Source organism: Leptospira neocaledonica (assembly GCF_002812205.1).
Taxonomy (GTDB): Bacteria; Spirochaetota; Leptospiria; order Leptospirales; family Leptospiraceae; genus Leptospira_B; species Leptospira_B neocaledonica.
This window is the reverse complement of sequence record NZ_NPEA01000012.1, coordinates 1-57,671: the sequence shown is the minus strand read 5'-3', so window position 1 is coordinate 57,671 and position 57,671 is coordinate 1. Positions and strand designations below refer to the sequence as shown.

General features: G+C 41.1%; 54 protein-coding genes and 1 pseudogene (1 of these 55 running past the window's edge). 30 read left to right on the top strand and 25 right to left on the bottom strand.

Annotated features, from left to right (window positions below):
- Positions 1–656, bottom strand: partial view of a S41 family peptidase gene (locus CH365_RS18500; RefSeq protein ID WP_100770021.1) — the beginning only. It extends 1,165 nt beyond the left edge of the window; 656 of the gene's 1,821 nt are visible here — the first part of the coding sequence; it begins with the start codon at positions 654–656; its stop codon lies beyond the left edge, outside the window.
- A 133-nt stretch (positions 657–789) separates the two neighbouring features.
- Between CH365_RS18500 and CH365_RS18495 the strand changes: the two genes are divergently transcribed.
- The gene (locus CH365_RS18495; RefSeq protein ID WP_100770020.1) at positions 790–1,668 is read left to right on the top strand and encodes a hypothetical protein; all 879 of its coding nucleotides are present in this window, start codon (positions 790–792) and stop codon (positions 1,666–1,668) included.
- Here the strand turns inward: CH365_RS18495 and CH365_RS18490 are convergent, their stop codons facing one another.
- Positions 1,669–2,415 carry a pyridoxine 5'-phosphate synthase gene (locus CH365_RS18490; protein WP_100770019.1) on the bottom strand — a complete coding sequence of 249 codons (747 nt, stop codon included), beginning with the start codon at positions 2,413–2,415 and terminating at the stop codon, positions 1,669–1,671.
- 114 nt (positions 2,416–2,529) lie between these two features.
- Here CH365_RS18490 and CH365_RS18485 point away from each other — a divergent pair, with 114 nt between their 5' ends.
- The 8 genes from CH365_RS18485 (at position 2,530) to CH365_RS18450 (ending at position 9,487) form a co-directional block, all read left to right on the top strand.
- Positions 2,530–2,964: an FYDLN acid domain-containing protein gene (locus CH365_RS18485; protein ID WP_100770018.1), complete on the top strand. Its 435-nt coding sequence runs from the start codon at positions 2,530–2,532 to the stop codon at positions 2,962–2,964.
- A 20-nt stretch (positions 2,965–2,984) separates the two neighbouring features.
- Positions 2,985–3,860, top strand: coding sequence for a tRNA (adenosine(37)-N6)-dimethylallyltransferase MiaA (miaA, locus tag CH365_RS18480; RefSeq protein ID WP_165782635.1), 876 nt, complete (start codon positions 2,985–2,987; stop codon positions 3,858–3,860).
- 14 nt (positions 3,861–3,874) lie between these two features.
- Positions 3,875–4,126, top strand: coding sequence for an RNA chaperone Hfq (hfq, locus tag CH365_RS18475; protein ID WP_008592014.1), 252 nt, complete (start codon positions 3,875–3,877; stop codon positions 4,124–4,126).
- Positions 4,126–5,001, top strand: coding sequence for a hypothetical protein (locus CH365_RS18470; protein ID WP_100770016.1), 876 nt, complete (start codon positions 4,126–4,128; stop codon positions 4,999–5,001). Before hfq ends, CH365_RS18470 begins: the two co-directional genes overlap by 1 nt.
- Entirely contained in the window at positions 5,002–6,063 is a 1,062-nt protein-coding gene (locus CH365_RS18465) for a mannose-1-phosphate guanylyltransferase (RefSeq protein ID WP_100770015.1), read from the top strand. It abuts the gene before it with no gap.
- Between the two features lie 281 nt (positions 6,064–6,344).
- Positions 6,345–7,076: a hypothetical protein gene (locus CH365_RS18460; protein WP_100770014.1), complete on the top strand. Its 732-nt coding sequence runs from the start codon at positions 6,345–6,347 to the stop codon at positions 7,074–7,076.
- A 9-nt stretch (positions 7,077–7,085) separates the two neighbouring features.
- The gene (locus CH365_RS18455) at positions 7,086–7,550 is read left to right on the top strand and encodes a chemotaxis protein CheW (protein ID WP_008591961.1); all 465 of its coding nucleotides are present in this window, start codon (positions 7,086–7,088) and stop codon (positions 7,548–7,550) included.
- Entirely contained in the window at positions 7,547–9,487 is a 1,941-nt protein-coding gene (locus tag CH365_RS18450; RefSeq protein ID WP_100770013.1) for a tetratricopeptide repeat protein, read from the top strand. The genes CH365_RS18455 and CH365_RS18450 overlap by 4 nt, the downstream gene beginning before the upstream one ends.
- 80 nt (positions 9,488–9,567) lie before the next feature.
- Here CH365_RS18450 and CH365_RS18445 read toward each other — a convergent pair whose 3' ends face one another.
- The 3 genes from CH365_RS18445 to CH365_RS18440 all read right to left on the bottom strand — a co-directional run bounded on the left by CH365_RS18445 (position 9,568) and on the right by CH365_RS18440 (position 10,949).
- Positions 9,568–10,086 (bottom strand): LIC_12238 family plasminogen-binding lipoprotein, encoded by a 519-nt coding sequence (locus tag CH365_RS18445; protein WP_100770012.1) that lies wholly within the window; start codon positions 10,084–10,086, stop codon positions 9,568–9,570.
- Entirely contained in the window at positions 10,083–10,259 is a 177-nt protein-coding gene (locus CH365_RS20030) for a hypothetical protein (RefSeq protein ID WP_165782633.1), read from the bottom strand. The genes CH365_RS18445 and CH365_RS20030 overlap by 4 nt, the downstream gene beginning before the upstream one ends.
- A gap of 249 nt (positions 10,260–10,508) precedes the next feature.
- Positions 10,509–10,949, bottom strand: coding sequence for a CBS domain-containing protein (locus tag CH365_RS18440; protein WP_086449248.1), 441 nt, complete (start codon positions 10,947–10,949; stop codon positions 10,509–10,511).
- Positions 10,950–11,298: 349 nt separating this feature from the next.
- Between CH365_RS18440 and CH365_RS18435 the strand changes: the two genes are divergently transcribed.
- The 3 genes from CH365_RS18435 (at position 11,299) to CH365_RS18425 (ending at position 15,176) form a co-directional block, all read left to right on the top strand.
- Positions 11,299–12,792, top strand: a complete 1,494-nt coding sequence (locus CH365_RS18435; protein ID WP_100770011.1) for an ATP-binding response regulator — start codon at positions 11,299–11,301, stop codon at positions 12,790–12,792.
- 117 nt (positions 12,793–12,909) lie between these two features.
- Complete coding sequence (locus CH365_RS18430) at positions 12,910–13,965, top strand: class I fructose-bisphosphate aldolase (protein ID WP_100770064.1); 1,056 nt, start codon at positions 12,910–12,912, stop codon at positions 13,963–13,965.
- A gap of 230 nt (positions 13,966–14,195) precedes the next feature.
- Positions 14,196–15,176: a cysteine synthase A gene (locus tag CH365_RS18425; RefSeq protein ID WP_100770010.1), complete on the top strand. Its 981-nt coding sequence runs from the start codon at positions 14,196–14,198 to the stop codon at positions 15,174–15,176.
- Here the strand turns inward: CH365_RS18425 and CH365_RS18420 are convergent.
- On the bottom strand, positions 15,173–16,171 hold the full coding sequence (locus tag CH365_RS18420) for an LA_0442/LA_0875 N-terminal domain-containing protein (protein ID WP_100770009.1): 999 nt from the start codon (positions 16,169–16,171) through the stop codon (positions 15,173–15,175). The two genes, CH365_RS18425 and CH365_RS18420, sit on opposite strands and share 4 nt — an antisense overlap.
- 142 nt (positions 16,172–16,313) lie before the next feature.
- Between CH365_RS18420 and CH365_RS18415 the strand changes: the two genes are divergently transcribed.
- Positions 16,314–16,598, top strand: coding sequence for an LIC_11321 family protein (locus CH365_RS18415; protein WP_100770008.1), 285 nt, complete (start codon positions 16,314–16,316; stop codon positions 16,596–16,598).
- A gap of 124 nt (positions 16,599–16,722) precedes the next feature.
- Here the strand turns inward: CH365_RS18415 and CH365_RS18410 are convergent, their stop codons facing one another.
- The 7 genes from CH365_RS18410 to CH365_RS18380 form a co-directional block, all read right to left on the bottom strand.
- Positions 16,723–17,763 carry an LIC11086 family outer membrane transporter gene (locus CH365_RS18410; protein WP_100770007.1) on the bottom strand — a complete coding sequence of 347 codons (1,041 nt, stop codon included), beginning with the start codon at positions 17,761–17,763 and terminating at the stop codon, positions 16,723–16,725.
- A complete protein-coding gene (locus CH365_RS18405; RefSeq protein WP_244283309.1) occupies positions 17,754–18,623 on the bottom strand; it encodes a hypothetical protein in 870 nt (289 codons plus the stop codon). The genes CH365_RS18410 and CH365_RS18405 overlap by 10 nt, the downstream gene beginning before the upstream one ends.
- A gap of 14 nt (positions 18,624–18,637) precedes the next feature.
- Positions 18,638–19,786, bottom strand: coding sequence for a methanobactin export MATE transporter MbnM (locus CH365_RS18400; protein ID WP_100770006.1), 1,149 nt, complete (start codon positions 19,784–19,786; stop codon positions 18,638–18,640).
- Between the two features lie 42 nt (positions 19,787–19,828).
- Complete coding sequence (locus tag CH365_RS18395; RefSeq protein ID WP_100770062.1) at positions 19,829–20,749, bottom strand: MbnP family copper-binding protein; 921 nt, start codon at positions 20,747–20,749, stop codon at positions 19,829–19,831.
- A gap of 155 nt (positions 20,750–20,904) precedes the next feature.
- A complete protein-coding gene (locus CH365_RS18390; protein ID WP_100770005.1) occupies positions 20,905–21,351 on the bottom strand; it encodes an LIC_11090 family protein in 447 nt (148 codons plus the stop codon).
- A complete protein-coding gene (locus CH365_RS18385) occupies positions 21,348–21,659 on the bottom strand; it encodes a hypothetical protein (protein WP_100770004.1) in 312 nt (103 codons plus the stop codon). Before CH365_RS18385 ends, CH365_RS18390 begins: the two co-directional genes overlap by 4 nt.
- An 83-nt stretch (positions 21,660–21,742) precedes the next feature.
- Positions 21,743–25,111, bottom strand: a complete 3,369-nt coding sequence (locus CH365_RS18380; protein WP_100770061.1) for a methylmalonyl-CoA mutase family protein — start codon at positions 25,109–25,111, stop codon at positions 21,743–21,745.
- A 346-nt stretch (positions 25,112–25,457) separates the two neighbouring features.
- Between CH365_RS18380 and CH365_RS18375 the strand changes: the two genes are divergently transcribed.
- Together CH365_RS18375 and CH365_RS18370 are read left to right on the top strand one after the other, a co-directional pair.
- Positions 25,458–26,462: a phosphatase PAP2 family protein gene (locus tag CH365_RS18375; protein ID WP_100770003.1), complete on the top strand. Its 1,005-nt coding sequence runs from the start codon at positions 25,458–25,460 to the stop codon at positions 26,460–26,462.
- A gap of 4 nt (positions 26,463–26,466) precedes the next feature.
- Positions 26,467–27,762 carry an oligosaccharide flippase family protein gene (locus tag CH365_RS18370; protein ID WP_100770002.1) on the top strand — a complete coding sequence of 432 codons (1,296 nt, stop codon included), beginning with the start codon at positions 26,467–26,469 and terminating at the stop codon, positions 27,760–27,762.
- A gap of 47 nt (positions 27,763–27,809) precedes the next feature.
- Here the strand turns inward: CH365_RS18370 and CH365_RS18365 are convergent, their stop codons facing one another.
- From CH365_RS18365 to CH365_RS18350, 4 genes are all read right to left on the bottom strand, one after another.
- Positions 27,810–28,709 (bottom strand): ATP-binding response regulator, encoded by a 900-nt coding sequence (locus tag CH365_RS18365; RefSeq protein ID WP_100770001.1) that lies wholly within the window; start codon positions 28,707–28,709, stop codon positions 27,810–27,812.
- Between the two features lie 94 nt (positions 28,710–28,803).
- A complete protein-coding gene (locus CH365_RS18360) occupies positions 28,804–30,180 on the bottom strand; it encodes a PDZ domain-containing protein (RefSeq protein WP_100770000.1) in 1,377 nt (458 codons plus the stop codon).
- Entirely contained in the window at positions 30,177–31,646 is a 1,470-nt protein-coding gene (locus CH365_RS18355; protein ID WP_100769999.1) for a S1C family serine protease, read from the bottom strand. Before CH365_RS18355 ends, CH365_RS18360 begins: the two co-directional genes overlap by 4 nt.
- Positions 31,639–32,523 carry an LIC11113 family protein gene (locus CH365_RS18350; RefSeq protein ID WP_100770060.1) on the bottom strand — a complete coding sequence of 295 codons (885 nt, stop codon included), beginning with the start codon at positions 32,521–32,523 and terminating at the stop codon, positions 31,639–31,641. Before CH365_RS18350 ends, CH365_RS18355 begins: the two co-directional genes overlap by 8 nt.
- Before the next feature lie 194 nt (positions 32,524–32,717).
- Between CH365_RS18350 and CH365_RS18345 the strand changes: the two genes are divergently transcribed.
- The 5 genes from CH365_RS18345 (at position 32,718) to CH365_RS18325 (ending at position 38,330) form a co-directional block, all read left to right on the top strand.
- On the top strand, positions 32,718–33,569 hold the full coding sequence (locus CH365_RS18345) for a sulfurtransferase (protein WP_100769998.1): 852 nt from the start codon (positions 32,718–32,720) through the stop codon (positions 33,567–33,569).
- Positions 33,570–33,630: 61 nt separating this feature from the next.
- A complete protein-coding gene (locus tag CH365_RS18340) occupies positions 33,631–35,787 on the top strand; it encodes an alpha-glucosidase (protein WP_100769997.1) in 2,157 nt (718 codons plus the stop codon).
- 65 nt (positions 35,788–35,852) lie between these two features.
- Entirely contained in the window at positions 35,853–36,266 is a 414-nt protein-coding gene (locus tag CH365_RS18335) for a thiol-disulfide oxidoreductase DCC family protein (RefSeq protein ID WP_100769996.1), read from the top strand.
- A gap of 454 nt (positions 36,267–36,720) precedes the next feature.
- The gene (locus CH365_RS18330; protein WP_425268570.1) at positions 36,721–37,506 is read left to right on the top strand and encodes a M23 family metallopeptidase; all 786 of its coding nucleotides are present in this window, start codon (positions 36,721–36,723) and stop codon (positions 37,504–37,506) included.
- 5 nt (positions 37,507–37,511) lie between these two features.
- The gene (locus CH365_RS18325) at positions 37,512–38,330 is read left to right on the top strand and encodes an HAD family hydrolase (RefSeq protein WP_100769995.1); all 819 of its coding nucleotides are present in this window, start codon (positions 37,512–37,514) and stop codon (positions 38,328–38,330) included.
- Here the strand turns inward: CH365_RS18325 and CH365_RS18320 are convergent.
- Both CH365_RS18320 and CH365_RS18315 read right to left on the bottom strand, forming a co-directional pair.
- On the bottom strand, positions 38,327–39,172 hold the full coding sequence (locus CH365_RS18320; RefSeq protein WP_100769994.1) for a hypothetical protein: 846 nt from the start codon (positions 39,170–39,172) through the stop codon (positions 38,327–38,329). The two genes, CH365_RS18325 and CH365_RS18320, sit on opposite strands and share 4 nt — an antisense overlap.
- A gap of 31 nt (positions 39,173–39,203) precedes the next feature.
- On the bottom strand, positions 39,204–39,911 hold the full coding sequence (locus CH365_RS18315) for an RluA family pseudouridine synthase (protein WP_100769993.1): 708 nt from the start codon (positions 39,909–39,911) through the stop codon (positions 39,204–39,206).
- A gap of 96 nt (positions 39,912–40,007) precedes the next feature.
- Here CH365_RS18315 and CH365_RS18310 point away from each other — a divergent pair, with 96 nt between their 5' ends.
- Together CH365_RS18310 and CH365_RS18305 are read left to right on the top strand one after the other, a co-directional pair.
- Complete coding sequence (locus CH365_RS18310) at positions 40,008–40,622, top strand: helix-turn-helix domain-containing protein (protein WP_024864129.1); 615 nt, start codon at positions 40,008–40,010, stop codon at positions 40,620–40,622.
- Positions 40,603–41,601: a hypothetical protein gene (locus CH365_RS18305; protein ID WP_425268571.1), complete on the top strand. Its 999-nt coding sequence runs from the start codon at positions 40,603–40,605 to the stop codon at positions 41,599–41,601. The genes CH365_RS18310 and CH365_RS18305 overlap by 20 nt, the downstream gene beginning before the upstream one ends.
- Before the next feature lie 42 nt (positions 41,602–41,643).
- Here CH365_RS18305 and CH365_RS18300 read toward each other — a convergent pair.
- Positions 41,644–42,978, bottom strand: a pseudogene (locus CH365_RS18300) (sodium:proton antiporter); the annotation flags it as partial.
- Between the two features lie 380 nt (positions 42,979–43,358).
- Between CH365_RS18300 and perRB the strand changes: the two are divergent.
- Positions 43,359–43,808 carry a peroxide-responsive transcriptional repressor PerRB gene (gene perRB / locus CH365_RS18295; protein WP_100769990.1) on the top strand — a complete coding sequence of 150 codons (450 nt, stop codon included), beginning with the start codon at positions 43,359–43,361 and terminating at the stop codon, positions 43,806–43,808.
- A 5-nt stretch (positions 43,809–43,813) separates the two neighbouring features.
- Here perRB and lpdA read toward each other — a convergent pair whose 3' ends face one another.
- Complete coding sequence (lpdA, locus tag CH365_RS18290; protein ID WP_100769989.1) at positions 43,814–45,232, bottom strand: dihydrolipoyl dehydrogenase; 1,419 nt, start codon at positions 45,230–45,232, stop codon at positions 43,814–43,816.
- 63 nt (positions 45,233–45,295) lie between these two features.
- Positions 45,296–46,039 carry a class I SAM-dependent DNA methyltransferase gene (locus CH365_RS18285; protein WP_100769988.1) on the bottom strand — a complete coding sequence of 248 codons (744 nt, stop codon included), beginning with the start codon at positions 46,037–46,039 and terminating at the stop codon, positions 45,296–45,298.
- 67 nt (positions 46,040–46,106) lie between these two features.
- On the opposite strand from CH365_RS18285, the gene CH365_RS18280 reads away from it, so the two are divergent.
- From CH365_RS18280 to CH365_RS18265, 4 genes are all read left to right on the top strand, one after another.
- Positions 46,107–47,183, top strand: coding sequence for a hypothetical protein (locus CH365_RS18280; RefSeq protein WP_100769987.1), 1,077 nt, complete (start codon positions 46,107–46,109; stop codon positions 47,181–47,183).
- Positions 47,174–47,686 carry a chemotaxis protein CheX gene (locus CH365_RS18275; protein WP_100769986.1) on the top strand — a complete coding sequence of 171 codons (513 nt, stop codon included), beginning with the start codon at positions 47,174–47,176 and terminating at the stop codon, positions 47,684–47,686. The genes CH365_RS18280 and CH365_RS18275 overlap by 10 nt, the downstream gene beginning before the upstream one ends.
- 20 nt (positions 47,687–47,706) lie before the next feature.
- The gene (locus CH365_RS18270) at positions 47,707–48,732 is read left to right on the top strand and encodes an alpha/beta hydrolase family protein (RefSeq protein WP_100769985.1); all 1,026 of its coding nucleotides are present in this window, start codon (positions 47,707–47,709) and stop codon (positions 48,730–48,732) included.
- A gap of 253 nt (positions 48,733–48,985) precedes the next feature.
- Positions 48,986–50,476, top strand: a complete 1,491-nt coding sequence (locus tag CH365_RS18265; protein ID WP_100769984.1) for a DUF342 domain-containing protein — start codon at positions 48,986–48,988, stop codon at positions 50,474–50,476.
- Here CH365_RS18265 and mtnA read toward each other — a convergent pair whose 3' ends face one another.
- Positions 50,477–51,556: an S-methyl-5-thioribose-1-phosphate isomerase gene (gene mtnA / locus CH365_RS18260; protein ID WP_100769983.1), complete on the bottom strand. Its 1,080-nt coding sequence runs from the start codon at positions 51,554–51,556 to the stop codon at positions 50,477–50,479.
- Between the two features lie 162 nt (positions 51,557–51,718).
- Here mtnA and CH365_RS18255 point away from each other — a divergent pair, with 162 nt between their 5' ends.
- Together CH365_RS18255 and CH365_RS18250 are read left to right on the top strand one after the other, a co-directional pair.
- Positions 51,719–52,744 carry a rhomboid family intramembrane serine protease gene (locus tag CH365_RS18255; protein ID WP_100769982.1) on the top strand — a complete coding sequence of 342 codons (1,026 nt, stop codon included), beginning with the start codon at positions 51,719–51,721 and terminating at the stop codon, positions 52,742–52,744.
- A 135-nt stretch (positions 52,745–52,879) separates the two neighbouring features.
- Positions 52,880–53,320, top strand: a complete 441-nt coding sequence (locus CH365_RS18250; RefSeq protein WP_100769981.1) for an LIC11177 family protein — start codon at positions 52,880–52,882, stop codon at positions 53,318–53,320.
- A 156-nt stretch (positions 53,321–53,476) separates the two neighbouring features.
- On the opposite strand, the gene CH365_RS18245 is transcribed toward CH365_RS18250, so the two are convergent.
- Together CH365_RS18245 and CH365_RS18240 are read right to left on the bottom strand one after the other, a co-directional pair.
- Entirely contained in the window at positions 53,477–54,466 is a 990-nt protein-coding gene (locus CH365_RS18245; RefSeq protein WP_100769980.1) for an HpcH/HpaI aldolase/citrate lyase family protein, read from the bottom strand.
- A gap of 103 nt (positions 54,467–54,569) precedes the next feature.
- The gene (locus tag CH365_RS18240; RefSeq protein WP_100769979.1) at positions 54,570–55,502 is read right to left on the bottom strand and encodes an ornithine carbamoyltransferase; all 933 of its coding nucleotides are present in this window, start codon (positions 55,500–55,502) and stop codon (positions 54,570–54,572) included.
- 291 nt (positions 55,503–55,793) lie between these two features.
- On the opposite strand from CH365_RS18240, the gene CH365_RS18235 reads away from it, so the two are divergent.
- A complete protein-coding gene (locus CH365_RS18235; RefSeq protein WP_100769978.1) occupies positions 55,794–57,419 on the top strand; it encodes a peptide chain release factor 3 in 1,626 nt (541 codons plus the stop codon).
- Positions 57,420–57,671 lie beyond the last annotated feature (252 nt).

Genomic DNA, 57,671 nt, shown 5'->3' with positions numbered 1-57,671 from the left:
TAACCGTTCGCTGCAGCTAGATATACATCCTTAATGCTAAACGGTTCTTTTTCTTTTGAATCTTCTTCTCCGAACGGATCTTTGAGCGGAGGAGTAGTGTAGTTTTGCAGATTTTTTTCGAGATATGCGAGTATTCGATCGAAGTCTTTTTTGGAGAAGTTGGTCTGCTCCCATTTAGCGGTGAGCACTTTTTTACGGACCTTCTCCCTTTCTACAAGTTTGAGGACCTCGTCATTAGAAAGTTTAGGTTTATTAGCCTCTTCTTTCAGTTTTTTATCCCGGATCTTCTCTACTTCTTTATAGTCCGGATCGAATAGAACGAATTTATCGTCCGGAGAAAGTTTAAAAGGTTTACCCGGGAAAATATCATCTGCTTCTTCATATTTTTCTCGGTCCGTAAAATAACTTTCCGGATACAGATAAAGACCATGAGGCAAAGATAGAAGTGCAAAAACCGCTGCGTCCTTATAGGCGCGGTTTTTATCTATATTTTTATCGATATAGTTTCCCTCAACGGTCTTGACTACGCTGTCAAAATCCTTGAGAGTGAAATCTGCCGTGGTCTTGGAATTTCCGGAAGAAGGTTGGCAGAAGAAGATGCTCGTACATAAGATAACGGAGAGAAAGGATAAAGATAAGGATCTCAAGCTTTTCAAATCGGGTCCTCTTTTTGCAAGGTTGATTTTCGATCATTTTCCACCTGGAACAGGCATTGTCAATCTATTCCCCCGAAAACTCTCATTCTATAAGACTTTGGAAAAGTTTTGTATCCTTAGTTTTTTCTCGTTTGTGGGAACTTTTTACTGCACTTCTGTTTCCGTCCCTGGAGGTGGAAGGTTCGGGTCGGAACTCATACAAGAACAGGCAATCCTAGATTTTTACGGAACGGAAGAAGAAAGAAAATCTTCTTTAGATTTATTAAAATCTTCCTGCAGATCCCTGAGAAAAGATAGGGGACTCGCTTGTTATAATTTGTCCATTTTGTATGATTCCCTCGGAGAAAATCAATCTGCTTTGGAATACGCAGTCCGAGCCAAAAACTCAGATCCGAGCGATCCACTCTACCAAGAGCTTGCATTCTCCTCTTCTTTAAAATGGGAATCCGAAAAATCCACACTTGCAGACCAGGAAGAAGTTTTGTATAAAACTGCAATCTCCGCATGCAAAAAAGGGAATATTGCAGAAGCTTCCGAATCCGTTTCTAAACTCATAGAAATTCATTCCGTTTCGAAAGAATCCTTAACCAAAGGTGTTTTTGCAGAATGTGGACTGGACAAGGAATTGATCGCAAAAGCAAAGCAGAACACTTTCAAACCTTCTTCCGAATATTATAAATTTCTGGAAAAGAACCATTCATACAGAAAAGTCTGGGACTTAAGTGGTGAATTCGGAAGGACTCCTAAAGATCTTGTTTCTGGGAACAAGGCCACCCAATCCTGGAAGGAACTTAAAAAAGCGGTTTCCATAAAAGACCAGATTTCTGCTAAAAAACATCTCTTAAGTTTTAAATCGAACCTGGAAGAATTGGCCAAAACAAATTCCGAGGCCTCTTTACTTTCCGCAAATTTAAAAAAAGCAGCCTTTTTATTACTCTCCGAAGACTCGAATTATTCTTCTTTCAAAGAACTCGCAAAAGAACTCTCTGATACTCCGACCCAGACGAAATAATCAACTAAGAGCTTTCAGATATTCTCTCACCGACTGAGCTAACCCGATTTCAAGTGCGTAGGACATGAGTCTGTGGCCGATGGATACTTCTTCCAAACCGGGGAGTTTAGAGAATAGAGGAAGATTAAAATGATCCAGGTCGTGGCCTGCGTTAATTCCTATTTTTTGGGTCTGCAGGAACTCCGCCGCTTTTTTGAAAGATTCGAAAGCAGATTTACCTTCTTCCTGAGACTGATCAAAGGCATGTGCATAAGGACCTGTGTAAAATTCTACGCGGTCTGCGCCGGTTTCTTTTACTAATTTAAGATTTTCTAAATCCGTTTCCATGAAGATAGAAACACGGATCCCCGCATTTTGGATCCTTTGGATATAAGTTTTTAGTTCAGAGGAGTCTTTGGTCAGATCGAAACCGTGATCTGAGGTGATCTCTCCGGGGGTGACTGGAACTAACGTAGCCTGGTCCGGTTTCGCTTCCAGAACAAGATCTAAAAACCGAGGAGAAGGTTCTCCTTCCATATTGTATTCTATCTTCTTTTTTTTATCCTGATTATAGAATGTAAGGAACTCCCGCAGATCGAATACATCCTTCTTCTTTATATGCCTTTCGTCTTCTCTAGGATGGACAGTAATCCCATGAGCTCCCGCTTCTAAGATTAGTTTAGATAAATAAATAAGGTCTGGGTGGTTTCCACCTCTGGAATTTCTCAAAGTGGCAATTTTATTTACATTTACGCTCAGATGGACCATAAACCCTCGTATTCGGAATCCAATTCTTAGAAAGTACAGGTTAGCGGAAACTAGATTTCTGAGTGCTTTTTCTGCTTGAATCGGAATAAGTGTCTTCCAGCATGGTCAATTCCGATGGCAACAGCTAAGAAAACGGCTAAGAAAAAAGCTGCACCGAAGTCCAAAACTCCGGTGAAAAAAAGCGCCCCTAAGAAAAAAACTCCTCCGGCGAAAAAGAAGGAAGCGCAAGCAGCAAGCAAACCTGCAGGGACTAAAAAGTCTTCTGCGTCCAAGTCTTCTTCTCTTAATCCTCTGGGCAAAAAGTTTACCTGTCATACTTGTGGAACCAAGTTCTACGATCTCAATAAAGAAGTAAAAATCTGCCCTAAATGCGGAGCGGATCAAAACAAACGTCCTCCTTCCAAATCCAGGGTCCGCCCTAGAGTGGAAGAAGAAGAGTTTCCAGAAGAAAACTTAGACTACGATGCCGAAGTAGGTTTCGAAGAAGAAGAAGGTATTGTGGAAGAACCTCTAGAAGAGGAAGAAGACGAGGAAGAGGAGGAGGAATAATTCCCCCTTTTCATCCCATTCTGATCCTCACTGCTCCCACTGGGGCCGGAAAAACGGCTCTGGTGAGAGAACTGGATCCTTCTCGTTTTGAAATTATCTCTTTTGATTCCAGACAGATCTATAAAGAGTTAAGTATAGGGACTGCAGCTCCTAGTCCCCAAGATTGCGAAAAAATCCCCCACCATCTGGTTTCCTTTCTTTCTCCTTCCGAATCCATAGACGCGGCAAAATTTGTAACTAAGGCAGAAGAAGCCCTGGATAATATATTCTCCAGAGGTAAAATCCCAGTTTTAACCGCGGGTACAGGGTTTTATCTGAATGCATTTTTATATGGAATGTTTCCCGTTCCGAAAATCACTGAAGAAGTAAAACTGAAAGTAGAATCCTTGAGTATGGAAGAGAGGATTAGGGAACTCCAAAAACTGGACCCAAAGGCTCTGCAAAAAATCTTTCCAAACGATAACTACAGATATGGAAGAGCCTTGGAAGTGAATTGGATGGGAACTCTTTGGTCGGAACTGAAAGTGGAGGAGGGGAAGGGCGCCCTAATTTCCAAAAATTTGAATATACTTGGGGCCTTCTTTTTGGATCTGGATCGAAAAGAATTGTACGAAAGGATCGATTCCAGGGCCAAAAAAATGATCGAATCCGGAATGGCAGAAGAAGCAAAAAGGGTCTCAGATAAGTACGGGGAAGATTGTCCCGGCCTTCAGTCCTTAGGTTATAATTTCGCGCTTGAAAATATTAAAGGAACGTCCAATCTTGAGACATTCTTTGGGAATTTAAGCCAGTCCCATAGGAACTACGCCAAACGTCAGATTACTTGGTTTCGAAAGCAAAAGATATTGGAACCGATTCATCCGAAAGAAGCGTACGAAAAGATAAAAAAAATATAAACGGATAAAAATCTATGTCTGCTAAAAATAATATACAGGACCAACTACTCAATACGGCTAGAAAAGAAAAACTGGAATTGACCATCTATCTTCTAAACGGAGTTCCTTTAAAAGGGAAAGTGGTAAGTTTCGATAATTTTACGATAGTCCTTGAGCAGGAAAATAAGCAGAGTTTGGTGTACAAACACGCGATCTCGACGATCATTCCTTCCAAAGTAATCAAACTTTATACAGAAGAAGCCGCTAAAGAAGCTCCTTCCGCCTAATGTTCCGAAAGATAGGCCGGGCACTTTTCATTCTATTTATAGTAGCGGGGATCCTACTGGTATCCTATCCGCTTTTTTTTATAAAGGAAGGAGAAGCCCTGCTTGTCTGGGAACAGGATTCCAAGTTAGTTTCCTTTGTTCGTGGCCCGGGCTTTGCCTATGAACCGGCAGTGATCCAGTTCTGGGATAAGTCCGTACGTAAAGAATCCTTAAACTCATTGGCTTTGGAGTTGGATATCCATCACGATCTTTCTTCCGGATTATTCTCCGAAAAGTCGGAAGAAGGTAAAATCAGAGCGAAACTTGATCTATCCTTTCATTTGGAAGAAGAAGGATCCAAAAAGTATTTTCTCTCCGGAGGAAAGACTGACCAAGGCAGAGCAAAATATCTCTCCAATATCTTCCAGTCCAAACTGAGAGCTGGGATAGAGGACGAGAAAAATATAAATTTAAACAAGGATTCTATCTCCGCTTTCCTAAGGAACGATATCGTTAGGATTCTCGCTAATGAAGTTTCCTGGCTTAAGATAGAATCAGTTCGCATTATCAGTCTGGATATTCCGGATCCGATACTCATTGCGAATATATTCCGTAATCCTAACTATATTTTGGCTAAAAAGTTAGAAAGAATAGAAGCCTTAAAAAAGGCGGAATCTTACTCTATACAAGAAGAAGCAAAACTTGCAGTTTCCAAAAAAAAATGGGAACAATATAAGGATTTTCTAAAGAAGAATCCGGATATGAAAGAGTTCCTGCTTTACGATAATATCGGAGAGAATGTGGATGTTCTACTTCTTCCTTCTGATACCGTTTTTGGAGATCCTAAATCTTTGAGTAAGAAAAAGTCCGCCCCCAAACCCAAAGAGGTGGAATAAATGACACAAGATAAACCCGTAGTACTCATAATGGCGGGAGGAAAAGGAGAAAGATTCTGGCCTAGATCCAGGGTTTCCACTCCTAAACAACTCCAGAAAGTATATTCTAAAAATACTCTCTTAAAAGAGACCTTAAATCGGGCCTATACGATTACAAGTCCGGATCGAGTATTTATTGGAACGAATGCCACTTTAAAAAAGGAAATTCTAGCCCAGGAAAGAAGTTTTCCTGAAAATAATTTTATCATAGAGCCGGAAGGAAAAAATACCGCACCTATCATAGCTCTCGCTTCTTTATACTTTAAGGAAAAGTTTGGAGATCCGATTCAGGTTGTACTTTCTGCGGATGCTTGGGTGAATTCCGAAAAAGAATTTGCTAAGAGTATCCAAAAGGCTTTGAAAGAAGCAGACGAACATCTTGTCCTACTCGGTATCAAGCCGAATCGTCCGGAAGTAGGTTACGGTTATATCTCCGCCGGAAAACCGACTAAACATGGCTTCGAAGTAAAATCATTCTTCGAAAAGCCTGATATAAAAACGGCGATCAAGTATATTAAAAAATCGAACTTCTATTGGAACCCGGGGATTTTTCTTTGGAAGACAAGTCTGATCTTGGAAGAGTTTGAAAACTATTCTCCTAAAATATTAAAACCTCTTAAGGATAGATTTCCATTCAAAAAAATGGGGGATTTGGGAGAAGCATTCAAACTTCTTCCCTCCGAACCTGTGGACATAGCCATCATGGAAAAGAGCGCTCGTATCAGAATGGTAGAAGCAAGTTTCTCTTGGGACGATGTTGGCTCTTGGCTTTCTTTGGAAAGAGTATTGCCTGGGGATAACCAAGGCAATCGGCATATCGGTAAGGAAATTCTATTTTATAAATCCGGAAACAACGTCACTCAGACTAGAAAAGAATTCACTGCATTACTCGGAGTTCAGGATATCGTAGTAGTAGAAGAGGAAGACGTTCTCTTTATCGCTTCTAAAGAAGGGATTGGTGATATCAAAAATATGGTCGCCGAGATCCGTAAAAATAAAGGTTTACAAAAGTACACCGAATAATTTCCTGGCAGGTTAGGAACCTAACAGGAGAACCGAATGCCTTCCGGTAAAAAAAGAAAGCGAAGAAAGATCGCGACTCATAAGAGGAAGAAAAAGAGAAGACAGAATCGTCATAAGAAGAAAGGCAAATAAGATATTCTTTTGATATCTAAAAGACCGGGAAATCGAATCGAAGACCCGGTCTTTTTCGCCTCCCTCCTCCATCGGGAGCTCTCCCGACTCGGAATTAGCAACTATCAAAGCCTAAAGCAAAATTAGAAAATGGCCGATCATGTTGCTGTATGGCCTCCTTTCAGGACTATTCTCTTTTAAGACGTTGGTGGAAACCTGAGTTTCCTCCAGCCAAAGGATATACAAAATCCTACCAAGCTAAAACTCCGGATGGAGATATTCTCCAAGCCGACTTTCATTTTCATGATCGTAAGATCAGACTCACTTTGGAAGTCGCCGGAGAGAATGGCCGTATTTATGTTTCCACTATCCGGGATGGATCCATTCTAAAAGAGACTGATCTTTCAACAGGTAGATCTTATCCTCTTTATTCCAGATTCGCACCTTTTAGAGACTTATTATCTTCTCTCCCTGACAAGGACGCTCTACAAATTATGGGCGGGGCATACGGAGTTTCTCCGGAACCATTGGGGGGACCTGAAAGAAGGACTCCTAAACCTTGGGAAATTTCTACCAAGTACGATCATATTTTCGGAATAGATCGAAATCCTAGATCCTGGAAAAGATTTTTCCAAAGAGAGAAAAAAGAGCCCTTATGGACCAGAATCAAGAGAAGGATCTGGGGAGATCTACAAGACTATTCCTTAGGTCTTGGAGCAGCACTCGGGATCTGGTATGCTTACATGGATTTTTATTTACTCGGATTTTCACTCGCCGTTTTCGGTTTGCTTTTTGGCGGATTGGACTGGATACTGAGGAAACGCGATCCGCTTTTCTCGAAAGTTGTAATCTTTCTAGGTTCCGGATCGTATTTTTATTACTACGGATTCACCCGTTTCTAAGGAGGGGGAATGTCCGCCGAAATCGAACACCAGTACATTCTATTTAGCTTGGGAGAGGAAGAATACGCTCTTCCAATCGTTCTTGTAGATGAGATTATCAAGATCCATAACCTGGTCAAGGTTCCGAGATCCAAAAACTATTTTGCAGGTATCATGGATATCCGAGGCAAGGTAGTGAAGATGGTGGATCTGGGTGTGAAACTTAATATTCCTCATTCTCATGAGCAAGGTTACGATCGTGCAATCGTAGTAAAGATAGGCGGAGAATCCGTCGGCATCATTGTAGACAAGGTAGCTAACGTAGCACTCTTTCCTCCGGAAACGATCAATCCTCCTCCACCTTCTATCAAAGGAATTTCCTCCCGTTATATCACGGGTGTCGGTAAAAAGGACGATAGGTTCATCATCCTGATCGATATCGAAAAAATCCTAGGATCAGAAGAATTAGCGGAGTTGGGTGCCGGGGCGAAATGAAACAAACCCGCCTGAAACTGGGCGCGATACTCCTCATTCTTTTTGGGTTGGGAGTAGGCGTCCGAACCGAGGCGGATGAGCAGGATCAAAGATTAGATCCTGCAGGTATCTATAAACTTCCTCATGAAGTAATTCCTCCAGCGAATCTTCGCACATTAAAAGAGAACTTACTTAATTCTTCCGAAACTGTTTCCGATCCGATCACATCTATCCGCCAAGTTTTAGATCCGTACTATGCTCAGTTCGTGGATCCAAAAAGAACGGAAGAAGAAAGAAGATTAGGTCGTATCTTCACGGAAAAAACGGATCGTAACACTCTACGTTTATTGATCTTAAAAATGATGAATAAGATCACGGGAGGGGAACAACTTCGTGATTCTCCCATCCTATTCGAATTACATTGGTTACTCAGCCAAGAATACTCCAAGAAAAAGCAGAACTTCAAGGCATTAGAAGAAGCCTTAGCGGCCCTCAGATATAGGGACTTTTCACATACGGAAGAAGCATTCTCCAAAGAAGAAAGACTGAGAGAATTATATGATACGAATGAAGTGGAAAGAGCTAAACAACATGCAAAGGTCAAGAAAGAATTAGAAAAAGCGAATGTAGATCTGGAAAAAGCAAAGGATAGAGTTCATCTTTTAGAAGCTTCTTCCGCAAGGGAGAAGGACCTGATCTTTGAATCTAATCCTCCTAACAATGCGCGCAAAGTAACCGCAAATGATATCTCTCTTGCAAAACAAGGCGTGAAGAATGCGGACGATTCCCTCAAGAGAGCAGCAAGCGCTTATAAAGATTCTTTCGAAAATAATTATTATCCATTTTTCAAAAGAAAGTCCAGAGAAGACGCCGATACGGTTTTTACCTTAGCGAAATTCATAAAAGAATCGGAGAATGAGAACAAGGAAAGACTGAAGGTGGTCAACAAAACCTCCGTGAGCGGGCAGGGGATTTTCGTTCTATTCGATTATAAAAGAAATACGGACTTTTTTGCGTATGCTGCGCTATTAGAGTTGGCGTTTCGTTTGGATCCGGAACATTCTCAAGTAGTTTTAGCATTGGCAGAAGAGCTAAAGGCCTCGGGTAAAAAAGCCAAATCTCTGGACTTCTTCTTAAAATTTCTGGCTCTTGCATTAAAAGAAAATAAAACTCCCGCGGAGATTGCTTACGTATATCGTGCGATCGCTTCTTTACATACGGAACTTAAACAATATGTTTTGGCCGCGGAATTTTATGAGAAATATTATCTATCGGAACCGGATCCCAAGAAAAAAGGGATCTATGCATTCGAGCTCGGGAATTTTTTCGAAGGCAAACTTGGCAATTTAGAGTCCGGAAAAAAATATTACGAAGATTGGTTGCAGATCAGAGAACAGGAAAAGGCAGCTGCCTCCGATCTATCTTTTCCCGAATCCCAGGAAAGAATACGGATGGAAGTTCTGGCTTATTTAGGGATCTCTAAACTATATAGGTATGAGAAAAAACCCCCTAAAGAAAAAGAAGAATTAGTTAAATCTATCCAAGCATATGATAGACTCCGGGAAAATTTAAGATTAGAAGAAGAGAAATATTCCCAAGGTAAAAAGGAATTACTCCAGATCAAAAAAGGCCTCTTGGAAAGAACGAACGACCAGGACATGGCCCAATACAGACTCAAAAGTTTGGAGATGGAAGAATCCAAAGAAAAAATGGATATTATCCGAACTAAGTTGGATGCTTCTCCAGGGCCCAGGGCAATGCAAAGATTATCCGTATTGTATGAGTTCGAAAAGAACTACGGAGAATCTAAAAGAATGAACGAAGAAATCCTGAAAGTAGGGAACCAAACTGAGATCAATCTGGCTTTGAAAAATATAGAACGAATCAATAAAATTTTAGAAGATGGAATGCAAAGAGATCCTTATCCAAGGGATCCTCTTTCTGGAGATACGTATTAGAAGCGGTTTGTAGGATTTCCAACAAACGGTTTCAATTTTGTCTTTATCGCGATGTAGTAATTCTAACATGCGGTGACAGTTTATTGATTTAAAGATTTTTTAGCCTTAGTGTATTTTTCCACATCGTCCACACCGGATTCTTTTTCTTCTTCTCTTTCTTCCGGTTCTATGACTCTAAATTCCACTTGATCGATCACTTCTCCCTCGTAGGAGACCTTGATCAGATATTTTCCTGCGATCAATTCTTGGAAACTTCCTGTGATACTGGAACTGGAAAGTTCGGGTCTTTTACGTCGTACTTCGATTTCGTTAAAACCTACTTGGAATCTGCTCAAACTTACATAGATTTCCGCTTCAGGGTTCGGCACTCTGGAAAATTTGTATAAATATACGAGTGTTTTGTTTGTAGGAAATATCAATTTTTCTCTAGTAAGAGTGAATTCCTGAATGGTTGTAAATTTTTTCTCCAATAAAGTTTGTCTAGACTCATCCATCAATGCCCAGCCAAATTCTCCGCTCATTCCTAAGCAGGAAAAAAAGAAGAAGGAGTATAATAGGATTATAAAATAGGAAAATCGGATATTCATTCCTTGGATCATTCTCCTTTCTCTACAACTCGTCCCTTATCGGAAATGTCTTTCTCTCTGGGAGAATATTCTCTGTCCGGAAACACCACTCTGAAACCGGAGCCTTCGTTTTTCTGGGGGAACATGAGCCTCTGTAAAAAACGGTAGGTTAAATATGCGAATAATATAATTAAAAGGAGTTTCATCTCTGATTTATACTTAGCGTTGAACCGAGCTTTTAAGTCTATACTTGCCGGAAAAGTGATTCCGGCAACCCGATTTCCAAAAAACGGAGTTGCGGGATTGGGTAATGGTATTACTTTTTAAGAATTAACGGGAATGCCCGAATGTGAGCCACTTGCCCCCTGGATATAGTCCAGGCGGGGCATTTTTCTATACGTTACTAGAAGGTTCAGTGATACCGAGAGATCCCCGGTCAGAAGGAATAAATTGGATCAGATAAATCCGGATTCGCTATATATATAGTTTTTTAGGTTTTTATTCTCTTCTTCCGTTTTCGCGATTTTGGCTTTTACAGCATCTCCGATCGAGACGATCCCTACCAATCTGTTCCCATCCAGAATGGGCATGTGCCGGATCCTTTTTTTTAGCATAATAGAAAGCACTTCATCCACTTGGTCGTTCGGTTGCATAGTAGTCAATGTGGTGGACATTAGATCCGCCACTGTTTTATCGAATACTGCTTCCCGATCTGTGGAGGCAAAATGAAGTAAATCCCTTTCTGTAAATATACCGGCGAGTTTCCCTTCTTTGAGCACGATCACGGAACCTATATCATACTTGGTCATAAATCGGATCGCTTCCCAAACGGTGGTACTGGGTTCCACCGAGAGGATCTTTCGGTCCTTTTTCTCCAAGATATCTTTTACCAGCATGGCTACCTCTAGGCCCAAAGTGTAGTTTTGAGGGAGCTTCGATTCAAGGACTTTTTTTGGAAAAAAGAGGTCGGAACTATGACAAGCTTTTAGGTCTTTTGGTCGAATGAGCGGAAAAATGAAGACTAAAATAGGAAAAAAAACAGTAAAATGAGACTGTCTATAGGTTTGGAGAATAGGTGGTTTATTCCGGGATCTTAAAATGCTAAAATAGATGAGAGGAGAAGTTTTGAAAATTTTGCGGAAACAATTATATTCCTAAAAAAGGATTTCCCAATTCGCTCCTAACGTGGGAGCATAACGGGAGAGCCGCAGTTTTTACCAATTCAGGAATATGTTATTATCGAACATGAGTTCTTCTTCAGAACAACCGAATATTCTAATCGTCGAAGACGAGTGGCTTCTATCTTTCAACCTTCAAAAGACTCTCCAAAATTTAGGTTATAAGGTTGCGGGGGTCGCTGCTAACGGCCTAGACGCCCAATCTATTTTTAAGGAAACGGATCCTGATTTGGTCCTAATGGATATCTCTATAGAAGGGGATATGGACGGGATCCAAACTGCGCAACATATACAAAGAATCAAGGACGTTCCGATTGTTTTTATGACTGCGTATACCGACGATTCCACATTTATGAGAGCAATGGATGCTGCTTCTACCTATGCGTATATTACTAAACCGTTTCAGAATCACCAGCTAAAGTCTTCGATAGAGATTGCACTTCGCCAGCAAAAACGTTTGGGTATAGTCAAAGAAAGTGGTAAAGAATTTAAGAATGTAATCCAAAGTATTTCGGAAGGAGCAGTTTCTCTGGATGGAGAAGGAAATATTATATTTCTAAATCATTCTGCAGAAGAACTTACAGGTTGGACTCTGGAGGAGGCACTCGGAAAACCGGGCGACGTGGTTCTTTCTTTTATACAGACTCAGATCGGTTCAGGAGAACATCCTGATAATTTAGGTCATAATCTTAGATATATTCCTGCCGTCCTTGTTAGAAAAGATGATCGAAAAGTCAGAGTAGGATTTAGAGTTTCTCCCATCAGAGACGAGGCGAATCGTATCGTAGGAAGTATCGTAACCTTCTCCGAATTGGACCTTCTATCCGTATCCGAAAAAAGGATCTCGGAAATGGAGAAAGTAATCCAATCCGAAAAAAGATTGGAGTCCATTCAAAAATTAGCGGCAGGAATCGCTCACGAGATCAATAATCCTCTTATGGGGGTGATCAATTACGGAAATATCATCCGAAACAAAAAGGATCTGCCCGCTGATATTCGAAATTACGCGAGGGTGATCATAGAACAAGGAGAAAGGATTTCTGGTATTATTCGAAATTTGATCTTATTCTCTCGTTCGGATAACGAAGAACCTGCTTGGTGTAAACTGGACGATATTTTAGCCGGGGTAGAAGGGATTATCTCCGAATTATTGAAGTCAAAAAATCTAGAAATTTCCAAGAATATTCCTCAAGATCTTCCGGATGTATTTTTAAAGCAAAATCAAATTAAAGAAGTATTATATTACCTTTTATATTTTTATGCAGATGGAGTCGGTTCCGATCTAAAAGGAAGCACGATTCATCTTAGCGCCGGGTTAGAAGATACTAAAGCCGATTCAGGAAAGTATCTAGTCCTTCGACTTTCCGGAACCTTGAATGGAGAACTAGACCCTGAGAACGCCTTCCAACCTTTTGAAAGGATACAATCGGATGACTCAAGGATTGGAATGGGACTTTCCGTTTGTTACGGGATCGTACAATCTAATCATGGAAAACTGGATGTCCAAAAATCCAGTTCGGGCACGGATTTCCATATCCGTCTTCCAGTTCAGACAAAATAAAGACCCAGCTTTAAGCTTGGCTCAGGGCTCGGGATTTCTCGCCGAAAATCGATGGAAATTTTGGGCTTCGCCCCAAAACTAGTCACCAGATCGATAAAACCAATAGGTATAACTGGAATGTTAGATAAAATCAAGAGCGCATTGGGTGCGGAAGCGGATTCTCTTTTAAATCATGTCTCTAAAACCATCGCCAAGGAAACCCTGACCATCCCTGGTCCGAATTACATTGACGAAATTTTTGCAAAGACCGACAGAAACAACTCTGTTCTTAAAAATTTCCAATCCATTTACAATACTGGACGTCTTGCTGGAACAGGATATCTTTCCATTCTTCCTGTAGACCAAGGGATCGAGCATAGCGCGGGTGCTTCCTTCGCTAAAAACCCTGCTTATTTTGATCCGGAGAACATCGTTAAACTCGCAATTGAAGGAGGATGTAACGCAGTTGCTTCCACTCTTGGAGTTTTGGGACTAGTGTCTCGTCAGTATGCTCACAAAATTCCTTTTGTAGTTAAGATCAATCATAACGAACTTCTAAGCTACCCGAACAAATTCGACCAAATCCTCTTTGCAAACGTAGAGCAGGCATTCGATATGGGAGCTGCTGCTGTAGGAGCTACTATCTATTTCGGTTCCGACGAAAGTTCCAGACAGATCCAAGAGATCTCCGAAGCTTTCCACAGAGCTCACGAACTTGGACTCGTAACTATTCTTTGGGCTTATCTCAGAAACGATAATTTCAAAAATGATAAGGCTGATTATCATATCGCTACTGACCTTACCGGACAAGCAAACCATTTGGCTGCTACCATCCAGGCGGATATCGTAAAACAAAAATTACCTGAAACCAATTTGGGCGGATTCAGAGATCTGAAATTCGGTAAAAAAGATGATAAGATGTATACTGATCTTTCTTCCGAGCATCCGATCGATATGGCAAGATACCAAGTTGCAAATTGTTATATGGGCAAGATCGGTCTGATCAACTCCGGCGGACCTTCCGGTTCCAACGATTTAGGTGATGCGGTAAAAGCTGCAGTTATCAACAAAAGAGCTGGTGGAATGGGACTTATTTCCGGAAGAAAGGCGTTCCAAAAGCCTATGAAAGACGGGGTAGCCTTATTAAATGCGATCCAAGACGTATATCTGTCTAAAGACGTAACAATCGCTTAAGATAAGACTATAGTTGCGTTGCTCCTGAAGCTCGCGAAGCGGACTATAAGGTCTGTTTGAAAACATAGATCATTTTTCCGGTACAAAAAATAAAATCGGAAAAATTCGAGGGGGAAAGTGAGTTCACGAAAGTGGATTTGCTTTCCTTTTTTTATTTGTTTAAATAAGAGCCAGTTGGTTCTTGAATCCCGCATTGCGGACTATAAAAATATTTTAATATAGAGGCTCTTATGGAGATCAAAAAAGGTTTTGCGGATGCGATAGGAAACACTCCTCTCATTCGTTTGAATTATTATTCTGACCAAACTGGTTGTGAAATTTTAGGCAAAGCGGAGTTCTTAAATCCAGGCGGTTCCGTAAAAGATAGGGCCGCATTATTCATTATTGAAGAAGCAGAGAAGAAGGGACTTTTAAAGCCGGGCGGCACAGTGGTCGAAGGTACAGCCGGAAATACGGGGATAGGACTAGTACATATCTGCAATGCAAAGGGATACAAATGTCTAATTGTAATTCCCGATACACAATCCAAAGAAAAAATAGATCTGCTTAGGACACTTGGTGCAGAAGTGAGAACCGTTCCTGCAGTTCCATATAAGGATCCGGGAAACTATGTAAAAGTTTCCGCAAAAATTGCAGAAGAAACTCCGAATTCTATCTGGGCAAATCAATTCGACAATGTGGCAAACCGTTTAGCACATTATCATACCACAGGCCCTGAGATCTGGAGACAGACCGGCGGAAAAGTAGACGCATGGCTTGCTTCCCTCGGAACCGGAGGAACATTCAGCGGGACTGCAATGTTTTTAAAAGAACAAAATCCAAAGATCAAAACGATCGCGGCAGAACCTTATGGATCTGCAATTTATAATTTCGTAAAGAAGGGAGAACTTTCTTCCGAAGGAAATTCGTTCACCGAAGGGATCGGGAACGGACGAATTACCGAGAATATGAAGGATGCTCCTTTTGACGATGCGATTCGAGTAACCGATGCAGAATGTTTAGAGTTTATCTATACACTTCTTCGTAAGGATGGATTATTTGTAGGTGGCTCGAGCGGGATCAATGTGGGGGCCGCAGTAAAGCTTGCGAAAGAAATAGGACCCGGACATACTATAGTCACTGTTCTTGCGGATAGCGGAGCAAGGTACCAGTCCAGGTTATATGACCAGGACTGGTTGAAATCGAAAGGATATTCTATTCCGGAAGTTTAGAAAGTGCTTACATATCTCAGGTCGGTGCGGTATTCCCAAAGATTACTCGCGCCACCTGCAGCAATAGGCATATAATTACTTTTAAAATTAAACCCTTCTTTCACTGCTTCTCCGGAAGGAGTTTGGATGATATTATGAGTAGCCCATTTTTGGCCTAAAAAATAACTCTGAGCCAACTGGATTAAATATAAACCCACACCAAAATAAAGTCCGGTTCTGCTATAGGTATCATATTGATTTTCCTTACTCTTGAAGGAATTATACTCCGAGATACTATCCGACTGCAGTTTTGTTACTACAAGAGAAGCACCAGTGATACCGGAGCCTTGGATCTGTGCATAAGTAACTGGATCTTCGAATAAAATTTTACTCAGTCGATTTTCCGCTTTATTATGTTGTTCTGTTGCGGCTTGGCTTCCACCGATCGCTACAATGAGAGAAAGACCGATTGCTATTTGATAGGCTCTCGCGTAGTTTTCATGTTTCATTGTGGAAAGTCCCCAACCAGGAAGGATAGCGGATTTCCAAACAGGCTCCCAAGGATTTCTGTTGGCGGAAATATATTCTTCCCAACTGGAATCTTGTTCGTCTATGTATTTCTCGATCAATGCCAGACGTTTTTGAACCGCCTTATAACTGTTCTCCTTGATCATTTGTTCTAGAAGAATAGTGTCCAACTGTTCTTCTTTTTCCGGTTTTTTGCCGTCTTTGTTCAGTTTCTTTTTTTCAGCGTCGAATAATTTTGCGAGTTCAGCCTCATCCTTGATATCTTTGAATATAATCTTTAAAATCTGGGATTTAGCCAGGGTTTGTCTTTTAGTTTCTTTCAGGATTGTAACCGTGTCTGTTGACTGGTCGATTACGGTTCCATAGGTTTTTTCGCCGTTTTTTAAAAGGATCGTTTCCGCCGAAGTTTGACTGAAGGCGATCATAAGGAAGATAACGGATATTGATAAGGACTTGAGTCCTAGTAGGATTGAGCTGAGATTTTTCATTCGAATTCCTGTTCGGTCTTTTAAACTTTTCTCCCTTTGTCACCTTCGCAAGGCCGCCGAGTCAACGTAAAAACTTGACTTCGATTTTTGAATTCGGGGATTTTTCCTTGCCTTAGAAAGTAATTTTGGAGATAAAATAGCTATGATAAATTTCCGAACTCGGACCTTGGTTTTGGTCTTGAGTTGTCTTTGTTGGATCGCGACTTCTATTTCGGGAGTTTCTCCGGAGCCTCCCAAGGACACGAAGAACCAAGAGACTTCACCTAAAAAGGAAAAACCTTCTAAGACCCAAGGATGTTGTCGGATCAAATACGAGGGGGGAGGTTTCGATTATTTTCCCACCACTGAGGAAGAATGTGTGGCCAAGCCAGGCTTCCAAAGTTTCGAAAAAAATTCTGCACTTTGTTTTCAATCCCTTTGGGATTAATTGGCCGCGCCCCTCGCAAATTAAAATATTACGATACTCTAACTATAAGGCTCGGGTCGGGCTCTCTCCTCTGGTCAAAAAATCGCGAACGCGATTTTTGTGACCCCGGTTCGATCCCTCGCGGTTACTTCTTTTCTAAATCCTCTTCCGACTCGAACTCATCGGCTTCCTTTTCCGATTTTTTGGAAGAGTCTCTCCATTCCGGAATTTCGAAAGAAATAGAAGTTGTGATTGCATAATCATAAAGACGGATCTCCGGATCTCGTATCAAAGGGAGACGACCGGCAATCGTAAGATAAGTACCTTTGGAAAGAGTATAATTAAAACCTAAACTAGCTTCCTTGAATGCCTTAGGGAATTTTTTCTGGGTTTCGGAATCTTCTTCTAAAAGGCTTCCTCCGCCGATCACATTCACATAAGGAGTTCTGTATAAAAGTCCTCCAAAAACGCTGAAGTCCTTGGTCCAAAAATAAGTAACATACGCAAACCATTGTGTGATCTTTTGGATCTCAGGATGTTCCTCAGTGTTTTGAGTGGTTGTGGTGGAAGCTGTTTGGGCCCAATACGGAAGTCCCGACTGAGTATCTAAATTAGCATGGTCTTTGGAAAGAGGGAAAATTCCGGAACCCCTCAACACGAATAAAAACTGTTTCCAAGTGGCTCCTAAGGTAAGATTCGCGATTCCGGAATAATAATCCCCGCCTGCAAATTTATCCGTATCTCCGCCGGAAGGAAAACCGAGTCTACCTTCTAAAATAATGAAGACCGGCCAACCTGTATCGATCAAAGGATTCCATTTGGCGCCTACGAATGCCTTTCCATAACGGGAAGCATCGCTTCTATCTTTTTGTTCATAATAGATCCAAGGAGCGCTAAAGTTTGCGGCGAATTTACCTCCCGCAAAATTGAATTCACCGAAGATGGTAGTTGTATGCAGATTAGAATTATCGATCGTACCTTTTTGGAAATCCTGAGTGATTAAAAAATAATCGGAAGGTTTTTCCCTTTTTCCTGTAAAAGGATCCGCAAATCGGGTAGAGGAAATCATATTTTGTCCTTCACCGGCGTGGTGAGCAAAAATTTCTCCCCCTAAAAAAATGAAAAAGAAAAAGGCAAAAAATCTGATAAGAGTGAGAAGTAAACGTTTTTGTAATATTAGAAACATGAATATAATACCAGGACTTGTCCGTCGGTTTCCAAGTTCTCCAGGATTTCGGAGTATAAGTTTGTATTTTGAAAATCGTTAATTGTAATCTCGGAACCGGAGATTGTGAAGATCCCGTCCAGGATAGAAAAAGAAGATCCCGCTCTTTGAGAGAGTAAGCCGTCTGTTCTAAACCCTATTGAAAATGGAACATTCTTTTTGTATGGAATTTCCAATTCACAGGAAGCTTCTACTTGGAATTCAGCCTCTCTTAATTCCACATGAACCGTCTTGGTAGTTGATCCATTGAAGATTTGGAATGTAAGAAGAAGATCCGAAAATTCCCCGTAAATATGTTCCAAGGTCCCGTAAGGTACAGGAGGAAAAGGCGATAAACTTTGTCTTTTTACCGGTCCTGTTAAGGAAGTAAAATCGGAGGTCGAAATATCTCCCGCGGAAAAACTTCCTTTGATTCCGTATTTTTTAGAATAGGAGCCTGTTCCTGTTGTAGGAGTTTCCGAATCGCCGGAATGAAACACATGATACTTGTTATCCGCAGAAGAAGAGGAAACCGAAATAGAATTTTCAGGAGCCTTGAACAACATAGAAATACTTTCCAGGACCACTTCATTTTGGGTGAGTTGGATCTGGTAGGAAGAACTCCCACTCAATGTAAAGGATCCGATATCGGAATCTCCTTGGTCATCGGAATAATACAACCAGGGGGAAATGACTGCTCTTCTTTCATCCATAATACGGAACAATGCTTGGAATTCAGTGGACCTTTCTTCTGTGGAATTTCCTAAAGTACCGTAGGTGCAGGCCTGAAAGGATAATAGGAAAAGTAAGATAGATTCGAATTTTATTTTATTCTTTATCATATATTTATAAAATTTCAAAACGGATCCTCGAATTTAGGATTGGTGGTAAATTCTGTGTCGGTCAGACTTTTTAGGAATTCGACCAGGTCTTGTTTTTCGGATTCGCTTAAGGAAAAATTTCTTACAAAAACATCTCTGTTCGGATTCGTTGTTCCATCTCCGCTCCCACCGTTGGCATAATGATTGATCACCGACAATAGGTCTGGAATGGATCCGTCATGCATATAAGGAGCAGTTAGTTCTACGTTTCTGAGGGAAGGTGCTCTGAATTTTCCACGATCCGATTCCTGGAAGGTGAATTCATACAGTCCACCGTTCGGGCTTATGAATCTGGAAGAATCCAATCCGTTATTATGGAAGGTAACTTCTTCGAATACGGTTCCTACGTGAAGGATCGTATCCGTAAAGTTGAAACCACCATGACAATGGAAACATTCGCCTCTTTCTCCAAAAAATAGATTCTTTCCTCGTATCGCAGAAGCGCTTAGCGCTGAAAGATCTCCCGCTTGGTATCTGTCATATGCGGAATTCCCTGAGATAAAAGTCCTCTGGAAACTGGATAAAGCTTTCGTAATATTCAATATGCTGAAAGGACTTGAATCGCTCGGAAAAGCCGCTTTGAATTTTGAAACGTAATCCGGATCATTCTCCAATCTTTCCAGTAGAAGATCTTCTCTGTCCTTCATCCCGAGCTCGACAGGATTGTCTCCAAACATCGGAACTCTTGCCTGATCCTCTAATTTTTTCAAAAGAGGATTTGCCCAGGTTTGCCTTAGATTATAGGCGACGTTAGAAAGATGTTGTGCATTCCTCGGATGAGACTGTCCTGTAGAACCCACAGAAACGGCGAGTCCATCGGTAAACGCATTTTCTTGTTTATGACAGCTTCCGCAGGATTGGGTTTCATTTTCAGACAATCTAGTGTCATAAAACAAAAACCTTCCTAATTCTACTTTCTCCAGAGTGATTGGGTTATCGCTCGGAACTTTTGGCATGGGAAATCCGGCGGGAAGGTCCCAAGTATAGGGAGTTCCCTCGGAGGGAGAAGTCCCTAAAAGTAAAAGAATCCCTTCCGATCCGGAACTTTTTTCCTTCTCCAATCCCAATTGTGTACATTGAAAAAGAAGAAAGGATATTAATAAAAATATAATAGTTTTATTCATAATATACTCCGGTTTCGGCCGTATAGACCGAAACCTTCGCCATTACTTGGATACGATTCCAAATACTGTCTGGGCAGTGGAACCTGCATTGCCAGTGGAATAATCCAAACCGAAATTCGGATACACAGCAGAACAATTGCTATCCATGGCACCCATGGAATGGCAACTCATACTTCCGGTGCTGATGTTCCAGCCGGTGAAGGCTTTTTTCAGATCGAATTGCACTTTTTGGGTGAAAGGATTAAATCCATCTACCGGAGTGAGTTCTATCACGGTCCTGTTAGAATTCGTGCAGGAATAATTTCCAGGGGTAGGTTCAGTACATCCGGCAGAGCCAATATGCAGAACCGCTGCATTGCCTACAGCCACAGGATCGTTGGACAAAAATTCTCCGACGAAAAATCTATAACCCATGGTCCAGCCCCAGGCTAATCCGGATATATTAAGAGGACTCGGGGCGACACTATAATCGATATGATTGAGTGTTTCCGGAATCCCTAAAGTAAATCTAAGGGTTTTATAGGTTTTGTTCTCGACAGTTGCTTGTACAAGATTATTTGTCTCGGTTGTTCCGCTGCAGCTTCCTTTTCCATTTTCGAAATCCAGAAGAGCAACTCCACTATATTGCCAAACTCCTGTATTAGGAACATCTAAAGTAATAATATTGTCGTCCTGATCTACCAATTCGAATCCCGAAACATAAAATCTAAGATCTTTAAGACCGATCGGCATTACTCCCGCAACATGTTGGATGGTTACTGAACTGGAATGAGAATCCCCATGCCCTGAAATATCCTCTCCGCAAGTTGCATGACTATCTCCGACGACCGCACTAAATTCGATCCCCGGAGGGCTTTTGGTTTCCAGGGCAAAAAGCGCAAGGTTGGGATTGGAAGATCCGTCACATCTGAATATAAAGACGGATAATAAGAGTAAGACGACATTTATATATAATAATTTCATAATATTCTCCTGAGGAAAGTATGGTAACTTCCCGGTTTTTTCGTATAATAGCATGTCCTAATGATCCAGGTTATTGAAACCAGGGACAGGCTATATAAGCGCGAGGGTATGATTACACCCTGTGCTATTTACTTTTGTAAGTTTTTTGTAAATGTTTAGGAGAATTGAGGGGGTCTTTCTAGATCAAAAGAAACAAATACTCCCGAATCTTCTTGGATCCGACCTAAAAGTTCCGAATCCAAGGTTTGAGGAGCAATGTTTTCCAATTTAGAATAAGTGAAAAATTGAGTGCAGATGGTTCCGCTTAAGTAAGAAGCCTTGTCTTTTGCTTTTTTACAGGCACATTTATGAGCCTCACCAGACTTAGCAGAATGACAGTCGGGTAGGGAAGAAGGTTTCTGATTGGAATGATCTTCTCCCGAATCGGCAAGTTTAGAAGAGAATCTTGAATCTTCCGAGTCGGCGTGTTTTTCTTTTTGGCTTCCGTGATTACAATGGCAAAGTTTGATTTCTCCAGCAAGCATTCCACAGAACCAACCGCTTCCGAATACCAAACTTTGGAATAGGAAACATTGGGTCAGAATGATAGAAATCGTTTTCATTGTAGGGAGATTTTTAGTCGATTCAGAACGTTCTTAAGTCCCTCGCTGGTTTTGATTTCCACCGGGACCCCTTTGGTTTTTAATTCAGCCAAAAGTTTTAGGATCCTATTCAGGATCAGAGAAGGGATTGCGACCACGTTTTCCAGATCCAGCTCCACGATTGCCGGCTGAATTTCTTGGATCTTTTGTAAGATCAGGCCTATTTCTTCCGTTTCGACAGAACATACGTTCCGAACAAAAACGACTCTAAACCGTTTTTTTTCGGCGTATACATGGGTCTCTGTAAACTGGATTGCAGAAGAAGTCATGGCCTTGGACCAAATTTTCTACCTTGAAACCCTAAGGGAAACAAAAAAAGGTCCTCGGTTTTGATTTGTACGCTTAACTCGGATCACATACTTCTTCTGTATTGGCCGCCCACTTCGTAGAGAGAGTGGGTCATTTGTCCCAAAGAACAAACCTTTCCTGCTTCTACCAAAGCCTCAAATCCGTTCTTTCCGGAAAGGCAGGCGGCCTGTAGTTCCTTTAAGGCGTTAGCTGAATCTTCTTGGTTCCTGAACTGGAAGGCTTCCAATTCACTGATCTGGGCCTTTTTCTCGTCCTCGGTGGAACGGATCACTTCTTCCGGAAGAATTGTAGGAGATCCATCCTTTCCTAAGAAAGTATTCACGCCTATAACCGGGATTTCTCCAGTATGTTTTCTGTGTTCATATTCTAAGGATTCTTCTTGGATCTTATTTCTTTGGTACATTCTTTCCATGGCACCAAGAACTCCTCCTCTTTCGGAGATACGTCGGAACTCAGACAAGATCGCCTCTTCTACCAGATCGGAAAGATCATCAATGATAAAGGAGCCTTGGAGTGGGTTTTCGTTTTTAGCAAGGCCTAATTCTCTATTGATGATAAGCTGGATTGCCATCGCTCTTCTAACTGATTCTTCCGTAGGAGTAGTGATCGCTTCGTCATAAGCATTCGTATGCAAACTGTTACAGTTATCATAAATTGCATATAACGCTTGTAAGGTGGTTCTGATATCATTGAAGGCGATTTCTTGTGCGTGTAAGGAGCGTCCCGAAGTTTGGATATGGTATTTTAACATTTGAGAACGTTCTGATCCGCTGTATTTGTATTTCATACTTTTGGCCCAGATTTTACGTGCTACTCTACCTATCACAGCATATTCAGGATCGATCCCATTTGAGAAGAAGAAGGAAAGATTCGGAGCGAAATCATCAATCTTCATTCCCCGAGAAAGATAATATTCCACAAATGTAAATCCGTTTGCAAGAGTGAATGCAACTTGGGTGATCGGATTGGCTCCAGCTTCCGCGATATGATATCCGGAGATAGAAACTGAATAAAAATTACGGACCTTATTCCATATGAAATATTCCTGGATATCTCCCATAAGTTTTAACGCGAACTCGGTGGAGAAGATACAAGTATTCTGCGCTTGGTCTTCTTTTAAGATATCCGCTTGTACCGTTCCACGAACGGAAGAAAGAGTTTCCTTCTTTATTTTTTCGTAAACTTCTTTGGGAAGGATCTTATCTCCAGTGGTTCCTAAAAGAAGAAGGCCTAGACCGTCATTTCCTTTTGGGATCTCTCCTTTGTAATGAGGAACCGGGACTCCTTTTTTGGAATAGATCTCTGCAAGTTTGGATTTTGCCTCTTCTACTTTTCCTTCTGCACGGATATACTTTTCGCAGGTTTGGTCTATTGCGGTATTTAAGAAAAAGGATAAGAGCATTGGCGCAGGTCCGTTAATCGTCATCGATACGGAAGTGCTGGGGTTACAAAGGTCAAAACCAGAATAGAGTTTTTTAGCATCGTCTAAAGTGGCGATACTCACTCCAGAATTTCCGATCTTGCCGTAAATATCAGGACGAAGTCCAGGATCCTCCCCATATAAAGTAACCGAATCGAATGCAGTGCTCAAACGATGCGCCGGCATTCCATGGCTCACATAATGGAATCTTGCGTTTGTCCTTTCCGGCCCGCCTTCTCCTGCGAACATACGTGTAGGATCTTCTCCGGTTCTTTTAAAAGGGAATACTCCAGCTGCAAACGGGAACTCTCCCGGGAAGTTCTCAGTATAGGACCATTTTACGATCTCTCCCCAGTTACGGAACTTTGGAACGGAAACTTTTGGGATATTTAGATTACTTAAAGATTTTGTAAAATTCTCTACCTTGATCTCTTTGTCTCGAACCGTATAAGAGAAAAATTCTCCGGAATATTTTTCCAATTTGGAATCCCAATCTTTCAGGATTTTTCTGGTATCCGGATGAAGACCCGCTTCTCTTTTGGAATATTCTTCTTCCAGATCGGAAACGTTTTTTCCTCTTTCTTTTAATACTTCAATTGTACCTTGGATCCTATACAATACTTCAGCAGTTTCGGATTCCTTTTTAACAAAGTTTTCGTATTTTTCGCATTCTTCCGCGATTTCGGCCAGATATCTTTGTCTATCTGGGGGAATGATATGGATCTTTTGACTAGTTTCCGAACTGGAGGTGATGTTTGACTTCCAACCCAAATCGAATTTTTTATTTAAAGAATCAATCAAAGCTACGTAAAGATTGTTTGTTCCGGGATCATTGAATTGGGAAGCAATCGTTCCGAATACAGGCATTTTTTCAGGGGAATTATCGAATAATTTTCTGGATCTTTGGAATTGTTTTTGAACGTCTCTGATCGCGTCTAACGCTCCTCTTTTATCACATTTGTTTACTGCGATCAGGTCCGCATAATCAATCATATCGATTTTTTCCAATTGTGTGGCCGCTCCAAATTCCGGGGTCATCACATAAAGAGAAAGGTCCGATACTTCCGTGATCTCTGAGTCACTTTGTCCGATTCCTGCGGTCTCCACGATCACTAAGTCAAATTCGGAACTTTTAAGAACGTCTAAACTTTTTTTGACATTTCGATTCAACGCAATATTTGCTTCTCTAGTCGCGAAAGATCTCATATAAACTCTTGGATGAGAGATGGAGTTCATACGTATCCTATCTCCTAAGAGTGCTCCTCCCGTTTTTCTTTTGGAAGGATCTACAGAAATGATCGCTATTGTTTTGTCTTCGAAGTCGTGGATAAACCTTCTGACAAGTTCATCTGTGAGAGAAGATTTTCCTGCTCCACCTGTTCCGGTAATCCCTAAAACCGGGATTGTCTTTTTGGAGATCGGGAAATCCAATTTTTGGGGATCAATTTTTTTAGGATCATTTTCAGAAGACTCCACTAATGAAATGGATTCTGCGATCGCGATCGGATTCTTTTTACGGATCTCAGAGAAAAGATTTCCGTTAAATCTATGAGGGGGAATAAAATCAGATTTTTGTAATAGATCATTGATCATACCTTGGAGACCCAAGGAACGCCCGTCGTCCGGAGAATAAATTCTGGAAACACCGTACGCCTCTAACTCTTGAATCTCGGAAGGTAGAATTGTCCCTCCACCTCCGCCGAATACCTTGATATGAGAACTTCCTTTTTCTTTCAGAAGGTCTATCATGTATTTGAAATATTCTACATGACCCCCCTGATAACTTGTCACCGCGATCCCTTGCACATCTTCTTGGATGGCACAGTCTACGATCTCCTGGACCGATCGATTATGACCCAAGTGAACCACTTCCGCTCCGGAAGATTGAAGTATTCTTCTCATGATATTAATGGAAGCATCGTGGCCGTCAAAGAGTGAGGCGGCAGTAACGAATTTTAATTTATTATGGGGGATATAAACTTCTGATTCCATATTATATTCTCCTAATGTTCGAGAGTCGGCAAATTTTAACCGAACTTTGTTTGTTTTGTAGTTCGGAGAACGGTCGTTCAATAAATTCCATCTTTATATCTATCATGCGGTAGGAATAAGAATCTAGCAACCTTGATTTTAAGACCACAGGCTGTGATCCTATGTGGGACCTCCCACAAAGCTGACAAAACGGATGTTGGAATTCCAACAAGGCGAATAATGAAGATGTCGGAACTCTAACACGACGGACAAATACAATGTTGGAACTACTACACTAGGGTATTAATTTTAAAAAACCGAATGTTCTAAAACCGAAAGAAGAGGAAAATTAGACAAAGAATTCATTTTGCGTTTAAAACCGAAACTTTATATGTTCGTTTTTATGACGGATAGTTTCCTATGGAAAGAGATCTTATTCTCTAACGTGCCTTTAGAGGCTCTTCATATCTCCTTTTTAAAACCTGTGCTGGACCCGCTTACAATTTTGTTCCATCACTTGGGGTCTTCTCTATTTTTTATGGCCTTGGTCTCTCTGATTTATCTTTGTTTGGATAGAAAGATCGGTCTTAGAATGACACTCGGTCTTCTGATCGCAGGTATTGTGAATGGGGCATGTAAGGCACTTCTCACTATGCCGAGGCCGATCGGTTTGCCTTTTCCATCAGAACTAGGACTCATGGAAGGTTCTTACGGATTTCCATCCGGACATGTGCAGACAGCAGTGGTGTTATACGGAACATTATTTTTGCATGTACGAATTCCTTGGGTAAGGATACTCACTGCGTTTGCGATCTTATTCATGCCGATCGCAAGAATGTATGCAGGACTTCACTTTTTAGGAGATACCTTAGGCGGATTTGTGTTAGGTGCACTTGTATTATTCGGATTAGAGTTTTGGTTCTCAAAAGATCCGGGGATTTTAGAGCCTAGATTTGCAGGGCAATCTACGGACCAAAAAAGGTTGAAGTCACTCGTACTTTTTATTTTAGCTCTTACTGTACCTAGTATTCTTCTACAAGATCCAAGCCAACCTGAGTCTACGAATAAATCCTGGGAGCAGGTGATCTCTTCTGCAGGGGCACTTGCGGGTTTCGGGATCGGAATTTTGTACAACAAGAGGGTAGGGTTAGATTGGAAATCAGTCGATTCTTGGATCGTTTTTTTGATCAGAGTCGGTGTGATCATTCTTGGAATCTTGATCTTTTATTTGGCTCTTGGAAAAATTCTCTCCTCCTTATTAGGGGAAAATCCGGTTGCCAGATACTTTAAGTATGGGATCGTGTGTTACTATATTGGCCATCTCGCTCCCATTCTTTTGAAAAGGATACGCGGAGGCATCTATCTGACTTAACTTCATGCTTCGCCTTGGATCCTCCTTACAGTTCATTTCCGAAAGTATCGGAAAATTACGGACCTCCGGATTCATACGCAGCTTTTTTTCAGTAGGGTTTTCCAAGGTAATCGCCTCCCTACTGAATTTTATCTTCATGGTTTATTCCGTTCGTATCTTGAGTAAAAACGAGAACGGAATTTTCCAATACTATTCCGGATTTCTACCTGTACTTTTAGCAGTGGCAGAATTCGGATTACCCACCGCATTAGTTCGATTTCTTTCTCCAATGACGGAAGATAAACGTAAAATTGGAGTACTTCTTGCATCTTCTCTTTGGGTTAAATGGGCTGCATTATTTCTTTTGGTACTTGTTACAAGTGTGGCGGTTTATTTTTTAAAGGAGAATGCACTAGCTGCATTCCTTCTCGTATTCGGTAGCTTTGTTCTTTCTTTTAATTCATATTTCGAAAGTATTTTTGTTTCTTTTGGACAATACCACGCACTTTCCATTTGGTATCCTCTTCCGAACCTGATCCGTATTTTGATCCTGTATTTAGCGGATCAATTTTCTGATCATGCATTAGGGCATTTAGATATACTCGGGATCTTCTCCGTGGCCCCCGTTTTTACAATCGTTCTATTCTTTCTATTATTCCCGAGAGGAAAATTGCATTGGGCAGGTGATAAAGAAGAAGTCCGGCAACAAACAAAAGAACTCATCTCCTTCAATCGTTATGCGTTTTTAGCCTCTTTATTTGCGATCGTATCGGATAGAATGGAATTATTCTTTTTGAATAAGTACCATTCTAACGAGGCAGTGGCAGCTTACGGAGTAGCATTACAACCTTTCAGCGGATTTGTGATCTTATTTTCCGTTTTGAATTCAATGATCTATCCTAAACTTTCTAGGCTGACGGAAAATAAGGAATTCACTAGCTACTTGGGCAAATCTATCTTAATAGCCGTAGTATTTGCGCTGGCATTAGGACCTTGGGTGTTTTTAGGGGATTGGGTTTTCTCCGCTTTATTCTCCGGAAAATATCCAGAATCTGTTCCTGTATTCCACCTATTATATCCGAATTATCTATTCCAATTGGTGTTTTCTCCGCTTGGAATGGCTTTATTTGCATTAGGGCAACCTAGATTACTTGCCATACTTGCTCTTGTCAGATTGATCTTTGGGTTAGTTTTGGATAATCTTTTGATCCCTGAATACGGGACCATGGGAGCTGCAGGGGCCTTTTTCCTGGGTCAGATCCCCTCTTGGTTTTTACTCAGTGGTTATTTTTTAGCGTATTATAAACCTTCTGCTAAGTAACGAAACAATATTCCAATTTTAGAATATTCTGTCTTTCCAATATATGCTTAAACAGGTTTTACTTCTACTTTTTGAAGTTTTTTTACGAATGTGACTTGGTTTCCCTTATCATTATAGGAAAGCGAATCCACATTCATACGAACTAAAAAGATACCCCTACCTGAAAGTTGGCTCGCATTCGGATCTTGGACAGGATCCGGAACTCTCGCCGGATCAAAACCGTCTCCTCCATCTTCCAGGATAACAGTTACTCTTGTATCGTCGTAGTCCACTTCTACCTGGATCCATTCTTCCTTGGATTCACAGATCTTATCTACATAGGAGAAGTAATCGTTCTCCTGGAACATTAACTCTTGCTTTTGGTGATAATTGATATGAGCACAACCATGTTCTATCGCGTTGCCGATCAATTCGTATAAGGCCACTTTTAAGGAGAGTTGGTCCTCGTTATGCAGATTGGGGAGATGGGCCAAAGACTTTAGGATCAAATGAACATACTGGTTCAAATTTCCAAGCCTAGGAAGAAGTGCAAACTTTTGCCTTGATTCCCGGACCTGGAACATTCTTTTGTCCACCAGATCCTTGCCTGCGTAAAATAAGTTTTTAAATCTTAAGAGAGAATAACGGATCGCCTCCATCCGGAAAGGTTTTAGGAAAAAATCCACTGCTCCTAATCGAAGAGCATTGATGGAGATTTGGATGTCCTGATTTCCTGTGATAACTATAAAAGGAGTATCTACTCCTTTTTCCCTCAATTTAGTGATGAACTCTATGCCGTTCATCCTAGGAAGGCGAATATCGGTGATGATCAGATCGAATGTTTCCGACTCGGCTAAGCTTAAGCCCTGTTCCGCGGTTCCGGCCAGAACGAGTTCGTATTCGCTGCCGAAAATTTCCTGGAACAGATCTCGGATAACTTCTTCGTCATCGACGAAAAGGATTTTCATAATAAATTCCTAATTCAGAACTTCCGAATGCTTGGGCGTGACTATTCGGAAATCAAAAGAAAACACCGGAAAGGTATTCTAGTCAAGAATTTTGTCAGCGGATATTATCTAGAGAATCGAGAGAATATAAGGATTTTATCCTTTCGTCCAAACTTTTTAACTCTGACTTATCGAAAACTGCCAATTTATTTCCTGAAAACCGGAAGATTAAAAATTCGTCCTTATTTTCAGCAATAGCAGCTTTTAAACCCTCTACAGAATCCACAACTTTGTCGTTCACTGATTCTAAGATCAAATCTTGAAATTCCTGATAGGCCCTGTTTTTTTCGTCTGGGAAGGCTCTGGAAAGTAATACGATACGGCTTCTTTCTGGATGAAGTTTTTTAGAATAACTTTCCGCTAAGTATACTAACTTTCTATCACTGGAGGATTTGTATTTTTCGCCATATTCTTTCAGATACGTGTGAGTGAGTTCCGTAAAAAGTAATCCGCCCGCTATCAGATATTTAGGGGCGATCTTATCGGAACTTTCTGGAATTAAAAAAGAATCCTCGTTATACGGCTTTAGCTGATAACGTATCTCTCTTTTTCTACCGTCACGATATAAGGAAAGAGTTACCCATTCTCCCGAATTCAGATAGGATCCAGCTTTGCTGAGTAGGATATCATACAAGACTTGTTTTTGTTTAGAAGCAACCGGAGTTCCATTCACGGACAGTACCGCATCACCTGGAAAAAGATTGTGCATAGGACCGATCCCGGGAAGAACTTCGGAGACAACTGCACCCACACTACCTTTCGGAAAATAATAATCTTCTTCTGCAGGAGTTAAAGAACCTTCCGCATAAAAACCTGGATGAGGAAATGGAGAAAGAGAAGAAAATCTACTCTGATAAAACCGACGAAGAAGTTCCGCTCCTACATTCCAAGCACCGTCAGTAAAACCGCAGACTTTTTTCCCTGAAAAAAGAAAACTTCTGGTCCCGTCTTGGTTTTCCTTTCTCGCAAGTTTAGAAAGAGGTAAAATGGATTTAGAAAATTCTAAACTTCCCCATTCAAAATTTGTGAAGAAGGAAGAGCATACTCCTTGGGTCCTGGGGCTTTCTTCCAAAATAGCGATAGGGGAGGCTTTTTTAGATCTTCCAAAGTTTTCCGGAAGAAGTACGATGCCGAGTCCCGTATCCAGATCCACTTTTTGGAAATATGCCTTTCTCCCGGCGGATTCTTCCGGATGGATCTCCGCGAACAGTGGAACTTCTCCGGGTTTTAAAAGGGCAAGTGCCGTTCTTTCATCTAAACGAATTGCAGGAATTTTTTTCTGATAAGGTGTTCCCTTTTGGAAAGGATTATGGTGGGAATATTTTCTGAAATGGACCAGAAGTGAAAATTCCGAGTCTGCTTTTGCTTCTACCTTATCTAAAAATCCTAAAAGAGAGAATATCAGAAGGAACACAATTTTATGAGATCTCATTTTCCCTCCTTGGATTCGTCGGACTTGATATCGAACCTTTTTCTGACCCTTAGATCAATGGTCCTAACCGTTTTGGCATCTAGAACCAGGGGAAGTCCTACTCCTCTAAATTTTAGAACTAAGGTCCCGTTGGAATATTTTTTCCAATAATCCTTAAATTCGGCGATATTGGCCGGAGTTTTTCCATTAATGGATTCTAATATTTTAAAACGATAATTTAGGTATTTGGAGTTGAGAGGATCCGGAAAAATCGTAGTCAGTATTAAATCTCTTTCCGTAAATTTGAAAAGATCGTCTTGTATAAAATAACTATAATGGTATCTAAGAGCGGTTTCCACTCTTTGACTTTCTTTTCCGAATAATGCACGATTTACGGGTTGGAATAAAAGTCCCGCTCCTAAAAAACTTCTAATCTGGCGATCTCTATACAATTCAAGAGAATCGGTCTTTTTTAACTCTGCTTGGATCTTAAAGTTTTTACCGTTTCTGTAAAAATACAAAGTTAACTTTTGGCCCACAAAGCCCGGCTCGATCAGATCTACGATTGTTCTTCCCGTAAATTCCAGAAGTCCGCCTTCGTTATTCAAATACGCCTCATCTACCTTATATAAAAAATCATCCGTCTGCAAAACATCCGAAAAGGAAGAATTCGGATAAACTTTATTCACAAGCACACCTTGCAGATTTTGAGGAACTCCTAAATACTTTTTCACAGATTCTGAATTTCCATTTTGAAAAGTAAAACCTACGAATGGAAACCCGTCATATTGGCCGTCTTGGATATCCTTTAAGAAATGTTGCACCACTTCCGGTGGAATAAGATATGCGGTATTTCCCTGGATTTGACTGACCTCAAAAATAATCCCTGCCACTTTTCCATTTTGGATAGCAGGACCACCTGAATATCCTGGAAGGATATTCGCACTTACACGAATTACTTTTCTGTAATCTAAACCGGTGAAAGAGTATCTCAATCTTTCCACACGATTGACTAAACCGTTTTCTAGGGTGAGATTTTCTGCTCCTTCTGGATAACCCAACATCAAAAGATTACTTCCGAGGGAAGGGGATTCTTCCGTGATTTCCAGGGGTTCTACTCCGGCAAAAAATTCTTCGTCTTCTACCGAGATCAAAGCGAGATCGCAATCGAAACCGATAAATTCAACTTTTGCATTATAATATTTACTGCTATTAAAACGTTTTACCTTTAGATATTTGGATTCTGAGATCACATGAGCATTTGTTAATATTCTATTTCCGGCAATAATAAATCCGGAACCGACGTCACGAGAAAGATCTTGGTCCCCGAATTCCAACGGATCAGTTGCATCAGGATATATATCACTCCTGACGATAACCACTCCGTTCAATAATGTTTTAAGATCTGAATTTCCGTTAGTTTGGGAAAAAACGGGGATACTAAAAAATAGTATAAAACCTGCGCGAAGTATCCAAAACTTATTCATGAAACAACTCCGCGTCGGACCATACAATTTTATCCTTTTCTACCGATTCTAATTTCAATTTTGCCAGGTAACGTGCTCCTTCTTGGAGTTCTTCTGTGGGTTGGTTATCCACTAAAACATTTCCGCTCAGATCCGCTTTGATCCTGATCCAGGAATAAGGAGAATCCGGCAAACAACTGGCTTGGAAAGAATAATACAAAGATTTGTCCCAATAAAAATCCGCATCCTTACCTAAATAAAGAAGAGGGCAGGAAGAATCGAAGAAGATCTCTTTTCCTTTGGGAGTAGGGCGGTCTATCGGATGTTTTGCGATACTTAAGAAATATTGCAGACCAAAATTTACGGTAGAAGCCTTCTCCACCAGTTTTGTTTCCGGATTGGATTTCCCACCTGGAACAGGTTTGGCACTTGCAGCTTTCAAATTCTCCGCGGAAAATTCCAGCTCCCAATAAACAGTTTTGCCTAACTTGACCGGACCCTTCACTCTGAAAGAATCGATTTTTTCCGGGGAACGTAATCTTTCTTCTCCTGAATAAAAGAAACCGTTGAGTTTTTTTCCGGGACAATCCAGAGAAAGATATTGTATTTCTTCGGCTTCGGGAAGAGATTTAAACTTACATTCACCGATATGAACGGTCCCATGTTGTTTGAACCATTCTTTCAGAGGTCTTGCGTCTTTTTCTTTGGAGTATTTTCTCCAAGCTTCCTGAAATTCTTTCTCAGCAAAGTCTCCAATCCTGGAATTTGCTTTTTGGGTTAGGAGTTCTTCTGCAAAACTTCCCGAATCCGGAATAAAAACGGAAAAAAACAATAAAACTCCCAGGGTAGAAAAAGAAAGAAGGAGTCTTTTCGTTCTTAAAGTGAAAATATTCTGCATCGGGGAAAACATTCCTAATTATTATCGGTTCGGGAAAAAGCGGATTTTACAGATCTGTAAATAGAAGAGGAATTTCCGTAGAATTCTTGAGATTATGTCCCGAATTTCCAGGAATACGAAAAAAAAGTTAAACTCTGAAACGGGACTCTGGAATATGGTTAAAACTAAGAGTAAAAATTATAACGGTATTCATCTTGTCTCACTGGAGTTTTCTTAAAACCGACCTGAACGAAAAGCAGGACTTATTCATCGATTGCCGCTCCCAAGCGCAATATCAGGAATCCACCCTAAAGGGTGCGTATTATTTTCCATTCGTCAAAAAGGCTTTTGCATCCGATCCGGACTCTTCCAAAAAATTATTGGGTCCGATCGATGAGATACTTGCTCTGGCTAAAAAAGAAGAGAAGTCCAGGATACTGGTTTTCGACGAGGGAATGGGGATGTTCGCATCCAGACTCGTTTTTCTTTTGAGATCCGCAGGCTTTCAAAATGCGTTCCTAATCGGACAACGCTGGCCTGTAGATGGAACAAAAGAAAAAGGATCCAAAGAATTGGATATAGGTCCATCTTCCAAAATTCGTAAGTTGGAAGGAGTGATCGATAAAGCATTCTTAGAAAAGAACTTAACTAGACTCCAAATTTTCGACACTCGTACTCCTGAAGAGTATGATGGAAAACTTCCTCGTTTGACTGCTCCCGAGCCGGGAAGTCTATGCGGAAGATTACCTGGAGCATTTCTCTGGGATTGGAGAATGTTGTATGACGCGAACGGTGAGCTCGTGGACAAAACCTTCTTCAATAAAAAGTTAAGAGGGTTTCCTTTTATGCCGGAAAGAACCACGGTTATCTATGATTATAACGGAGCGAGATCCTCCTTGCTCGCAATGATGCTCAAAGAAGTAGGATATAACGACGTGAACGTTTACGTTGGTTCTTGGTTCGAATGGAGAAAATCCAATCTACCAAAACAAGCAGCGAATATTTACGGACAGACCGGGGCAGGAGCTTCTGCACCGAGAGTAGGTGGGGTTGACCGAAAAAGTTAAAAAAAGAAAGACTTCTTAAGCTTCTAAAAGAATCTCTCGTTAGTTTCTAAGAGGAATAACGATGAGGTTCTTTTTTATTACCAGCATACTATTTGCGTTTTTATTAAATTGCGGATCCAGATTTGAAAAAATCTCTCCGTTTTCCATTCCTCCTCAAGAATTCGACCTTGGAAACGGGATCAAAGCAGTATTCCTACCCACTGAACTCTCGTTCATCACTTCTAAAGGTAGAATATTAGAATTTTCACTTAAAGATTCGTTCCTTTCTTCCGCAAAAGGAGAACAGATCGTAAATTATAGAAAGGCAACCTTCAAGATCAAAGATAAGATCTTATTAGAATGTGGATCCCAAACAATTGAAAGTCTTGGACTAGAATCCGGTGCGTTACTCATCAAAGGAAAACTTTCAGGAAAGAATTGCGAAACAGGATACACGATCCGATTTGTTTCTTCTTCCAACGCTGGATTAGATTGGAAGGTAGAAATTGCAAATCCGGAACTAAATCGTACATTTATCAAATTCAAATCCGACGAATCTGAAAGTATCTACGGCTTAGGAGAACAATTTTCTCATCTCAATCTAAAAGGAAAAAAACCGTTCTTGTTCTCCGAAGAACAAGGAGTAGGAAGGGGAGACCAACCGATTACCTTGGGAGCAGAATTATTAGAAGGTGCCGGCGGAAACGAATACAGCACTTATACTCCGATCCCATTTTTTCTTACATCACGGAACAGAGCATTCTTCTTCGAAAACAGTTCTTATTCCGTTTTTGATTTTGAAGAAGATTCCGAAATTTCCATAGAGTTTAGAGAAAGAGGACTTAACGTAAAATCTTGGAAGGCCGCGAGCCCCAAGGAGATTCTGAAATTATATACTTCTCATACGGGACGATTTCCGAATTTGCCTGATTGGGCTTATGGGACCTGGCTTGGGATCCAAGGCGGAAAATCGGTCGTTTTGGAAAAAATAGAAGAGGCAAAACTTGCCGGAAATCCAATCAGCGCTCTCTGGATCCAAGATTGGGTCGGGCAAAGAAAAACAGTATTCGGTTCCCAACTCTGGTGGAGATGGTTTCCAGATGAAAATCGTTATCCCGATTTCAAAAACTTCGTAAAAGAATTAAACCAAAATGGTATTCAGGTTTTGGGATATATCAATCCAATGCTTGCCACCGAAGGTCCTTTATTCGAAGAAGCGGTCAAAAATAATTATTTAGTAAAAGATAAAGAAGGAAAAGATTATATAGTCCAAACCGCAGGATTTCCTGCGGGACTACTCGATCTTACAAATCCTAAAACCAGGATCTGGATCAAAAATATCATCAAACAAAATCTGATCGGTAACGGACTCTCCGGTTGGATGGCGGATTTTGGAGAATGGTTGCCGACAGACGCATTATTATTCTCTAAAGAATCCGCAGAGATTTATCATAACCGATATCCGGTAGAATGGGCAAGGCTAAACAGAGAAGCCATCCAAGAGGCCGGAAAAGAGGGACAGATCGTATTTTTCACTCGAGCAGGTTACAGTTATTCCAATAAATATTCCACTTCCTTTTGGGCGGGGGACCAAATGGTAAGCTGGGGAAGACATGACGGGATCGTATCTTCTTTGATTGGGATCTTAAGCGGTGGAATGTCAGGACTCAGTTTAAATCATAGTGATATAGGTGGATACACTACCATTCCTAGTCCGATCAAAGATTATTTTAGATCAAAAGAATTATTCCTTCGTTGGGCAGAATTGAATGTATTCTCTCCTATATTTCGAACTCATGAAGGAAATAGGCCTGCTAAAAATCATCAACCCTATTCGGATCCAGATACAATAAAAGAATTTGCAAGATATGGACAGATACATCTTGCATTAAAAGAATATTTTAAATTTTTAAATAAAGAAGCTTCCGAATCGGGGCTTCCACTACTACGACCACTCTATCTTTCTTATCCGGAAGATATGAATACCAGAGACTTACAAAACCAATTTTTACTCGGAGAGGATCTGCTTGTAATCCCAGTCTTAGAAAAAGGAGAAGATTCAGTAAAAGGATATCTACCTAAGGGAGAATGGGAACATGTATGGACAGGCAAAACTTTTCAAGGAGGAGTTTGGACAGAAGTGGAAGCTCCGCTTGGATCTCCTGCGATCTTCTTAAAAAAGAAAGGTTCCTGGTACGAAAAATTAAAGTCTGCGTTATCGGGTTTTAAAAAGAACTAAAAGGCAGGGTTTTATTCGAGTAATAAGGCTTCTAAACTGTCTAAATAAAAAGAAGAAGGCTTCCTTTGGCAGAATTTACGGATCCGATCGTACTATTTGATGGAGTATGCAATCTATGCAATGGAGCTGTGAATGTACTTTTGGATCTGGACAAGCACAAAAGATTAAAATTTGCTAGCCTGCAGTCCGAATATGCAAAAAATTTAATTCGATCTCGGGGCTTAGAACAAAAGATCCAAGGAATAGATAGTATCCTTTTCTGGGACGGGGCTGAAATTCATATCAAATCCAATGCAATCATTGAGATCTGCAGTAAATTAGGCGGCTTCTGGAAAATTTTAAAACTATGTTATCTGGTCCCAGGACCAATCCGCGATATTCTATATGACATCATTGCAAGAAATAGATACAGACTCTTCGGAAAAAGAGAATCTTGCAGGATGCCTACTCCAGAGCTGAAAGAAAGGATCCTAGGGTAGGAGTTAGCAAAGAATGTAGAAAGTCCCTAAGCCTTCTTCATTCATTTTCCCCCAAAAACCTGCACAAAATCTGGCCTTTAAGTGCCTTACCTTATGTCTATTCCATCCAGGTTTCCGGGTTCAACCACGACGAAAGTTTCTCTGATTTTCTGAAAACTTTTCAGTAAGTTTGCATTTTTTCGGGACTCTATCAACGGCTACTCGTAAAAATAGGTAAAATCCATTAAAATATGCTAAAAATTGCTGAAATAAAGATTAAAATAATTAGTTTCATTAGGATTCGGTCGGATTCATTCGATATCGTTAATTCCTCCAGATTTGGGTGGAGAAAAATCCTTGTCCCGAGATTATGGACCAGGAGGATAGGTTGAACTTTCGGAAATTTACTGCCGATCTTAAAAGCAAGACTCGTTTTTTAAGAGAATTTTTGGCAGCGCAAAAAGGAAAGAACCAAATGAAAAGAAAAACTATTCTTTCTATAGTAGGCGCATCTGCCCTAGTCTTCCTTTCCTGGAAATCTTTCGCAAATACATATTTGGAAGAAGTTAAGGTGGATAACCAATTCATCCAAACCTATCAATCTAGAGAAGGGATTTGGATCGTTCCTGGAAAAGTAAAAGAATCCCTAGAAGATCTTTACCATAAATTCGGAACTTCAGAAAGAGAGGTTCGTCTTCTCAACGGGATCCATGACAGCGGAAAAATCCAAAATTCAGAGCCTGTATTCTTCCCTTATAACGCAAATTATACACGCAATCTTCTATTAGAGGACAAAGGAAGAGAGATTTTCACCTCCGATGCTAGAGAATTGATCTGGCCTTTAAGCTTTAAATATTCCAGAGTTACTTCCAGATTGGGAAGACGTTGGAACGCTCTGCATGCCGGTGTAGACATCGCTTGTCCGAACGGATCCGTAGTGATCGCTGCTGCCGACGGAGTCGTAACCGATTCTAAAAGAGATGGTGGATACGGCCTAAGAGTAGTTCTTTCTCATCCTCAGATCAATGGTATCCAGACATTATACGCTCATAATTCTCTTCTTTTTGTGAAGCAGGGAGATAAGGTTAAAAAAGGACAGGTTCTTGCGCTTTCCGGGAATACAGGGCATACGACTGGACCACATGTTCACTTCGAAGTCCGTTACCAAAACGTAGTGTTAAATCCTGAACATTATCTTCCTCCTTTCTTAGCGGATAAAGAATCCCAAGTTGCGATTGCAAAAGAAACTATCCAACAATAATCACATTGTTCTCTAATTCCGACTGGTCTTCCGAAATCTTTTCCTATTTAGAAGAGAACCTGGCCGGTCGGAAATTCCAAACAGCTTTATTCGATTTTGATAATACTCTTGTCCGAGGTGATTTCGGGGAAGAAGTCATGTGCGAACTTCTGAAAGCTGGAGTTCCTTGGATCCAATCCCTCTCTCCTTTTTTTCCGGAGCCAGAAGTCTCCGAAAAAATGGAAACTTTACGTAAAACGGACACTCAGTCCTTCATGGATGAGGTTTGGAAATATTACGGATCCAAGATAGATAAAGAAGGCCTGGGAGTAGGGTATAGATGGTCCACCTGGATTTTCTCAGGCAGATCCACTAAAGAATTGCAGAATACAGCAAGTGTTGTTTGGGAAAGGCACCAGAAGGATACCAGCTCCGATGCAGTCCAAGCATTTTATCCGATGTCGGAACTCGTAAAAGAATTGGAGAAGGTGGGAACCAAAATTTGGATCGTAACTGCTTCTCCTGAACCTGTGATCCAAGTAGTCTCTGAAAAATGGGGAATTCCCAAAGAGAATGTGCTCGGTATGAGATTGATTGAGAAGAACGGGATCTTAAGCCACGAGTTGATCGAACCTTTCACTTACGGGATTGGAAAAGTAGAATTACTCAATCTTGCCAATGGAAACCAAGGATACGATATTGCATTCGGAGATTCTGAAAATGATTTCCCTATGCTTTCTCATGTAAGATCCAAAGGGATATTTTTGGATAGAGGCAAGAAGGCTCCGCCTCCCAGAGCTCTTGTTCAATCTGTCAAAAACTGGAAAACGATCCCGAAACCTTAACGTTTTTTTAAATATTCAGGCATTGCAGGAAGTTTATCTTCCGTCCAAAGCCAATCTCCTACTAAAGAAACGATAGGCGCCTTCTCTCCTTCTAAAATTTTGAGTAAGGCGGTTTTTAGATCCTTGGGTTCGGTGATCCTGTACGGGATAGAAGGGAAGTTTTTTCCGAAACTTTCATTTTCCTTTTGTTGGATATAATCTAGAAAAAAGTCTCCGAATTTTTTGCCGGAAGTCTTTTGTTCTTCCATGAGCTTTTGTAAGTCTGGATGAGGTGAAGATTTTGCAAGTCTTTGCAATATGATCGTGATCCCTCTTACACTTTGGCTGAAAAAAGTTCCAGCACGGATGATTTTTCTGGATTCAGGTTTTTGGACTGCCCATTCTTCCATTTTCTTTTTGATAAATGCCAAAGAACCGTAGAAGGTGAGTAGGTGAGGAAGATAATAATATGCGGAGTATCCTATAGTCAGTCTTGGATTTAGTTTTTTTTCCAGATCCAACATCGGATCTAAACAGAATTTTGCTGTATCGATAATATCCTTATCGGGTGTTTCGGATACTGGATAACCTAAATTTCCTCTGGCAGGTGTATATACCAGAACGTCTATATTAGCATTTTCAGTATTTAAGAATTTTTGAATATTCGAAACTGCTTCTTCCGGTTCTTCTAACTTGATGAGTGGGATGGTCTTGTCGGCCCCTTCGACCTGGGACTCACCAGAAGTGGTGGAGTAGATTTTCCATTTTTGTCCCGTTTTAGAAGAATGTTCTCTGATTGCTTGGATGGCGCTATGGCCTGCTGCTCCCGATCCACCTATAATCAATGCTATCGATTCGCTCATTTTCGCCTCCGGAAAGTGAGGACCAGCTTACTTATTCTGGGAATCGTATGCCAGAAAAAAAGTGTAAGTAGGATTGAAAATCGGAAGGAGGCTCGGAGACAATTTTTACTTCTTCATCGAATTCGTTTTTAAATTTTAGAAGATAAGAATGTAATATAAATCGTTTTGGTTTCGGAACTAAACTTTTAGCAGAAGATTCTCCATAGGTTTCGTCTCCCAAGATTGGAATTCCGATAGAAGAGAGATGAAATCGAATCTGGTGCCTTCTTCCCGTAACTAATTTTGCGGCAACCAACGAAATATTTTTTTCCTTTGAATAAGAAAGAAGTGTAAAATCGGTAATTGCTTTTTTGCCTCCGGAACGAACAGAACTTACCTTACCTTTTCCATCTTTCAAAAAACATTGTACTCTGAATTCCTTCTCTTTTGGAATTCCAACACAAATTGCCAGATAGGTTTTTTCTGAATTTGCTAAAATTGAATCGGCATCTTTATTTTTGGTCGGCTCTTTGCAGAATAGAAGGATGCCGCTTGTGTCTCGATCCAGCCTATGAAGTAGTCTTAGTTCCGGCTGCTTCTCCTGTTGTCGCACAAGGTCTTCTAAATTGGGACGGTTTGGATCGAAGGTGGGGTGGACCGGGATCCCAGCAGGTTTTTCCACTGCTAGTAGGAACCCCTTCTCATACCATTTTCGAATAGGATGCTCTGGAACCTGGAATCCGGGCTTAGTTTCCCTCATTTGTTCTCCTGCCTGTTCTTCTCTAATTTGAGTCTCTGCTTTTGAAAGGATTGAAATTGGATTGACACATCTTCCGTTATATTGGACGAATTAGGAATGAAACAGGCCGACGCCGAAGAACTGGATGGGAAAGAACTCATCTCCAGCGAACATATAACAGAAGTCGTTAAAGAAAACCTAAAATTAATTCGCCATACTAAAGGACTTTCATTAGACAAATTGGCATCCCGCTGTGGGGTAAGCCGGGCCATGCTTTCCCAAATAGAGCAAGGTAAAAGTGTTCCTACAATCGCAGTATTATGGAAGATCGCAACCGGTCTTAACGTTCCTTTCAGTGAACTACTAAAAGAGAAGGGAACGGAAGGAGTTTTTCTCTTAAAAGCAGAGAATACAAAAGTCTTATATTCCAGCTCCAAGGTATATTCTAGTCGTGCCTTGTTTCCGTTTATCGGAGGCAGAAGGGTAGAATTTTATGAACTGATCCTGAAACCGGGCGGCATCGAAGTTGCAGAAGCTCATAAGGCCGGAACGACTGAGAATCTTGTTGTGGTCCAAGGAAAATTGCGCCTCCGTGTAGGGGACAAGGTGGTAGAACTGGATGCAAAGGATTCCGTATATTTTAGAGCGGACGTTCCCCACGAATACATCAATCCGACGGATACAGAAACTCTCATGTATCTGGTCATGGAATATACGGACGAAGCTAGCTAAACTTTTAGTCCTAAGTTTATTTCTTACTCCGGGCCTTCTATTTTCGGAAGCGCCCGATCCTTCCACAGGCTATTTCGGCATCGATCGATACGAAGAACAAATCTCTTGTCATGAACAAGATTGTATTCGTTATACTTTGGATGAATTAAATTCCAAAGGTGGAAAATCAGAAATCCGAAAACTTTTAGAAGAGAATGCCGGAAAGGTATTAGTAGATCTTTCCGGGAAAAATCTCAAACTCGCAGACGATGAGTTAGACGATCTAAGGGATTTTTTATTAGAAATTTCTAAAAGAGATGGAAGGGTCGCCATCGAAAAACTCCATATTGCTATCCGAGGATTGGAAATCGCAGATCCTCCACTTTTAAAAGATGTAGGTTTGATCGGTTGGGGGCTTATCCGAAGAATTTACAGAAGTGTTTATTTTAAGAGAACCGGAGACTATAACGCGAAGGTTCTTTATCACCCGGGAAACGGAAAAATCAATCTGATCTTCTTCGTCCATAAAAGATACGGTGATATATGCGAGACAGTTTTTTCTTCCTGTAATGAAATAGAATATTTGGATGAGGACACATTCGACCTACAATTATCGACCGCCCTCAGAGAATCCAAGGAGAAGGGGCTTCCTGTTCGAGTGAATTTCAAACAGGTCCAGGCTTCCTTTCCGGAAACGAAACTGGAATGGGAGAATGTAAAAAGTATAGGAAGATCCGCTAGAATATACAAATGGCTCGCTCTTCCCAAAGAAACAGAGATGAAACCTTTGAGTCGATCTCGATTTCTACCTTTGCAGGCTGCTTTGACTGTGATTGATTATTCTGTCTCGGTCTTCGACTATGTGAATCAAATTATTATGTACAAACCTGCAAGAAACACTAAGGCAGAAGTATTATACACACAAAAATTAACCGAAGAAGGAACGCTCGCAGCCAAATCAATTCATTCGGTCGTGTTTGTTCCTGTGAAAGAGGAGTGAAACTTCTCCGCTCCTGAATGAAGCGGAGAAGAAAAGGATCTTTTAGATAAAGAAGATCCAGGTTAAAAGTAGGAAGGTTGGAAGCAAAAGTAGGAAGGAATACACTACATATCCTCCGAAACTTGGCATTTTGATCTTATTCTCTTCCGCTACGGATTTTACCATAAAGTTTGGCGCGTTACCTATATAGGTCAATGCACCCATAAATACTGCACCCACTGAAATCGCTTTGAGTAAAGCTTCTCCCACTGGATCGGCTAAGATCTGAGTTACAGTAGAATATCCTAATAAACCTTTAGCTAAGGATAAGAAGGTCAGGTAAGTAGGAGCATTGTCCAGAACTCCTGAAAATCCACCGGTGACCCAGAAGAATTGCCATCTTTCAGTGATTCCTAATTCTTTTCCATGATGTTCCAGAAGTAATAATGCAGGGATCATGGTTAAGAAGATACCGATGAACAGATAAGCTACCTCTTGGATAGGACCTAAGGTGAACTTATTCTTTTCTCTTAATTTAGGATCAGAAGTCACTTTGGAAAGTGCGATCAAACCGATTAATACTGCTTCTCTGATGAAAGCAAGGTAAGGGTATTTTTCAATCGCAGGAATATAGTTTTGATTTAAGAAAGCTACAGAAAGGATTACTCCCAAAAGCCAGATCAGGTTTACCTGACCTTCTAAACCAATCGGTTGTCTATGAGAATGGTCGTAACGGATATCCTTTTTGGTTTCTTTTCCGTGCATGATCGTGTCCCAGATGAAGTAGATCACGAGCAGCAATCCCGAAGCGATAATCATTTCAGGGAAAAGTTTAAAAGTCCAAATGAATGGAACTCCTTGTAAATAACCCAAAAATAAAGGAGGATCTCCAAGAGGAGTCAAAGAACCGCCAATATTGGAAACCAAGAAAATAAAGAAGATCACTGTGTGGACCACATGTTTTCTTTCAGAGTTAGTCTTGAGAAGAGGGCGGATCAGAAGCATAGATGCGCCTGTCGTCCCAATAAAAGAAGCAAGGAAGGTTCCGACGATCAAGAAGATCGTATTATTCACTGGGGTAGCTTCTATATCTCCCTTTAAAACGATTCCGCCGGAAATATAGAATAATGATGCGAGTAAAATGATAAACGGAATATAATCGAATACCATAGTGTGGAAAATTTTTCCACCCCAGCTATGTGCCATTAAGATCCCGAAAGAAACTCCTCCGAGTGCTAAGGAAAGAAGGAGTTTGTTATTATTATTCTCCCACCAATGCTCAGTTGTATGAGAGATTAGAGGCAAAAGTGCGATACTGAGTAGGATCAGAATGAAAGGAATGACCGACCAAAGAGGAAGATCATCTCCCGCTTCACCATGAGCCGATGCAGTCTCTTGGTGCCCGTTTCCGGTCCCATGTTCCCCATGACCAGCATCCGTTTCGGATTGAGCTAAGCTGTTTGTTTGCGGGGAGACCCCTGTTTCGGCCCAAACGGAAACGTTTAGGACCAGGGAGAGAAAGAGTAGGGTAGTAAAAAATTTGTTTCTCATCATTCTCTGCTTTTCAAAGATTTTTCGTCAGGTTATAGAGATTCCGGTATTGTTTCAAAGGAAAATCCATGATTTTTCGGGTTTTTTTGGTCTCCTTTTTTTGGATTGCATAAATCCTTCCTTTTTTGCAAGATCCTAATAGGAATTCATATCTTCTAGACTTTTTGCTTTATATTCGGGCCTTTCGGACCGTCAGATATATAGGCCCTTAGAGAGAACCGACAACCATGACTGTTTTAGGTAAACACAAACAATACTGCCTGACTCCGGACGAAATAGAGAGTAGATTAAAATCGGTTTCGATACAACCGACCATGCAAAGGATTTCCATTTGCCAATACGTACTTTGTGAAGCGGATCATCCAACCGCAGAGGAAGTAAAAGAATGGGTAGATAAACGTTCTTTGAAGATGAGTTTGGCAACCGTTTACAATACTTTAAATGTATTAGTATCTGCCGGTTTATTAAGAGAATTTAAATTTTCCTGTTTAGGTAAGTCGGTATTCGATAGCAATATCGACGACCATTTCCATTTTTTCGATGAGAAGTCAGGAAAATTCCATGATCTGGACGCGGAGCTTCTAACTATCGATTCCAAACTGCCAAAAGAGTTTAAAGTGAATAAGATGGATATCTTATTCACCGGATCTTTAGAAGAATCGAACGCATCCGTTTAGTTCAGTTAGATATTAATCGCCTCGCCTAGAGCCTGTCCTGCTGCTTCCATTACGGATTCTGAAAGTGTAGGATGGGCATGTATCCTTCCTGCAATTTCTTTCAGAGTTAGTTCGGATCCCATTCCCAAATTGATCTCACCTAAAATTTCGGTTACATTCGGTCCGATCAGATGAGCTCCTAATACTTCTCCTGTTTTACGATCCGCTACTAGTTTTACCATTCCTTCTACTTCGCCTAAAGCTTGGGCTCTACCGTTCGCTCTAAATGGGAATTTTCCTACGACTACATCTATGCCTGATTTTTTGGCTTCTTCTTCCTTTAAGCCGACTGAGGCAACTTCAGGATGACAATATGTGCAGGCAGGAATTTTAAGATAATCCAACGGTTCATAAACTAAGCCGTGAGGATTTTTGTTTTGGATGGAAATAGCTTCCGCAGCTTTGACTCCTTCTGTTGAGGCCACATGGGCGAGTAACGGAGCTCCGATACAATCTCCGATCGCATAAATATTCGGGACCTTACTTCTGAATTTAGTATCTACCTTGATAAATCCTTTTTGGAGAAATACCCCGATCTCTTCCAGGTGGATGTCTTCCGTGTTTGGAGTGACACCTATCGCTACCAATACCTTATCGAATTTTTTTCTTTCACCTTCCGGAGCGATCCCTTCTCCTTTTAGAAGAATAGATACTCCATCCGATTCCAGTTTCGGTTCGGAAACTCCGACGCTTGTCAGGATTTGGATCTCTCTTTTTATGAAGGAACGGTTGAGTAGATTAGATATTTCAGGATCTTCTAATGGAAGGATTTTGTCCTGCATCTCTACGATCGTTACTTTAGTTCCCATGCTAGAATAGAAATCCGCAAATTCTATCCCTATAGCTCCCGCACCTATGATAGCTAAAGTTTTAGGCGGGGAGTCTTGGATCATTGCATGTTTGCTTGAGAGAACCTTGTCCCCATCGAATGGAAGTCCTGGAAATTCTTTTGGTCTAGCACCTGTTGCAATGATAAAATATTCGGATTGGATTTCTTCTTTAGAAGTGTCCGGAAGCCAGATCGTATTTTTGTCTTTGAATACTGCACTTCCTTTTTTTACGGAAATCTTATTCTTTTTCATTAAGAACTCGACCCCATTCGACATTGTGTCTGCGACACCTCTGGAACGTTTGATGATGTTCGGAAAATCAGGAGAAACTTTTTCTACCTTCAGTCCGAATGTTTCCGATTTGCGAATGGACTCTAATAAATGTGCGGATTCTAAAAGTGCTTTTGTGGGAATACAACCCCAGTTCAAACATACCCCGCCTAGTTTTTCTTTTTCCACTAGACAAACGTTCAATCCGAGTTGGGCTGCTCGAATGGCGGCCACATATCCTCCAGGGCCTCCGCCGATCACAGTCAGGTCGTAGTTTTCCGCCATCTCATTCCTCCGGATGGCAATTTTGGATTTTTATTCTGACTCTGGGAAGAAGATTTTCTAAGTTTAATTACTCTTCTTCTTCAAAACCAAGATCATTCTACTCGCGTTACTTTTGAATTTTAATTCGTTATAGTTGGAGTAAACATGTAGGATTTCCATCCTGTGTTTCGCGAGCATTCTCTGGAGTTCTACCAGGAAGTAAGCTCTCATCAGGTGTTTGTCTTTGATCTCTTTCGCGTTTAGATTATAGATATAATTTACTTCGACAACTGTGGATTGGTCGGCTCTGACTAGACGAAATCCTCGGTTTCTCTGGATCGTCGCGTTTTTGGCTTTGATCTGGGCGACAGGGCCGATCGCTTTTCTTTTGATCTTGCGAAGAGGTTCCGCATTCCAAACTTCTAAAACTGCAATGCCTGCGGGTTTTAGGTTCAACTCCAGATTTTTGAGGGCGGCTTCTACTTCTTCATTAGATAATAAATAATTAAAAGAACCGAATAAGCTGATGATTGCATCCCATTTTTCCTGGGACTTATAGGATTGCATTGCTCCTACTTCGAATTTACAATGGGAATATCTTTTTTTGGCGACCTCTATCATTTTGATGGAGGAATCGATTCCCCTGGATTTGTATCCAAGACTTTGGAAATGGGTCACATGCTCTCCGGTGCCGCAACCAAGGTCTAAAATATTTCGGACCCTATGTTTTCGGAAAAGCCTATCTATGAATTGGGTTTCCATCTCGAATTTTCGAGCGTTCTTTTCAATATCGAAGTAATATTCTGCCAGTTCCGAGTAGAGTTTCATAGAAAAATCGTTTGAGCCGGACCGGGGAAAACCCGTTACATATAGTAACGGAACTGAAGTTTACAAAATGCAATTTTTCCCCGAATTTTTTCCAATTTCAGAAGTTTTTCCAATCGCTTCCGCTTCTCTTTCCACCTGGTTAGACGGGGAAGTTTTGGCCTTGGGCGGGATCTCGTTCTGCTTACTTTCCCTTTTCGGATACGTAGTTCATACTACCATGGATAGAAAAGAGGAGAAGGGAACCGAATCCGAGATCCCATTCTTCCAATCGATTTCAAAAGAAGAAATTCCTGAAACCCCAAAAGATATTGTATCCGAGCAAATTTTTTCTGAGGAAGGTGTTCCTACCAGCTTCGAAGAAGTTCCCAAGGAGACAGAAACTCTCTTCCAGGCTTTCTATATTCCTATCCGCGGAAAAACCTACGAAGCAGTAAAATCCTTCTTAGATTCGATCCGAGCAGGAGAAGAATACTGGGAAGTTCTACTACACGACTCCAAAGGAAACCTACAAATTGTAGCAAGTAAGACCGGAAGTATTTCCGTATTTCCGTCCGAAAGGAAAAAGGCCTTAGAGCCCAAAGAGGGAGCCATAGTTTGGAAATTGGAATGGGATTCTTTTTCTTTGGGAGAAGTCAGGCAAACTTCTTCTGCCCCTAACGAATTTTCCCTTGATGAAATTTCTTTTAGATTGGATAAACTTGTAGAAGGACTGGTCCTTGCCGGAGAATCACAAGACGGAGAGACCGGCTGGAGTTCCTACCCGATATTTTCCCAACATTTAGAAAGGGAAAAGGTCGAGGGGGAAGAAACCAAAATTCTGGTCTTCATGGAATTCGAGTCGGACGGTGATCTGATTTCCGATTTTAGAAGTTTGGGAAATTGGTGGAAGTCTAGATTCGGAGAAAATTTTTCTCTCTATCGCATTCGAAAAAACCGTTTAGCGACCTTTTTCCATGCGGAAGATTGGTTAAAATTCCAGAATTCACTTTCCGGTCTCATGGAATTTTTAGGTCCCGAAAAAACCAGGCTGAATGTGGGAGCTTCTGTTCGGGTCAGAAAAGAAGACTCAGAATGGGAACCCAGAGCCAAAAAAGCATTACATTCTTCTAAAGAAGAGGGACCGAACCGTTTAGTATGTCTTTGAACATAGATCCTTTATTGGATGAAAAATTCATACTTACAATTTCCCAAATTTTCCCTGAATTTTTGGAAAAGAACCTGGGGGTTCATGCTGTCCGTGAAGCATTCGGCCCTTCTAAAAACGAAGGTCTATGTTATGAGAACTGTACCTCGGTTGAATTCCAAGGAGAAGCAAAGGGCAAACTTTTTCTGGCAATGGATGGTTATACTAAACTGAAACTTTTACCCAAGATTGCCAGATCCTTTCATATAGATCCCACGATCCGAAGTCATGCCGCTTCTATCATGCTTGAATTTGCCAACCAGATCTGTGCCGAACTCATCTCCGAAATGAAATTAGGAAGATTCCAAATAGATATTCTTCCTCCTGAAAATATGAACAATAAATTGGTCCCCATCGATCTGGAAAATTTGAGACAGTATATTCTGATCTATTTTCTAAAGGATGAGGATGCCAAAGAATATCTGGGCAGGATTTATCTCATTCTTCTGATGCAAAAATATTAATATATAAAAAGGCTTCGGACATGATTCGATACTCTTTCCAGGGACTCCCATTCTTACTCAAATACGCAGACATGGTAGATTCTCCCGATTCTGAAATCCGGGAGGAAAATTTAAAAGTTTCTAAGAAATCTTCTTTCAGGACCAAAATATTTCCAGGTCCAAAAAATTCTCCTGTGATCTACTTACAACATGGGATGAGTAACCGAGGGATCAACGATCCTAGGATCCTAACACTTGCAAAACATCTGAAAAATACAGGTGCCACTGTGTATTTGCCTGAACTTCCGGAAGTTAAAGGACTAGAGATCTCGGAGGATACTGTTCCGAATATCAGGGCATTATTCCAAGAGATCGTAAAGAGGGAAGCCCAGGCGATTTCCTTCTTATCCGCAAGCTTCTCCGCTGGGATGGGAATGGTAGCATTGTCTGGAAAGGAAGAACAGAAAAATCTAAAATCCGCTCTACTTGTAGGAACCTATTCGGACTTCGCTGACACTCTTCCTTTCATTCTATCCAACTATGAAATAGATCCGTATGCGGTTCATGTTTTACTATATAATTATATATCTAAGCTCCAACCCAAACTTTCCAAATTAGAAGAGTTCTATTTTGAAGCCGCCTTAGATAATGGATTAAAAAGAACGGGTGAAGAGGAGAAGTCCTCAAAACTTCTCAAAAAATTGAATCAGAAGGAAAAGGAATTTGTGCATTCTGTTCAATCTGATCCTGGATTTAGGATGGGTTTAGTAGGGCCTATTCTATCCGTATTGCCACCTAACTTCATTTTACGCAATTCTCCTAAAAACTTCCTCTCAGATTGGGAGGCACCTATCGCCTTATTGCATGGATCAGACGATCCTGTGATCTCTCCGGACGAATCGGAGCAATTATTCGATTCTTTGGGGAATGGAAAGGAGGAATATAAGGTGATCTTAAAGTCCAAACTGATCACCCATGGAGATCATCTTCCTTTTTACACCCAATTAGGTGAGATTCCAAAACTTGCTGGACTCTGGGGATTTTTTCTAAAAAAATCAGGACTCTAATATTCTTTACGTTATATTTTCTGAAAATATTCCGTCCTTAAGGATAGGCCTCTTACGCCTTTTTTTAGGTTCCGGACCCTTGTATATTCGGAGCAAAAGGATATAGTGGTCTATCGTTAAAAACGCGAAAAGGAATAACCGGCAGGTTCAAATACGATGTTTTTCGAATCTTTTTTGGAGGGTTCGAAAGAGGATTTCTTCCAGAACAAAAAAAGGTGGAGGAAATTTCTTTTTGAATTGTTAGCTAGGTAGTATGGTTGTGAGTACAGAGCAAACTTCGGGTGTATCGGATCAAGAGACAAGTTGGGAGAGTGTATTCTCTCTTAAGATCAGTTCGGACAATCTGGGCGCCGATCTGACTATTCGTCCCGGGATGATCAAGGGAAGGGCTCTTTCTACTAGCATAGTTATAGAATATCTTCATAATAAGGATATTTCCCAAGATCGTATCATTGGGGATAATATTTATGGTGCCTTAAAACAACTACAAACATCCACCTCTCGGATGGATTTTTCTCCTATTTCCTTTGTGGTGGCCCAAGGGTTTCCTCCTGTGAAAGGTGAGGATGGTTGGCTAAAATTCTATCATCCACAAGCTCAAAGAGTTAAGATCGGGGAAGATGGACACGCGGATTATAGGAATATCGAAAGATATATTTATGTAAAGGCAGGGGAGAAGCTTGCCACTTTATTCGAAGGAATCCCAGGTAAACCTGGAATGGACGTTTTCGGAAAACCGATCGCTCCTCCTCCTATTAGAAGACCTAAACTTACCATCGGCAAGAATGTCCAAGAAAAAGGTTTGGTCCAAGAAAATAAACCTTTAGTGGAATATTTTGCTACATGCAACGGTGCGATCTTCTCTACTGAATCTTCTATCACTGTTTCCCAAGAATTACAGATCGATTCTAATGTGGGACTTGGAACCGGAAATATTAATTACGATGGGAACGTACTCGTAAAAGGAGATGTGGAAGCTGCCACCTCCATCAAGACCCAGGGAAACTTGATGGTAAAAGGAAATGTGGAGACCTCCGATCTAGTAATTGCTCGGGATTTAGAAGTCAGCGGCGGGATCAAAGGTGATGGAAAAAATATCATCAAGATTGGTGGACATCTTTACGCTAAATTTATAGAAAACGCAGAGATAGAAGTGGATGGGGATGTGATCGTCGAAGGATTTATTCTAAATTCCAAGATTCATTCTCTAGGCAACGTGATCCTGAATGGATCCAGCGGTAACTTAGTATCTTCTACTGTTTCCACTTATATGGGTTTGACCTGTGCAACTTTAGGCTCTCAAGCAGAGTTGGATGTGACCGTGGAACTCGGATTTCATTTTAGGAATGAGAAAACTTTCCAAGATCTAACTAAACGTCTCCAAGTTGCGGAGAAGGAAATCGAAAAAATTCTACCTAAAGTCCAACAGATCAAACAGATGGTCCAAAGATCCAGAGGCCAGATCCCTGAAGATAAAAAAGAAGGGTATCGTAAGGTTTTCGAAGAATTCAACAAGCAGAACAAATTTATAGAGCTCGTGAAACAAAAGATAGAAGTATTAAAATCTTCTAGATTTAACGCGGGTGAAGTGCAGCTCGTGGTCCGTAAAGGTGCTTATAAAGGAAGTATCATCAAGTACAGAAGACAAGTGGAGAAGGTTGAAAAATTCCAGTCTGCCTTTATGATGCGTTTCCAACCAGGCCAGGACAAAGCGGCCATGGTTGCGATCAAACCTCAAAAGTAATCAGCCGAAATAATCTTTGATCTTGTCCGGAGGAACAATTCCTTTCTCCGTGATAAACGCTTTAATTAGATTCGCAGGAGTTACATCGAAAGAAGGATTTAACGCCTTTACTCCGACCGGAGCGATTATACCTTCGGAAAGGATTGCTTCTCCTTTTTCGTTTTTTAAGAAATTTAAACGTGTGACCTCATCTTGAGTTCTCATTTCTATCGGGATTTGGGAACCATCCGCAATTTTGAAATCGAAACTTTTCTCAGTGGCAGCAATATAAAATGGCACTCCATGGTGTTTTGCGAGAACTGCCAAAGGATAAGTTCCTATTTTATTCGCAGAATCCCCGTTAGCTGCAACCCTATCTACACCTACGATGACCGCGTCAATCTTTTGGGAAGACATGAGCCATCCGGCCATACTGTCTGTCATCAGATAGTTTTCGATCCCTTCTTCCATGAGTTCCCAGGCGGTAAGTCTTGCACCTTGCAAATAAGGACGAGTCTCGTCGGCATAAACTATAAGATCGTGTCCCGCTTCTTTGAGAGAACGAATTACTCCAAGAGCGGTTCCATGTCCAGCTGTAGCAAGAGCTCCGGTATTACAATGAGTGATAATTTTCAGTTTAGAAGGAGAAGAAGGAAAAAGACTCACACCATTCTTCGCTAAAGCTAAATTGTTTCGGATATCTTCTTCGAAAACATGGATCGCGAATTCTTCCGACTTTTGTTGGAGTTCAGACAAGCTCACCTGATCATATTCTTCTTTCGGAAAAATAGAAGAAAGTTCTTCGAATGCTCTGCGAAGATTTACTGCAGTGGGGCGAGAACTTAAAATTTTGGAAAGTATAGTTTGGAATTCTTGGTAATCCGGTTTTTTAGAAAATTTTTTAAAATCTAAAACCGCACCGAATAACCCGGTAATGGCGATGGCAGGGGCACCTCTGACCACCATTTCTTTTATGGCAAAAATTGTGTCCTCGGAGTTTTTAGCGGTAAACCATTCCTTCTTACCAGGGATTTGTCTTTGGTCTAAAAGTTTAAGTCCATCTTTCTCCCAAAAAATCGGCCTTAAGTTCTCTTTTTTCATTTTTTTACTCTCCGAGGCTAAAGCAGGGCCTTCCTTTCTTCGATGATAAAACTGTGATTGAAATCATCCGCCGACTCCCCGGAGGATGAGGACGAACCGGGGCAGATCCCGCCCCGGCTTTGCCTACTTGACTACGATACCAGTTCCTTTAATCCTTACATAATGGCAAAGAGAAATCCGACCTCAGGTCCGAAGCTTTTCGGATTCTCGCTAATTCATCCGCTAAATCTGGTCTTATTCTTCAATATTTTTGTTTGGGCACTTCTAATGATGGAAGGCGGACGGGGGATTATTACTTATTTTTTCGGATTAAACCCAAGCCTAGTCGTTGAAAAGAAAATGTACTGGCAGGTATTCACGTACGGTTTCCTGCATGTGGTTGGAGGAGATTTTTTCTCTTCTCTTATCCATATAGGGATGAATATGTTCGGACTTTTTACGGTAGGATTCTGGCTCTGCAGATATATTGGCGGTTGGAAATTTTTAAGCGTATACCTTCTCTCTCAGTTGGGAGGAGGACTTTTCGTTTTGTCTTTTTCCTATATAGGTTGGAAGACTGGACTCGTTCCTGAAAATTCCATCTGGGATAGTTATCATTCCGCCACTGTAGGTGCGAGTGGTGGAGTTTTCGGAGTACTTGCAGCATTCAGTTTGATGTTCCCTGAAGCGAGATTCGTATTCCCTCCTGTAAGAGCAAAATTTGCTCCTTGGGTTTTGATCGGCTTTGGATTTTCAGTTGATGCATATTATCTTTTGCAATTCTATTCTAGTGGAATCATGTCCCAAAGTTTTTTGGGGATGATGAGCAACTCCGGTCATTTAGGTGGAGCAGTCTTCGGTCTATGCAGTCTTTTGGGTCTCCAAAAATTCGGAGGAAAAACCAAAACTCCGATCTTTGTGAAAAGATGGGAGAAGCCGAAAGAAAATCAGGAAAGGGTTATTGTTCGCCCTAAAAATTTGGAAGACCCTTTTGAGACACAGATCCGGAAAAATAGAGAACTCTTAAGTCAACTGTATGGAATTTCGGATGCAATGGAGAAGGAGAATATTCTTTCACCTATACAAGCGGAGAATACCAATCTCTGTCCTCCCTCGGACTACAATCCTGAGGATATGTTTTGTCTTCGTTGTGAATGGCTCCAAAACTGCGAATTGAGAAAATTAAAGAAAGAGCATCCGGAACTTTGAAGGAATTTTTCAGAACTTTTTCGTCTATGTTCTTATATCAAGCATAGGGCGGAAATTTCTGGACATAAATTGAATACGTCCATAGAATAGTTTCCGTCCGAAAATTCGGACACGGCTTTGAGGACCTCAGTACAATTGGCGGATAAAAAGAAAACAGTTCTTCCCGACGTTCTTATGAGGGAGAAATTACAAAAGATCGCCCTTAACGAAAAAGCAAAAGCTTCCAGGGTAGTAGGATCCGACAAAGGATCAGGATCAGATTCCAAGAGAGAAGACGGGCCTGGTTCTAAAATTTACGCTGCGATAGACGACTCTCTTGCAGACCTTAGATATTATTTTTTAGAAGGTGAATATAGAGACAAGATTGCCGACTTATTCAACCGCAATGAAAGCCAGTTCGACAGGCTGGGTATCACTCCCAGAAGATTTTTGGAATTCGCAAGAGAGTCATTCGATCGTTTCAAACAATTACAGAAAAAAATGCCTTTGGAGCCAATGAACAAAAAAGGTTGGGAATATCTGGAAAGAAGTTTGCTGGAATTGATCGGCAAACTAAACGAGAAGTTTAATAAGTAAGATTTCATCCTACGTGACGGTTATCGTCGATAAACCCAATGTAGGAACTCCAACAACCTCTCTGTCTTCTCCGTGAGCTCCGTGCGAAATCCTTAAAGAAATAAAAAAGCCGCAGAATTTTCTGCGGCTTTTTCGTTTGGAAGCTTATAGAAAAGATTAGAAGAATCTTTTTGCTGCTTCTTCCGGAATTGCGATACCGGTAAGTTTTGCTTTTTGAAGAACTTCCCAGAAGTAACGGTAAGTTGCTCTATCGTGAAGATCTCCATCGTGTTGGATCGGTCCCCATTCCGCATCTTGAGCTTTTACAAGAATCGCAGCGGAAGTTTGGACTTCGCTATAGTCTGGAGCCATCGCGTCTAAGATCGCTTGGATCTGAGTTGGATAGATGGACCACATACGAAGGAATCCGAACTCGTCATGAGCTCTTTTTGCGTCTTTATAAGTTTGGTATTGGTTTTTCAGGTCCAAAGTTACGTTGTGAGCTGGAATTACTCCGTGAGCGAGTGCCGCAGCAACACAAGAAGCTTTTGCTCTTCTTAATAATTCGTGGTCGAATTGACCTGGGCTTTTCATACAAGAAGCAGGGATTGCTCCGTGGTGACCGGAAATAAAGTCCATCAGACCGAAATCCACTACTTGCATCCAAGGAAGAGCAGCGATCTTGTCTACGTCAGCAAGTGCTCCGTGAGTTTCGATCAAAACGTGGATTGGGATCTCTCTAGTGATTCCTGCTTTTTTAGCAGCACCTTGGATATAAGTGATCATTTCTTCCACTTGGGAAGCTTTTGTCGGTTTAGGAATAGTGATGTATGCGATCTTGTTTCCTGCACCTGGAACGATAATGTCTACGTCTTGTTTCCAGAAAGAATTGGTATAATCGTGGATCCTTACACCGCTCATATTATGCTTATTGAGTTCGGAGTTTTGGATACGGACGATCATTTCCGCGTGTTCTTTTTCTTTTCCGGTTTGCGCCCCGTCCTCGCAGTCCATGGTGATGTCGAAAAGACCGCCGAGTTTGTTTTGTAACTCCAGAGCTTTAGTGATCAGTTTTTCGGATCCGGCAAAATGTTCACAGGCCGGGATGATGGGGAAAGGTTTTTCTCCTTCGAATAATGCATCCTTAGGATGTGGTAATTTGGACATAAAAGTACCTTTTAAGTTTTTTACGATTTTAGCCTGGCTCGGCTGTCTTAGAACAGGGTTTTCAGGAAAGGCCTTCCAGGCAACGGATTTTTGGAGGTAAGGCTCAGGCTTCTAGGAGTTGTAGAATGACCGCTTTCTGCGCATCCAAGCGATTTTCTGCCTGTTGGAAGATAATAGATCTTGGGCTTCTTACCACTTCTCTAGTAATTTCGTATCCGGAATGGATCGGCATATCGTGCATAACCTTTGCCTTGGTCTCTTTTAATAATGCCTCGTTGATCTGGAAAGGCATCATTAGATTCATCCTTTCCTTCTTCTTATCCGCAAAAGCAGGATCGTTGAAAAATTCCATGTCCACCCAGGTATCCGTATAAATATAATCCGCATTTTTTACGGAGCGGATGAGATCAGTCTCCCATTGGATGGTGCCCTTCTTCTTAGCCCTTTCCACAGTTTCCGGATCTATATTTTCAGTCTCTGCAATCGGGGTAAGAAGTGTAAGTTCAATTCCTAATGCGGAAGTAATCCCAATCAAAGAATTTACTACGTTATTATGTACACCGATATAAGTAAGCTTCAATTCCTTAAGAGGTTTGGGATTGTCCATCACGATGGTGAGAATATCCGCTAAGGATTGGCAGGGATGAAATTTATTACAACACCCGTTGATAACCGGAACCTGAGAACCTGATTTTAACTGAAGAAGTTCCTCATGTTTTCTCATCCGAGCCATGATAACCGAAACGTTTCTGGAAAGATATTCAGCTTCTAAGTCAATATCGGAAAGAAGGAAGTTAGAAGTCATCCAATCCAAATAGATCGCATGTCCTCCCATCTCCGTCATCGCCACTTCGAAAGAAACTCTAGTGCGAGTGCTCGTCTTTTGGAAGAGCATAGCAAGTGTCCTACCGGTCATATGTCCCAGATAATTGGCCCTATGATTTTTGACATGGACGGCAAACTGAAGAAGGTCCAGGACCTCGGCGTCCGACCAATCTTGCCAGGAGATAAGATGTTTGATTTTAGGAGCTTCCATAGACCGTTAAACTATTACAGTCTAGAAAATCAGCGCAGGTAGATTCGACAATCTCAAAACTCTGAAAGATAGGCAGGGAAAAAGGGGAGGGATATAAATCTCCCTCCCTAAGTGTTTTCCGGGGAAAAAAGCGTGATCCGTTCTTTACAAGAAATGAATTCGTCCGGAAGATTAAGACCTTTTGGTTACGCCGGTTTTACCGAAGGAATACGAATCCGTGAAGAATAAGGTCTGTTTTCATGCTGACAAGGGCCATCGTTTCAAAAACGTTTCCTATTAGAGAGGGGAACCGTGTCGGAAACCGTTACAGGCAAGAATATAGTAGAAGAGGAAACCAAACGTAGGAGAACCTTCGCCATCATAGCCCATCCGGACGCGGGTAAGACCACCCTGACTGAAAAGCTTCTATTATACGGAGGCGCTATACAACTTGCAGGGGCAGTAAAAGCACGTAAAAACCGTAAGGCTGCCACCTCCGACTGGATGGAGATGGAAAAAGAGAAGGGGATCTCGATCACTTCTGCAGCTCTTCAATTCGAATATAAAAGCCATGTATTAAATTTATTAGATACTCCGGGTCACGAAGACTTCTCCGAAGATACATATCGCACATTGATTGCAGCGGACACCGCAGTCATGGTGTTAGATGCAGGTAGGGGAGTAGAGCCCCAAACAATCAAATTATTTAAAGTATGTAGGGACCGTGGGATCCCGATCGTTACATTCGTGAACAAGATGGACCGTCCAACCAAAAAAATGTTCGAACTCTTGGATGAGATCGAAAAGGTTTTAGGCATCACTGCGATCCCAATGGTTTGGCCTATTGGGACAGGAGTGGATTTCAGTGGAGTGTATAATCGTGTGGATAAAAAAATCTACACTTACGATAAAACTCCTGGCGGTTCTCAAAAGTCTGCATTCCAAAGTTCAGGGATAGAAGATTCAAATCTTGACTCTATGTTTGAGGACTGGGTCTTAAAACAATTTAGAGAAGAAGTAGAACTTGTAGAAGAAGGGATCGCTGCGTTCTCCTTAGATGAATTTTTAGATTCTAAAATCACTCCAGTATTTTTTGGATCCGCTGTGAATAACTTCGGGATCCAATTATTCTTGGATCATTTTTTAAAGATCGCTCCTCCTCCTTTGTATTTTCCATTGAAAAATGGAGATCGTTTGGATCCGATTACCACTCCTTTTAGCGGATTCGTGTTCAAGGTACAAGCCAACATGAATAAAGCGCACAGAGATAGGATCGCATTCCTAAGAGTATGTTCGGGCAAGTTCGAAAGAGGACTTAACGTGAATCACGGAAGATTGGGTAAGGCTGTAAAACTTTCTTCTTCTTTTGCTTTTTTTGGGCAGGACAGAAACACTGTAGATGAGGCTTATCCAGGAGACATTATAGGCCTTGTAAATCCAGGCACTTATTCCATCGGAGATATTTTGGCTAGCGGTAAAGTCCCCGATCTAAAACCCCTTCCAGTATTTGCTCCTGAAATTTTCGCTACTCTTTCTTGTGTGGAAACCGGCGCTCTTAAAAGTTTCAGAAAGGGAATCGAACAATTAGCTGAGGAAGGTATTCTTCACTTATTCACTTCTCAAACTGTGGGTGGTGGATTGCCTGTGATAGGTGCGATGGGGCAGTTACAATTCGAGGTTTTCAGAAGAAGGTTGCAAGACGAGTATTCTGCACCTACGAATATCAATATTCTTCCTTACCAAGTCTCTTGTTGGCTACTGGAAGAAGATATTCCGAAAATCCCTCAAGGTTCTAATCTTGTAACGGATAGTATAGGAAGGACTGCTCTTCTATTCGATTCAGAATGGGAGAAGGGTTATTTCCAAAAGAAAAATCCTGAGATCCGTCTATTGGATTATCCTACTCAAGATGTATCCGAGTTAAACCAAGAATATTAAGATTTCATGCGGTAATGTTAACGTTATTGTACCTTGGATTTCCGAATAATTTGTGTTTTATTAACTTTTTATAACCCTTTCGCGTTAGCCGAGTATCTTAATTGGGATATTCGAATCCCTATGTGATTTCTTTTTAGTGAAGTTATACGATCATCTATAAAGTTAATTCTGCCTTACCCAAGAAAGTTTTTTCAAATTTGCAAATTACTCTTGAATGAAGGAGAAAAAGCCATTTTTTTGTGATTTAAGCCA

What these genes read in the sequence shown, in the direction of transcription:
- CH365_RS18490 (WP_100770019.1), bottom strand. Translation starts at nt 2,415, where the DNA reads ATGGTCCATCTGAGCGTAAATGTAAATAAAATTGCCACTTTGAGAAAT.
- CH365_RS18485 (WP_100770018.1), top strand. Translation starts at nt 2,530, where the DNA reads ATGGCAACAGCTAAGAAAACGGCTAAGAAAAAAGCTGCACCGAAGTCC.
- hfq (WP_008592014.1), top strand. Translation starts at nt 3,875, where the DNA reads ATGTCTGCTAAAAATAATATACAGGACCAACTACTCAATACGGCTAGA.
- CH365_RS18470 (WP_100770016.1), top strand. Translation starts at nt 4,126, where the DNA reads ATGTTCCGAAAGATAGGCCGGGCACTTTTCATTCTATTTATAGTAGCG.
- CH365_RS18465 (WP_100770015.1), top strand. Translation starts at nt 5,002, where the DNA reads ATGACACAAGATAAACCCGTAGTACTCATAATGGCGGGAGGAAAAGGA.
- CH365_RS18460 (WP_100770014.1), top strand. Translation starts at nt 6,345, where the DNA reads ATGGCCTCCTTTCAGGACTATTCTCTTTTAAGACGTTGGTGGAAACCT.
- CH365_RS18455 (WP_008591961.1), top strand. Translation starts at nt 7,086, where the DNA reads ATGTCCGCCGAAATCGAACACCAGTACATTCTATTTAGCTTGGGAGAG.
- CH365_RS18450 (WP_100770013.1), top strand. Translation starts at nt 7,547, where the DNA reads ATGAAACAAACCCGCCTGAAACTGGGCGCGATACTCCTCATTCTTTTT.
- CH365_RS18445 (WP_100770012.1), bottom strand. Translation starts at nt 10,086, where the DNA reads ATGATCCAAGGAATGAATATCCGATTTTCCTATTTTATAATCCTATTA.
- CH365_RS20030 (WP_165782633.1), bottom strand. Translation starts at nt 10,259, where the DNA reads ATGAAACTCCTTTTAATTATATTATTCGCATATTTAACCTACCGTTTT.
- CH365_RS18440 (WP_086449248.1), bottom strand. Translation starts at nt 10,949, where the DNA reads ATGCTGGTAAAAGATATCTTGGAGAAAAAGGACCGAAAGATCCTCTCG.
- CH365_RS18435 (WP_100770011.1), top strand. Translation starts at nt 11,299, where the DNA reads ATGAGTTCTTCTTCAGAACAACCGAATATTCTAATCGTCGAAGACGAG.
- CH365_RS18430 (WP_100770064.1), top strand. Translation starts at nt 12,910, where the DNA reads ATGTTAGATAAAATCAAGAGCGCATTGGGTGCGGAAGCGGATTCTCTT.
- CH365_RS18425 (WP_100770010.1), top strand. Translation starts at nt 14,196, where the DNA reads ATGGAGATCAAAAAAGGTTTTGCGGATGCGATAGGAAACACTCCTCTC.
- CH365_RS18420 (WP_100770009.1), bottom strand. Translation starts at nt 16,171, where the DNA reads ATGAAAAATCTCAGCTCAATCCTACTAGGACTCAAGTCCTTATCAATA.
- CH365_RS18415 (WP_100770008.1), top strand. Translation starts at nt 16,314, where the DNA reads ATGATAAATTTCCGAACTCGGACCTTGGTTTTGGTCTTGAGTTGTCTT.
- CH365_RS18410 (WP_100770007.1), bottom strand. Translation starts at nt 17,763, where the DNA reads ATGTTTCTAATATTACAAAAACGTTTACTTCTCACTCTTATCAGATTT.
- CH365_RS18405 (WP_244283309.1), bottom strand. Translation starts at nt 18,623, where the DNA reads ATGATAAAGAATAAAATAAAATTCGAATCTATCTTACTTTTCCTATTA.
- CH365_RS18400 (WP_100770006.1), bottom strand. Translation starts at nt 19,786, where the DNA reads ATGAATAAAACTATTATATTTTTATTAATATCCTTTCTTCTTTTTCAA.
- CH365_RS18395 (WP_100770062.1), bottom strand. Translation starts at nt 20,749, where the DNA reads ATGAAATTATTATATATAAATGTCGTCTTACTCTTATTATCCGTCTTT.
- CH365_RS18390 (WP_100770005.1), bottom strand. Translation starts at nt 21,351, where the DNA reads ATGAAAACGATTTCTATCATTCTGACCCAATGTTTCCTATTCCAAAGT.
- CH365_RS18385 (WP_100770004.1), bottom strand. Translation starts at nt 21,659, where the DNA reads ATGACTTCTTCTGCAATCCAGTTTACAGAGACCCATGTATACGCCGAA.
- CH365_RS18380 (WP_100770061.1), bottom strand. Translation starts at nt 25,111, where the DNA reads ATGGAATCAGAAGTTTATATCCCCCATAATAAATTAAAATTCGTTACT.
- CH365_RS18370 (WP_100770002.1), top strand. Translation starts at nt 26,467, where the DNA reads ATGCTTCGCCTTGGATCCTCCTTACAGTTCATTTCCGAAAGTATCGGA.
- CH365_RS18365 (WP_100770001.1), bottom strand. Translation starts at nt 28,709, where the DNA reads ATGAAAATCCTTTTCGTCGATGACGAAGAAGTTATCCGAGATCTGTTC.
- CH365_RS18360 (WP_100770000.1), bottom strand. Translation starts at nt 30,180, where the DNA reads ATGAGATCTCATAAAATTGTGTTCCTTCTGATATTCTCTCTTTTAGGA.
- CH365_RS18355 (WP_100769999.1), bottom strand. Translation starts at nt 31,646, where the DNA reads ATGAATAAGTTTTGGATACTTCGCGCAGGTTTTATACTATTTTTTAGT.
- CH365_RS18350 (WP_100770060.1), bottom strand. Translation starts at nt 32,523, where the DNA reads ATGCAGAATATTTTCACTTTAAGAACGAAAAGACTCCTTCTTTCTTTT.
- CH365_RS18340 (WP_100769997.1), top strand. Translation starts at nt 33,631, where the DNA reads ATGAGGTTCTTTTTTATTACCAGCATACTATTTGCGTTTTTATTAAAT.
- CH365_RS18330 (WP_425268570.1), top strand. Translation starts at nt 36,721, where the DNA reads ATGAAAAGAAAAACTATTCTTTCTATAGTAGGCGCATCTGCCCTAGTC.
- CH365_RS18320 (WP_100769994.1), bottom strand. Translation starts at nt 39,172, where the DNA reads ATGAGCGAATCGATAGCATTGATTATAGGTGGATCGGGAGCAGCAGGC.
- CH365_RS18315 (WP_100769993.1), bottom strand. Translation starts at nt 39,911, where the DNA reads ATGAGGGAAACTAAGCCCGGATTCCAGGTTCCAGAGCATCCTATTCGA.
- CH365_RS18310 (WP_024864129.1), top strand. Translation starts at nt 40,008, where the DNA reads ATGAAACAGGCCGACGCCGAAGAACTGGATGGGAAAGAACTCATCTCC.
- perRB (WP_100769990.1), top strand. Translation starts at nt 43,359, where the DNA reads ATGACTGTTTTAGGTAAACACAAACAATACTGCCTGACTCCGGACGAA.
- lpdA (WP_100769989.1), bottom strand. Translation starts at nt 45,232, where the DNA reads ATGGCGGAAAACTACGACCTGACTGTGATCGGCGGAGGCCCTGGAGGA.
- CH365_RS18285 (WP_100769988.1), bottom strand. Translation starts at nt 46,039, where the DNA reads ATGAAACTCTACTCGGAACTGGCAGAATATTACTTCGATATTGAAAAG.
- CH365_RS18280 (WP_100769987.1), top strand. Translation starts at nt 46,107, where the DNA reads ATGCAATTTTTCCCCGAATTTTTTCCAATTTCAGAAGTTTTTCCAATC.
- CH365_RS18275 (WP_100769986.1), top strand. Translation starts at nt 47,174, where the DNA reads ATGTCTTTGAACATAGATCCTTTATTGGATGAAAAATTCATACTTACA.
- CH365_RS18270 (WP_100769985.1), top strand. Translation starts at nt 47,707, where the DNA reads ATGATTCGATACTCTTTCCAGGGACTCCCATTCTTACTCAAATACGCA.
- CH365_RS18265 (WP_100769984.1), top strand. Translation starts at nt 48,986, where the DNA reads ATGGTTGTGAGTACAGAGCAAACTTCGGGTGTATCGGATCAAGAGACA.
- mtnA (WP_100769983.1), bottom strand. Translation starts at nt 51,556, where the DNA reads ATGAAAAAAGAGAACTTAAGGCCGATTTTTTGGGAGAAAGATGGACTT.
- CH365_RS18255 (WP_100769982.1), top strand. Translation starts at nt 51,719, where the DNA reads ATGGCAAAGAGAAATCCGACCTCAGGTCCGAAGCTTTTCGGATTCTCG.
- CH365_RS18245 (WP_100769980.1), bottom strand. Translation starts at nt 54,466, where the DNA reads ATGTCCAAATTACCACATCCTAAGGATGCATTATTCGAAGGAGAAAAA.
- CH365_RS18240 (WP_100769979.1), bottom strand. Translation starts at nt 55,502, where the DNA reads ATGGAAGCTCCTAAAATCAAACATCTTATCTCCTGGCAAGATTGGTCG.